The organism is Geobacillus sp. DSP4a (assembly GCF_013096875.1).
In the GTDB taxonomy this organism is placed as follows: Bacteria; Bacillota; Bacilli; order Bacillales; family Anoxybacillaceae; genus Geobacillus; species Geobacillus thermophilus.
The window spans coordinates 1-55,002 of the sequence record NZ_SDLD01000020.1 but is presented as its reverse complement, the minus strand read 5'-3'; the positions used below and the strand labels follow the sequence as shown (position 1 = coordinate 55,002).

Here is a 55,002-nt window from a genome sequence, read left to right as displayed (position 1 = left end):
GCAGCTGCCCGAGCAACTCCGTGTTCAGCTCCTTTGCCAGCTTTTCCCCGCCGCCTTTGCCAAAGACGTATTCCCGCTCACCCGTTTTCCGGCTTTCGTAATACGACATATTTTCAATGACACCGATAATTTCGTGGTCGGTGCGCAGCGCCATTGCCCCAGCGCGGGCGGCGACAAACGCGGCGGTCGGGTGCGGAGTGGTGACGATAATTTCTTTGCATGACGGCAAAAGCGTGTGCACGTCTAACGCGACATCGCCGGTGCCTGGAGGCAAGTCGAGCAGCAAGTAATCCAAGTCGCCCCACTCAACTTCTTTGAAGAAGTTGTTCAGCATTTTTCCAAGCATCGGGCCGCGCCAAATGACCGGAGCATTGTCCTCGACGAAAAAGGCCATCGAAATGACTTTCACCCCAAACCGCTCGACGGGGATGATTTTATCGCCCCGCACTGTCGGACGCTGAGTAATTCCCATCATGTCTGGAACGCTAAACCCATAAATATCGGCGTCGATCAACCCGACTTTTTTGCCAAGCCGGGCGAGCGCGACCGCTAAGTTGACGGAAACCGTTGATTTTCCGACGCCGCCCTTGCCGCTGGCGATGGCGATATACGTCGTTTTTTGCGGATTGTCGCTGTATTTCTCAACCACTTCGCGCGGCAGTTCGGCAAACCGCAAGCCGACGGATGCGGCGCCAGCCTCTTTCAGCTGCTGGACGATCGCCGTTTGCACGCGCAGTTGGTCAGGCGTGCCGGTTTTGGCAAGCGCGATCTTTACGCTGACATGGTTTTTCTCTTCCTTAATTTTAATTTCTTGAATGGCGTTTGTTTCCTTAAAGGTCTTGTTTAAAAACGGGTCTTTCATGTTTTCAAGAATGGCTCGCACTTCGTTTTCCGTCAGCATCGTATTCACCAACCCTTTTTCAAATCAATAGTTCCCTTATATATTTACTATACCATAAACCGCCAGATGGCTTCCATTTCGGCCCCCTGCCTGTCCCGGCTTTTCGACATTCGTTACATTGAGTGTTCTTTTCAGATGTATGAATGGCGATGGCGCGCTTTTGGACGGGGGAGAACGGTTCTCTCGCCTTGGCCGTTCTTCCCCGCTTGGAAGCAGGGCCTTTCCCGCTTCGGGACGATAAAAAACCTCGCTATTCGCGAGGGGTAGGTTCGTTCGAAAAGTAACGCAGCACTCCTTTGTAAATCGAGGCGGCGAGTTTCGTCTGGTAATGGTCAGAGGCGAGCAGCTCCCGCTCGTCCGGATTCGATAAAAATCCAACTTCAACGAGCGCTCCGGGCTTTTTGGCATGTTTTAGCAAATAAACGGTATCAATCATTTTCGCTACCCGGTGGGTGTTTTCCAAGTTGCGCCGCAACTCGGCTTGGATGAATTTGGCGAGCCGCTCGTTTTCGATGAGCGAGCCGTAATAAAACGTCTGTGCCCCCCGCCAGTGCGGGGATGGAATGGCATTGAGGTGAATGCTGATAAACAAATCCGCATCGGAATGGTTAATGAATGATGTTCGTTCGTGCAAATCTTCCGTTTTCCGCCGGCTGTAGCCGCGCGTGGACGGGCTGGCCAAATCGCGGTCTGTCTCCCGCGTCATCAGAACGAGCGCTCCTTGTTGCTGCAAGTAGTCCCGCAATTTTTTCGCGACGTTGAGCGCGATTTCTTTTTCCAGCACCTCGCCGCCGACCGCCCCGCCATCCGGCCCGCCATGGCCGGGGTCTAGGACGATAATTCGCCCGGACAATGGGAGATTCCACGGTTTTGTTGAGGTCAGATCAGAAAATAAAGACGGAAATAACAAAATTCCCGCAATGGCAGCCGCGGCAAAGGCGACAAGCCACTTCCATTTTTCTTTCATCGTTTCTCCTCCCGCACGTTTCCCTTCTCTATCTTATATGGGACAAGGGGCGGGAATAGAACTTATTCAGTGAAGTTTTAGGCGGCGCCGTTTTTTTCCCCGTTCAAACCCTTCGGTCCACCAGTCGACGATATATTGCTCGCAGGCGTAATAGAGCGACTGGCCGAGCAGATCGTCGTCGATGTTGCCCCAAAAGCAGAGAAAATCAAAAAGTGTGTCAATTAAATATTTCTCCTCTTGCGCGCAACGTCGGCGCACGCTGTCCACAGACTCCCCATAATAGCCGAACCGGCTGTAATGGGCGCCGAGCAAATACGCTTCAATGGCCAGATCAATGCAGCCTTCCTCAACAGTAGATGGGAAAATCCGGTACATTTGATAGAAAGGGGTAAAATGTTCCAACACTTTGGCCCGCAATTTCTCCAGCGACAACTCCCGCAGCATTTTCCGCTCATAGCGGAGCTGCTTTTCCTGCCTTTTTTCCGCGAATGAAGTGATGACTGTCATCGTGTTTCACGCTCCTTTACGATGTAGTGTTTAACGATCGAACGCAAACATGCGCGCGGGCCAAAGGCAGAAATAAGCAAAAAACCCAGCCAAACTGGCTGGGTTGAACAACACGGTTAACGTTTCGAGAACTGCGGAGCGCGGCGGGCGCCTTTGAGCCCGTATTTTTTCCGCTCTTTGACGCGGGCATCGCGCGTCAGCAAGCCAGCGCGCTTCAATACGGTGCGGAATTCCGGATCGACTTGAAGCAACGCGCGGGCGATGCCGTGGCGAATGGCGCCCGCTTGGCCGGCAAATCCGCCGCCGTGAACGTTCACCAACACGTCGTAGCTGCCGAGCGTTTCTGTCAGTACAAGCGGTTGCTTTACCATTTCGATAAGCGCTTCTGTCGGAATATATTCACGAATGTCTTGTTTGTTGACGATGATGCGTCCATCGCCCGGGACGAGGCGGACGCGAGCAACCGAGCTTTTGCGACGACCTGTACCGTAATATTGTACTTGTGCCAAAATAAATACCCTCCCTTGTCAATTATCCGCGAAGTTCGTATACTTCCGGTTTTTGCGCTTGATGCGGGTGTTCGCTTCCGCGGTAAACATGCAGTTTTTTGAACATTTGACGGCCAAGGCTGCCTTTTGGAAGCATGCCGCGCACCGCCCGTTCAATCATTTTTTCCGGATAATTCGTGCGCATTTCGAGCGCCGTTCTCACTTTCAAACCGCCTGGATATAAGCTGTGGCGATAGTACAATTTTTTCGTTAACTTTTTCCCTGTCAGTTCCACTTTGTCAGCATTGATGACGATCACATGATCCCCGCAGTCAACGTGCGGAGTGAACGTCGGTTTATGTTTGCCGCGCAACAGCGCTGCGACTTCGCTGGCCAGACGACCCAACGTTTTGCCGGCTGCGTCGACAACGTACCATTTACGCTCTACTTCATTCGGTTTCGCCATATAAGTCGTACGCAATGTAGTTCCCTCCTAAAAAGAAAAATGAACAAGTAAAGTTGTTTATTTCAACACGATTGCTGTCCGGGGCTAATCGTGGAAAATACATGCCATATGATATAATAGCTTGCCGGAACGCCAATGTCAAGAAGATGTTACACGGGGACTCGTTGTCTTAACTTGCTGCGCCCTATTTCCGCCGCCTAAAACAGCGAAATGGCGGTCGGAAATGGCGTTGGCGCCGGTCAACTGACGGTTGAAAACTCGTCGCCATAGTACACCCGCCATAAATACAATCCTTCCGCCGGCGCCGTCGGGCCAGCGAGCCGCCGGTCTTTGGCTGCAAGCAATGCTGCAATGTCTGCCGGGGACCGCCTCCCTTGGCCAATTTCAAGCACTGTGCCGACGATGATGCGCACCATGTTGTACAAAAAGCCGCTGCCGATGAACCGGAATTCCATCATCGAACCGTCGGTTTCCACCTCTGCCTGGTAAATGGTGCGTATGCGATCCTCCATTTCCGTTTTGGCGGAGCAGAAGCTCGTAAAGTCATGCGTCCCGATCAGTTGGCGAAGCGCTTCATCCATGGCGCCGATATGCAGCGGGTATGGATGCCACGCGCAGTAATGGCGGCGAAAGACGTCGCGGTCGGCGGCAGTCCACACTTTGTAGCGGTACTCTTTTGCCTTGGCCGAAAAGCGGGCATGAAAGGTGCTGTCTGCCTCCTCTGCCGAACGAACGGCGATATCGTCCGGAAGCTGGGCGTTTAACGCTCTTTTCCACTGTTCAGGAGAAAGCACAAGCGCCGTATCGAAGTGGATGACTTGCCCATAGGCGTGAACCCCGGCATCCGTCCTCCCGGAAGCCGTTACACGCACGGCTTTCCCTTTATGCATCCGTTTGAGCACTTCCTCAATCTCGCCTTGCACCGTCCGTTTTCCCGGCTGAATTTGATAACCGGAAAAATGGGTACCGTCATACGCTACCACGCATTTGATCCGTCTCGTCATGGCCTTCCTCCGCTATGAGCGTAATAAAAAGAGCAACAGCGCCAGCAGGGCCGTAGCGGCTAACAACACGGTGTCTGCCGGCTTCCAAGCAAGCTGGCGGAGTTTCGTCCGCCCTTCGCCGCCGCGGTAGCCGCGCGCTTCCATCGCCGTCGCCAGCTCATCCGCCCGCTTGAACGAACTGATAAACAGCGGCACAAGAAGCGAGACGATCGCCTTCATCCGCTCAGAGAACCGGCCGCCGGAAAAGTCGACGCCGCGGGCGGCTTGCGCTTTCATAATTTTTTCTGTTTCTTCCATTAAAGTTGGAATGAAGCGGAGCGAAATCGCCATCATTAAGGCGAGCTCATGAACCGGCACGCGCCATTTTTTCAATGGACTAAGCAAGCTTTCGACGCCATCGGTCACTTCAATCGGCGTTGTCGTCAGCGTCAGCATCGTCGTCATGAGCACAAGGAGCAAAAATCGCATGGAAATAAAAATTCCTTGCCGAATGCCGCCTTCGTAAACGGACAGCGCGCCAATCCGGTAGAGGACATCCCCTTCTTTCGTCATCAATACATGCAATAACAACGTAAACAACACGACCCATAAAATCGGCTTTAAGCCGCGCAAAATGAAAGAAAACGGGATGCGCGACAGGGCTGCAAAAGCAAACGTAAACAACGACAGCACCGCATACGTCACTGCATTATTCGCCAAAAAAACGATGAAAACATAGGCGAATACGATCAGCAGCTTCGCCCGCGGATCTAAGCGGTGAATGAGCGAATGGCCAGGCACGTATTGGCCGATAATGAAATGATTAGTCATGAATGCTCACCCTAGAAAACAGTTGCTGGATGGCCTCCACCGTCTGTTCGATCGTCAAACACGGAGAGGGAATGGCGACCCCAAACCGCGCTTCCAGCTCCCGCTTCAACTTGACCGTCTCCGGTACGCTAAGGCCAATGGCGGCAAGCCGATCGGCATCGCGGAACACCTCTTCCGGCGCTCCCTGCCCCCACACCGTCCCTTCATGCATGACGATGATTTGGTCGGCATAGCGGGCGGCATCTTCCATACTATGAGTCACGAGCACCGTTGTTAACCGTTTTTCGCAATGAAGACGGTAAAACATCTCCATAATCTCTTTCCGCCCGCGTGGGTCCAGCCCAGCGGTCGGTTCATCAAGCACCAGCACTTCCGGTTCAAGCGCCAGCACGCCGGCAATGGCGACGCGCCGCATTTGCCCGCCGCTTAAATCGAACGGCGATTTGGCCAACACATCCTCGCTGAGCCCGACTAGTTTGATAAGCTCTCGCGCTTTCCGTTTCGCCTCTTCTTCGGAAACGCCGAAATTAAGCGGGCCAAAACAAATATCCTTCTCGACCGTTTCCTCAAACAACTGGTGTTCCGGAAATTGGAACACAATCCCAACCTTTTTGCGCAGCGGTTTGAGCTGCTTCGGCCGCTTGTCGCCGGTGATGATCTCATCGCCGATTTTTATCGTGCCGCTTGTCGGTTGCAGCAAGCCGTTTAAGTGTTGAAGGAGCGTCGATTTGCCCGAACCGGTGTGGCCAACGATGGCGACGTATGCCCCGCTGGGAATCGACACATTCACATTATACAGCGCCCGGCGGGCGAGCGGCGAACGGGCATTGTATACATGTTCTACTTTTTCGAATACAATGTCCATAGCTCTTCGACCAACTCCTCCGTCGTCAAGTGTGCGGAACGAAGCGGAATGCCTTGTTCCCGCAAACGGCTGCCCATTTTCACGGCAAACGGCAAATCAAGGCCGATGCGCTCGAGCTTGCCCCCAAGCCGAAAGATTTGCTCCGGCGTCCCTTCCGCCATGACCTCACCTTTGTTCATCACGATGATGCGGTCGGCTTTCGCCGCTTCCTCCAAATCGTGCGTGATCGACAATACTGTAATGCGCTGTTGCCGGTTCAAGCGGCGAACCGTCTCGAGCACCTCTTCCCTTCCCCGCGGGTCGAGCATCGATGTCGCTTCATCCAAAATGATCATATCAGGGTGAAGCGCCAAAATGCCGGCGATAGCGACACGCTGCTTTTGCCCGCCGGAAAGCCGGTGCGGCTCGTGTTCGAGAAACGCCTCCATATGCACCAGGCGGATGGCTTCACGGATGCGCTCAATCATTTCATCGCGCGGAACACCATTATTTTCAAGGGCAAAGGCGATATCATCCTCGACAGTTGTCCCGACAAATTGGTTATCTGGATTTTGAAACACCATGCCGACGCGCCGGCGCACCTCCCAGACAGTCGTTTCATCGAGAGGGCGCCCAAACAGGCGAATGACGCCCCGCTCCGGCCGAAGCAAACCGATTAACAGCCGGGCAACGGTCGACTTGCCGGATCCGTTATGGCCGACAATCGCCAGCCACTCCCCGCGTCCGGCCTGGAAGCTCACGTTTTGCACTGCATACTCCGATTGGTTCGGATAACGGAAATACACTCCTTCGATCGAAAGGATCGGTTCGGCCATGATTGTTTCTCCTCGCCTTGGCACGTTTCCAGCCGTGCCTTGCTAAATGATGGTAAACAAAAAAAGGGCATAGATCCAGTTCAAACGAAACTGTCTCGCCCTTGTTGAAATGAAACCGTTACACGAGCTCAATAATGACCATCGGCGCCCCGTCTCCGCGGCGAGGACCAAGTTTCATAATGCGCGTATAGCCGCCTTGGCGGTCTTGGTAGCGCGGCGCAATGTCACTGAACAGCTTTTGCAGTGCATCTTGGCCGGTTTCACTGTTGGCGACTTCCTTGCGGATAAATGCCGCTGCTTGACGACGGGCATGCAAATCGCCGCGTTTGCCGAGCGTGATCATTTTTTCGATAACCGAGCGCAATTCTTTTGCTCGCGCTTCCGTCGTTTCGATGCGTTCATTGATGATTAAATCTGTCACTAAATCGCGAAGCAATGCTTTCCGTTGAGAAGTCGTGCGTCCTAGTTTTCTGTACGACATCAAATGTCCCTCCCTTTTAAAATGATGTGTTCCTCATTGCTGTCGTAGTCGATCGGCGCTTAACGCCAAATCTATGGCCAACGCGCATGTCCGCCCCACCGGGCGGGGCTGGCGCTTAATCGTCTTTACGGAGGCTAAGCCCCAGCTCCGCTAACTTCGCTTTCACTTCTTCGAGCGATTTGCGGCCGAGGTTGCGCACTTTCATCATATCCTCTTCCGTTTTTTGCGTCAGCTCCTGAACGGTGTTAATGCCGGCACGCTTCAAGCAGTTGTAGGAACGGACAGACAGATCGAGCTCCTCGATCGTCATTTCCAGCACTTTTTCTTTTTGATCGTCCTCTTTCTCTACCATGATTTCAGCATTTTGCGCTTCATCCGTCAAGCCGACAAAAATGTTCAAGTGCTCGGTTAAAATTTTCGCCCCAAGGGAAATGGCTTCTTTCGGCCCGATGCTCCCATCGGTCCAAACGTCGATCGTCAATTTGTCATAGTCGGTCACTTGGCCGACCCGTGTATTTTCGACCTGATAGGAAACACGGGAGACCGGCGTATAGATGGAGTCGATCGGAATCACGCCGATGGGCTGGTCCTCGCGCTTGTTCGCCTCGGCCGGGACATACCCACGTCCCCGTCTGGCGGTCATGCGCATGCGCAGGCGACCGCCTTCCGCCAGCGTAGCAATATGAAGGTCCGGGTTTAAAATTTCTACATCGCTGTCGTGAGTAATATCGGCAGCCGTGACAACTCCTTCACCCTGCACATCAATTTCCAACGTTTTCTCTTCGTCTGAATAAATCTTCAACGCCAATTTTTTGATATTCAAAATGATGGCTGTTACATCCTCGACGACGCCGTCAATCGTTGAAAACTCGTGCAGTACACCGTCGATTTGCACCGATGTCACAGCCGCACCAGGGAGTGAAGACAATAGGATACGACGTAAGGAGTTCCCTAAAGTTGTACCATATCCACGCTCAAGCGGTTCGACGACGAATTTGCCGTATTTGGCATCTTCGCTCAGTTCGACCGTTTCAATTTTCGGCTTTTCAATTTCAATCATCGATTATTATACCCTCCTTCAAAACGTCGAGACCCCGACCAAACGGTACACGCCTAACAACATTCCCCCATGAATCTCTCTTTACGCTTGCCTGCCATGGTCTTTATCATATCCCATTATTGACAATGGTTCAAATTCTATACAGGGGCGTTACACGCGGCGACGTTTTGGCGGACGGCATCCATTGTGCGGGATTGGAGTGACGTCTTTGATCGCCGTAATTTCCAACCCGGCTGCCTGCAACGCACGGATCGCTGCCTCACGGCCAGCCCCCGGACCTTTGACGTTCACTTCGACCGTTTTCATGCCGTGTTCCATCGACGCTTTCGCTGCCGCTTCGGCTGCCATTTGCGCCGCAAACGGCGTCGATTTACGCGAGCCTTTGAATCCGAGCGAACCGGCGCTCGCCCAGGCGATGGCGTTGCCATGAACGTCCGTAATCGTCACGATCGTGTTGTTGAAAGTCGAACGGATATGAGCGATGCCAGTGTCAATATTTTTTCTCACCCGGCGTTTGCGAGTGTTTGTTCTGCGTGCCATTCGTCAAATGACCTCCTTTGCGTGATTATTTTTTCTTATTCGCTACCGTACGGCGCGGACCTTTGCGCGTGCGGGCATTGTTTTTCGTGTTTTGGCCGCGAACCGGCAATCCGCGGCGATGGCGGAGTCCGCGATAGCAACCGATTTCCATCAGCCGTTTAATGTTTAACGATACTTCGCGGCGCAAATCCCCTTCCACTTTTAAGCGGCCGACGATTTCGCGAATGCGGCCAAGCTCTTCTTCCGTTAAGTCACGGACGCGCGTGTCTTCCGATACCCCTGCTTCTTTTAAGATTTTTTGCGCCGTTGGTTTGCCGATCCCGTAAATGTATGTTAACGAAATGACTACGCGCTTGTCGCGCGGAATGTCAACACCTGCAATACGTGCCATCGTAGTACACCTCCTTGGAAATTACCCTTGACGTTGTTTGTGTTTTGGATTTTCACAAATGACCATGACTTTGCCGCGTCTGCGAATAACTTTGCATTTTTCGCAAATCGGTTTGACAGATGGTCTCACTTTCATGTTGTTTACCTCCTTATTAAACGGAGTGCAATCTTTTATTTATACCGATACGTGATTCGTCCACGCGTCAAATCATAGGGCGACAATTCCACCGTCACTCGGTCGCCGGGCAAAATGCGGATGAAGTGCATGCGGATTTTGCCGGACACATGGGCCAATACCGTATGCCCATTTTCTAATTCTACACGAAACATCGCATTTGGCAATGTTTCAATGACGGTGCCTTCTACTTCAATGACATCGTCTTTTGCCATCGAGCGGCTCCCCCTCCTTCGAATGAGTAACATTGTGTTACGCAAAACCGGACGGACATAAGGCGGCGCAATTGTCCACGGTGAGCGGGAAGGTCGGTAAGCGGCCGCCTTGATCGCGGAATCGGCGAAACAGCTTTAGACAACTGCAAACGTTGAAAACGGTTCGCCGATCTGCCCGAGCGCCTCGAGGCGGCTCTGCCTCGATCCGTTCACGTTAAAATTTCATAGCCATTTTCCGTAATCACAATCGTATGTTCAAAATGGGCACACCGTTTTCCGTCCGCCGTCACGACGGTCCAGTCATCAGCCAACGTTTTGACATGGCGGCTGCCCGCATTGACCATCGGTTCGATGCATAGCGTCATCCCCGGACGCAAAATCGGCCCTTTATTCGGCGGCCCATAATGCGGGACTTGCGGGTCTTCATGTAAGTGTTGACCAATTCCATGCCCCACATACTCGCGAACGACGGAAAAATGGTGCGCTTCAACATACGTTTGAATCGCATGAGAAATGTTCGTCAAACGAGCGCCTGGCTTCGCCTCGGCGAGTCCGACATACAACGATTGTTCTGTTACGTCGAGCAGCCGCTTCGTCTCCGCATCGATCTCCCCAACGGGATACGTCCAGGCGGAGTCGGCGTGATACCCTTCATACTGGGCGCCCACATCGATCGTAATAATGTCGCCCTCGCATAACACACGGTCGCCGGGAATGCCGTGCACAAGCTCCTCATTGACTGAAGCGCAAATGCTTCCCGGGAACCCTTGGTATCCTTTAAACGATGGAACGGCGCCATGGGAACGAATCACTTCCTCCGCGATGGCATCCAGTTCCTTTGTCGTGACCCCGGGGCGAATATGGTTTTTCAACTCTTCCAACGTAGCGGAAACAATTTTTCCAGCCTCGCGCATGAGGGCGATTTCGTGCGCGGTTTTGCAAATGATCATCGAGCAAGTCCCCCGAGCAATTCACGAATATCGGCAAACACCTTTTCCATGTCCTGTTCGCCGTTAATGTGGCGCAAATAGCCTTTTTGTTCGTAAAAGTCAAGGAGCGGCTTCATTTGTTTCATATTCACTTCGAGCCGGTTTGCCACTGTCGCTTCGTTATCATCGGCGCGCTGGTACAATTCCCCCCCGCACTTATCGCAAACACCCGGTTTCGCCGGCGGATGAAAAACAAGATGGTACGTCGCTCCGCAGTTGCGGCAAATCCGTCTGCCGGTCAAGCGCTCCATTAAAACGTCTTGGCGGACATCGATATGGATGACATAGTCAAGTTTGCGGCCGATGTCGGCCAACATCGTTTCTAGCGCCTCCGCTTGAGCGACCGTGCGCGGGAATCCATCGAGCAAAAAACCGTTTTGGCAATCGTCTTTGCTCAGCCGTTCACGGACAATGCCGATCGTCACTTCATCCGGAACAAGGTCGCCGCGGTCCATATATTGCTTCGCTTGAAGCCCTAGCGGCGTTCCTTCCTTCATCGCCGCCCGAAACATATCGCCCGTTGAAATGTGCGGAATACCGTAAGCCGCTACGATTTTCTCGGCCTGCGTGCCTTTGCCGGCACCCGGCAGCCCCATCAGCACTAAATTCATCCTAACTCCCCCTATCGGCAAGGGATGCCCGCTCTTGCCTTCTTTATTTGATGAATCCACGGTAATGGCGTTTCACCAGCTGGCTCTCAAGCTGTTTCATTGTCTCCAGCGCCACGCCGACGACAATGAGCAAGCTCGTACCGCCAATTTGCGCAGAAGGTGGCAAGTTCGCAACGTTCACGAAGAACACCGGCAGCACGGCAATGACCGCTAAAAAGACAGAGCCGACGAGCGTCAGCCGGTACAAAATTCTCGTTACATACTCTTGTGTATTCTTTCCAGGACGGATGCCTGGAATGTAGCCGCCTTGCTTCTTCAAATTCTCCGCCATTTGCTCCGGGTTGACTTGGACGAACGCATAAAAGTACGTAAACGCGATAATAAGCACGACGTAAATCGTCATGCCAATCGGATGGGTATAATCAAACGTTCGGCGAATCCACAATGTTACATCATTCGTACCAAAAAACGATGCGATCGTCGGTGGTGCAATTAAAAATGAGATCGCAAAAATCACTGGAATAACCCCGGCCGGGTTCACTTTTAACGGCAAGTGGGTGGAATGGCCGCCAACCGGACTCCGGCCTTCAAGCCGTTTGGCATATTGGATCGGAATTTTCCGGAACGCCTGCTGGATGTAAATGACCCCAACGATGACGGCGATGACCGCCAACGCCACGAGCAGGAGCCGGACGATGCGCAAAAACAAATCTTCCCCGACATTTTCAAACTGCTGGGCGTAGATTTGGTTTAGGACTGTCGGAATGCCGGAGACGATCCCTGCAAAAATAATGATCGAAATCCCATTTCCGACGCCTTTGGCGGTGATTTGCTCACCGAGCCACATTAAAAATGCGGTGCCGGCCGTCAAGACGACCGCGATCAGCAAATACGTGCCGATGCCCGGATTTCGAATGAGCATCCCGCCGGCTAAATTGTTGAAGCCGTACGACATGCCAAGCGCTTGGATAAACCCGAGCACGATCGTGAAATAGCGGGTAAACTGAGCTAATTTACGCCGGCCAACCTCGCCTTGCTTCGACCATTCTGTAAATTTCGGAACGACGTCCATTTGCAGCAGCTGGACGATAATCGACGCGGTGATGTAGGGCATAACCCCCATGGCAAAAATTGAAAAGTTTTGCAGCGCCCCGCCGCCAAAAATGTTCAGGACGCCGAACGCATTTAATTCATCTTGCAGCTTGAGCACATCGGTGTTCACGCTCGGAACCGGGATGAACGTTCCGATGCGGAACACGATCAGCATAAGAAGAGTGAAAATGATTTTGTTTCGAATATCACTGACGCGCATAAAGTTGGAGATTGTCCGAAACATTAAATCACCTCAGTTTTACCGCCAGCCGCCTCAATGGCCTCTTTCGCCGATGCCGAGAACTTATGTGCTTTGACCGTCAGCTTTTTCTCGATTTGGCCTTTGCCTAAAATTTTCACACCCGATTTCAACTTGCTAATAACGCCCGTTTCAAGGAGCAATTCCGGCGTTACTTCCGTTCCGTCTTCAAAACGGTTCAGTTTTTCCAAGTTCACGACTGCATATTCTTTCCGGTTGATGTTCGTGAAGCCGCGCTTCGGCAAACGGCGGAACAGCGGAGTTTGACCGCCTTCAAACCCAAGACGAACTCCTCCACCCGAGCGGGCATTTTGACCTTTTTGACCGCGGCCGGACGTTTTGCCGTTGCCCGAACCGATCCCGCGGCCGACACGAACCGCTTTCTTCCGGGAACCCGGCGCTGGTTGCAATTCATGAAGTTTCATGGCGAAGCACCTCCTTACGATTATTCCTCAATTTCTTTCACTTTGACCAGATGAGCGACTTTGTTGATCATCCCGCGGATGGCAGGATTGTCGTTATGGACGACCGTTTGATGCATTTTCCGCAAGCCGAGCGTTCTGACGGTAATGCGCTGATCTTCCGGACGGCCAATCACGCTGCGCGTGAGGGTAATCGCCAGTTTTTTTGCCATGATCGTTCCCTCCTTATCCTAACAGTTCCTCGACTGTTTTGCCGCGCAATTTTGCTACGTCTTCGGCGCGTTTTAATTGTTTCAACCCATCGAACGTGGCGCGCACCATGTTGATTGGCGTGTTCGAGCCGATCGATTTTGACAAAATGTCGCTGATGCCCGCCAGCTCTAATACGGCACGGGCCGGACCGCCGGCGATAACCCCGGTACCTTCAGAGGCCGGTTTTAAAATGATTTCCCCAGCGCCGAAGTGGCCGATGACTTCATGTGGAATCGTTGTGCCGACGATCGGCACTTCAATTAAGTTTTTCTTCGCATCTTCAATGGCTTTGCGGATCGCTTCCGGAACTTCTTGCGCTTTCCCGGTGCCAAATCCGACGTGGCCGTTTTTATCGCCGACGACGACGAGAGCTGAAAAGCGCAGGCGACGTCCGCCTTTCACGACTTTTGCTACACGGTTGACCGCGACTACACGCTCTTCGAGTTCGAGTTTATTTGGATCGATACGACGCATCGTTGTCCCTCCTTTGTGATTAGAATTCCAGACCGGCTTCGCGGGCGGCATCCGCTAGTGCTTTCACCCGGCCATGGTACAAATATCCGCCGCGATCGAAGACGACTTGTTTGATGCCTTTTTCCAACGCCCGTTTGGCGACAAGTTCGCCGACTTTTTTCGCCGCCTCAATGTTGTTCGTCGAATCTAAGCCGAACTCTTTATCCAATGTCGACGCGCTGACAATCGTTGCTGATTTTGTATCATCAATAATTTGTGCATAAATATGTTTGTTCGAACGGAACACGCTCAACCGCGGACGTTCAGTCGTGCCGAAGATTTTTTTCCGGATGCGCGCGTGTCTTTTTTTGCGGACCGCGTTTCGGTCAACTTTTGTAATCATCGAGTGTCACTCCTTTCGCTTCGCTATGCCGCGTTATTTACCAGTTTTGCCTTCCTTCAGGCGCACCAATTCGCCTTCGTAGCGAATGCCTTTGCCTTTATACGGCTCCGGTGGGCGTACAGCACGAATGTTGGCTGCCAATTCGCCGACGCGTTGTTTGTCTGCCCCTTTGACGATAATTTTCGTTTGGGACGGCACTTCGATTTCGAGCCCTTCCTCTGGCTCAATTTCTACCGGATGGGAGTAACCGACGCTCAACACAAGCTTTTTCCCTTGTTTGGACGCCCGGTACCCGACACCAACGAGTTCGAGCGCTTTTTCATACCCTTTCGAAACGCCTTCGACCATGTTGGCGAGCAAGCTGCGCGTCGTGCCGTGGAGCGCGCGGTGATGTTTTTCATCGCTTGGGCGCGTAACGGTGATCACATTGCCCTCAACGGTGATCGTCATATCCGGATGGAACGTGCGGGTTAATTCCCCTTTCGGCCCTTTGACCGTAACGGTATTGCCGTTCACAGTAACGGTGACACCGGCAGGAATTTCAATTGGTTTTTTGCCGACACGTGACATGTCAAACACACCTCCATTCTTGAGCAAATAAATTACCAAACGTAGGCGATTACTTCGCCGCCCGTGCCTTTTTGCCGTGCTTCTTTGTCCGTTAAGACGCCTTGTGATGTCGAAAGAATCGCGATGCCTAAGCCGTTTAAGACGCGCGGCACTTCATGAGCCTTGACGTATACGCGCAAACCGGGTTTGCTGATGCGTTTCAGCCCTGTAATGACGCGTTCATTGTTCGGGCCGTACTTCAAGAAGATGCGGAGAATGCCTTGTTTGTTGTCTTCGATATATTCATAATCACGAATAAACCCTTCGCGCTTTAAAATTTCGGCGATTTCCCGCTTGATTTTCGAAGCCGGGACTTCGAGCTTTTCGTGACGAACCATATTCGCATTCCGAATGCGGGTCAGCATATCAGCAATTGGATCTGTCATCACCATTTTGTTTTACCTCCTTCCCAATCAATGGGTTGATTACCAGCTGGCTTTTTTGATGCCAGGAAGTTGACCTTTATATGCGAGTTCACGGAAACAAATACGGCAAAGTTTAAACTTGCGGTAAACCGAATGCGGGCGGCCGCAGCGCTCGCAGCGGGTATACGCTCTTACTTTAAACTTCGGCGTCCGTTTTTGTTTCGCGATCATCGATTTTTTAGCCACGATTTCGCCTCCCTTGCCTTATGGGATCATTATTTTTGGAATGGCATGCCCAGCAACGCCAGCAGTTCACGCGCTTCTTCGTCCGTGTTGGCCGTTGTGACGATCACGATATCCATGCCGCGCACTTTGTTCACTTTATCGTAGTCAATCTCCGGGAAAATGAGCTGCTCTTTAATGCCGAGCGTATAGTTGCCGCGGCCATCGAACGCTTTTTTCGATACCCCGCGGAAGTCGCGCACGCGCGGGAGCGAGACCGAGATCAACTTATCAAGAAATTCATACATCCGTTCACCGCGCAACGTTACTTTTGCACCGATCGGCATCCCTTGGCGGAGACGGAAGCCCGCAATCGATTTTTTCGCGCGCGTCACAACCGGACGCTGGCCGGCGATCAACGTCAGCTCTTCGACGGCGCTGTCTAATGCTTTCGGGTTTTGCACCGCGTCGCCGACACCCATGTTGATGACGATTTTTTCGATTTTCGGCACTTGCATGATCGATTTATAGTTGAACTTGCTCATCAGAGCAGGAACGACTTCTTTTACATACTTCTCTTTTAGGCGGTTCATAAAGGTACCTCCTTTCCTGCGTCACGATTATTTATCTAAAATCTCTCCGGATTTTTTCGCGTAGCGCACTTTTTTGCCGTCGACAATTTTGTAGCCGATGCGCGTCGGTTCGCCTGTTTTCGGATCTAACGGCATCACTTTCGACACATGGATCGGCGCCTCTTTTTCGATGATGCCGCCTTGCGGATTCGCTTGCGACGGTTTCGAATGCTTTTTCACAATGTTGACGCCCTCAACGATGACGCGGTTTTTCTTCGGAAACGCCGCCAGGATGACGCCTTGTTTGCCTTTGTCTTTGCCGGAGATTACTTGCACTTTGTCACCTTTTTTTACATGCATCGCATTCGCACCTCCTTGAAACGTGCTTCCGTCCCATTAGATAACTTCCGGGGCTAACGAAATGATTTTCATGAAATCTTTGTCGCGCAGTTCGCGGGCAACCGGCCCAAAAATACGCGTGCCGCGCGGGCTTTTGTCATCGCGGATGATGACGCAGGCGTTCTCGTCAAAGCGGATATATGAACCGTCTGGACGGCGCACCCCGCGTTTTGTGCGGACGACAACTGCTTTCACGACTTGACCTTTTTTAACAACGCCACCTGGCGTCGCATCTTTAACCGTAGCGACAACAACATCGCCGATGTTCGCATAGCGGCGGCCCGAGCCTCCGAGCACTTTAATGACAAGCACTTCGCGTGCGCCAGAGTTATCAGCTACTTTTAAGCGAGATTCTTGTTGAATCATCGACGAAACCTCCTTTCGGACTTATCTCCCCGAACTGGAATGAAATGATTACAGAACAACTGCTTTTTCAACGATCTCGACGAGGCGGAACCGTTTCGTTGCCGACAGCGGGCGGGTTTCCATGATTTTGACGATGTCGCCCACTTTCGCTTCGTTATGTTCGTCATGCGCTTTGTATTTTTTCGAGTATTTGACGCGCTTGCCGTATAACGGATGTTTTTTGTACGTTTCAACCAAAACGGTAATCGTTTTGTCCATTTTGTCCGATACGACCCGTCCGACGTACACTTTGCGTTGATTGCGTTCGCTCATTCCGCAAACCTCCTCTCAAACATTATTTATTGGCAGCGAGCTCACGTTCGCGAATGATCGTTTTCATGCGGGCGATGTCTTTGCGCACTTGGCGGATGCGCGCCGTGTTTTCCAGTTGGCCCGTCGCCAGTTGGAAGCGAAGGTTGAACAGCTCTTCCTTCAACGCTTTAATTTTTTGTTCGATTTCGGCAGTGGTTAACTCACGGATTTCTTTCGCTTTCATTACGCTTCACCACCAGTTTCTTCACGTTTTACGAATTTGCATTTGATCGGAAGTTTGTGAGAAGCCAAACGCAATGCTTCACGTGCCACTTCCTCGGAAACACCGCCCACTTCAAACATCACTTTGCCTGGTTTGACAACCGCAACCCAGCCTTCCGGCGCCCCTTTACCGGAACCCATCCGCACTTCAAGCGGTTTCGCTGTGTACGGTTTCGAAGGGAAAATGCGAATCCATACTTTCCCGCCCCGTCTCATGTAGCGGGTCATCGCCCGACGGGCTGCCTCAATTTGCCGGTTCGTAATCCAAGCCGATTCCAACGCTTGGAGACCGAATTCACCGAAATGAACTTCCGTACCGCCTTTGGCGCGGCCTTTCATCCGTCCGCGATGTTCACGGCGATATTTGACGCGTTTTGGCATTAACATGATTATTTTCCTCCTTCCTCAGCTTTTTTCTTTGTCGGAAGGACTTCCCCACGGTAAATCCATACTTTCACGCCGATTTTTCCGTACGTCGTATCCGCTTCTGCCGTCGCATAGTCAATGTCAGCGCGCAGCGTATGGAGTGGAACCGTCCCTTCGCTGTAGTGCTCCGAACGTGCAATCTCTGCACCGCCTAAGCGGCCGGATACCATCGTTTTGATCCCTTTCGCCCCGGCGCGCATCGCCCGTTGAATCGCTTGTTTTTGCGCCCGGCGGAACGATACGCGGTTTTCAAGCTGGCGGGCAATATTTTCCGCAACAAGTTTCGCATCCAAATCCGGTTTTTTGATTTCAACGATGTTGATGTGAACGCGTTTGCCGGTCAATTGCGTGAGCGCTTTGCGGAGCGCTTCCACTTCCGAACCGCCTTTCCCGATGACCATGCCCGGTTTCGCCGTATGGATCGTCACGTTGACGCGGTTGGCGGCGCGTTCAATCTCTACGCGGGAAACGGCTGCGTCCTGCAAACGTTTGTTGATGTATTCACGGATTTTTAAGTCCTCATGCACGAGGTCTGCATAGTCTTTTTCCGCATACCATCTCGATTCCCAGTCACGAATGATGCCGATGCGCAGACCGATCGGATTGACCTTTTGACCCACGGATTATCCCTCCTTCTTTTCTGACACGACGATTGTAATATGGCTTGTGCGTTTATTAATGGCGCTTGCCCGGCCCATCGCACGCGGACGGAAACGTTTCAACGTTGGACCTTCATCAACGTACGCTTGGGAAATGACCAGGTTGTTGACGTCCATGTCATAGTTGTGTTCAGCGTTGGCAACAGCCGATTTCAACACTTTTTCAATGATCGGGGAAGCCGCTTTTGGCGTGTGGCGCAAAATCGCGAATGCTTCGCCCACTTCCTTCCCACGGATCAAGTCAATGACTAAGCGCGCTTTACGAGGAGCGATGCGAACGGTTCTCGCAACAGCTTTAGCTTGCATATCCAGAACCTCCTCTCATTACCGTTTTGTTTTCTTGTCATCGCCAGCATGGCCGCGGAACGTGCGCGTCGGCGCAAATTCACCCAATTTGTGCCCGACCATGTCTTCTGTGATGTATACCGGTACATGTTTGCGGCCGTCATATACGGCGATCGTATGGCCGACAAACTGCGGGAAGATCGTCGAACGGCGAGACCATGTTTTGATCACTTGTTTTTGCCCAGTTTCATTGAGCTTTTCGATTTTTTTCATCAAATGTTCATCGCAAAACGGACCTTTTTTCAAGCTGCGACCCATAAGTGAACCTCCCTTCTGAATTGCGCTCGTTCATTATTTCTTGCGGCGGCGAATGATGAATTTATCCGATTTGTTTTTCTTTTTGCGCGTTTTGTATCCGAGCGTCGGTTTGCCCCACGGCGTCATCGGCGACTTGCGTCCGATCGGTGCTTTCCCTTCACCACCGCCGTGCGGATGATCAACCGGGTTCATAACCGAACCGCGAACAGTCGGACGGATGCCTAACCAGCGAGCGCGCCCTGCTTTCCCGATGTTGACAAGTTCGTGCTGCTCGTTGCCGACTTCACCGACAGTAGCGCGGCATTTGCCCAAAATCATGCGCACTTCGCCCGAAGCGAGGCGAACGATCACATATTTGCCTTCTTTCCCGAGCACTTGCGCCGACGTTCCGGCTGCGCGCACCAATTGCCCGCCGCGGCCCGGCTTCAATTCGATGTTGTGGACAAGCGTACCGACCGGGATGTTTTCAAGCGGCAATGCATTCCCGATTTTAATGTCCGCATCCGGACCCGACATGATTTCCATGCCGACTTTTAAGTTTTTCGGCGCGATGATGTACCGTTTTTCACCGTCTGCATAGTTGATGAGCGCGATGTTCGCCGAGCGGTTCGGATCGTACTCAATCGTAGCAACGCGTCCTGGAATTCCATCTTTGTCACGCTTAAAGTCGATGATCCGGTATTGACGCTTATGACCCCCGCCTTGATGGCGAACGGTAATTTTCCCTTGGTTGTTGCGGCCTGCTTTTTTCTTTAATGGAGCAAGCAGCGATTTTTCCGGCTGGTCTGTCGTGATCTCCGAGAAATCAAGCACCGTCATGCCGCGACGGCCGTTCGATGTCGGTTTGTATTTTTTAATCGCCATCGGAATGTCCCTCCTTCGCTTTTAGTCTTACACTTCAAACAGTTCGATTTCTTTGCTGTCTGGCGTCAGCGTGACGATCGCTTTGCGGCGGCGGTTCGTATAGCCGCTGTAGCGGCCGACGCGTTTAAATTTCCCTTTATAGTTCATGATGTTGACTTTCTCGACTTTGACGCCAAAAATTTTCTCGACCGCGTCTTTCACTTCCGTTTTGTTCGCTTTGACGTCGACCTCAAACGTATATTTCTTTTGCCCGATCAAATTCATTGTGTTTTCCGTGATGATGGGGCGCTTAATAATGTCGCGAGGGTCTTTCATTATGCAAGCACCTCCTCTACTTTCTCCACGGCCGCCTTCGTAATGACGAGCTTATCGTGGTTTAACACGTCAAGCACGTTGATGCCGTTGGCTGGAACGACTTTGACGCCCGGGATGTTGCGCGCCGACAAATATACATTCTCATTGAGTTCGTCGGTCACAATGAGTGCTTTCCGATCCACCGAGAGATTGTTTAAAATTTTGACCATTTCCTTCGTCTTCGGTGCTTCAAGCGACAATTGGTCCAGTACCACGATGTCGTTTTCGAGCACTTTTGAAGACAATGCCGATTTGATCGCTAAACGGCGGACTTTTTTCGGCAATTTGTAGCTGTAGCTGCGCGGAACCGGACCAAAGACCGTGCCGCCGCCGCGCCATTGCGGAGCGCGAATCGAACCTTGGCGGGCGCGTCCTGTCCCTTTTTGACGCCACGGTTTGCGGCCGCCGCCGCTCACTTCCGCGCGGTTTTTCGTTTTGTGCGTTCCTTGGCGCATCGAGGCGCGCTGCATAATGACAGCTTCGAACAATACGTGTTTATTCGGTTCAATCCCAAAAACGGCATCGTTCAGCTCGATTTCTCCGACTGTCTGCCCGTTTTGGTTATATAATGCTACTTTTGGCATTACGTAGTTCCTCCTTTCTCGGCCAAATGTTATTTCGCCTTCGCTTTCGCTTTAACGGCGCTTTTTACGATCACTAATCCTTTTCTAGGGCCCGGTACGTTCCCTTTGATGAGCAACAAGTTACGTTCCGGATCGACCTTGACAATTTTCAAGTTTTGAATCGTCACACGCTCGCCGCCCATGCGTCCCGGCAAGTTTTTCGTTTTGAATACGCGGTTTGGCGCGATGGCACCCATTGAACCCGGGCGACGATGATAGCGAGAACCGTGAGCCATTGGCCCGCGCGACTGGCCGTGGCGCTTAATGGCCCCTTGGAACCCTTTCCCTTTGGAAATGCCTGTGACATCGACGATGTCGCCTTCGCTGAAAATGTCCACTTTTACTTCTTGGCCAACTTCATACTCATTGATGTTGGCGCCGCGAATTTCACGAATGAAGCGCTTAGGTGCCGTGTTTGCTTTGGCAGCATGGCCAATTTGCGGTTTGTTGGCGCGTTTTTCGCTAATATCTTCAAACCCTAATTGGATCGCTTCATAACCGTCGTTTTCGATCGTTTTCTTTTGCAACACGACGTTTGGTGTTGCATGGATGACAGTAACCGGAATCAAATCGCCATTTTCCGCAAATATTTGCGTCATACCGATTTTTCTGCCTAAGATTCCCTTCGTCATTCGTCACACCTCCTAATCGATTAAAGTTTAATTTCAATATCAACGCCCGACGGCAAATCCAGCCGCATCAACGAATCAACCGTTTGCGGAGTCGGATTGATAATGTCAATCAAACGTTTGTGTGTCCGCATTTCGAATTGTTCACGAGAGTCTTTGTACTTGTGAACGGCACGCAAAATCGTATAGACCGTTCTTTCCGTCGGCAGCGGGATCGGCCCCGACACTTTCGCCCCAGAACGTTTTGCCGTTTCGACGATTTTCTCTGCCGATTGATCTAAAATTCGATGATCATAAGCCTTTAAACGAATACGGATTTTTTCTTTTGCCATTTTGGTTTCCCTCCTTCTTCGCCTATTTTGAAAATAGACTTCTCCATGGAAATTTCCTGCACACCGCCGTGGCAAAGCGGCCGGGTGTGTCAGCAACCTTCCACTTCATCGCAGTCAAAGACCAACATTTGATATTATACTCGTATGTAAGCGAGATTGCAAGTGATTTCTTCGCTTTTCCCACACTTCCTCATTATACATAGCGGCCGCCTCATTTTCAATAAGACACCCAAACGGTGAAGTTTGGCAAAACCGCGTCAAAGATTGAAAGAACGGTGATGAATAGGATTCTCTGGCAGCCAGGATAAAGAAAAAAAGGATGTCCAATCGTTGGACATCCTTTTTTCTTGATTACTCGATGATTTCCGATACGGAACCAGCGCCAACTGTACGGCCGCCTTCACGGATCGAGAATTTCGTTCCTTCCTCGATCGCGATCGGCGCGATCAGCTCAACCGTCATCTCAACGTTGTCGCCAGGCATAACCATTTCAACGCCTTCCGGAAGCGTGATGATGCCTGTTACGTCCGTTGTGCGGAAGTAGAATTGCGGACGATAGTTCGAGAAGAACGGAGTATGGCGTCCGCCTTCCTCTTTCGTCAGAACGTAAACTTGTGCTTTAAATTTCGTATGCGGCGTGATCGAGCCCGGTTTTGCCAATACTTGGCCGCGCTCAACTTCGTCGCGCGATACACCGCGGAGAAGCGCACCGATGTTGTCTCCAGCTTCTGCTTGGTCAAGAAGTTTACGGAACATTTCAACACCCGTAACCGTCGTGGCTTTCGGCTCGTCAGAAAGACCGATGATTTCAACCGGGTCACCGACTTTGAGCGTACCGCGCTCAACACGGCCCGTCGCAACCGTACCACGGCCTGTGATCGAGAAAACGTCCTCAATCGGCATCATGAACGGTTTGTCAACTTCACGTTGCGGAGTCGGGATGTACTCATCAACCGCGTTCATCAATTCAATGATTTTTTCTTCCCATTGCGGATCGCCTTCGAGCGCTTTTAATGCCGAACCTTTGATAACCGGCACTTCATCGCCCGGGAAGTCGTATTCAGAGAGAAGGTCGCGAACTTCCATTTCAACGAGTTCAAGCAATTCTTCGTCGTCCACCATGTCGCATTTGTTCAAGAAAACAACGATGTACGGAACGCCGACTTGGCGGGAGAGAAGAATGTGTTCGCGCGTTTGCGGCATCGGACCGTCAGCTGCCGATACAACAAGGATCGCGCCGTCCATTTGCGCTGCGCCCGTGATCATGTTTTTGACGTAGTCAGCGTGGCCCGGGCAGTCAACGTGCGCATAGTGACGAGCATCTGTTTCATACTCGACGTGCGCTGTCGAAATCGTGATCCCGCGTTCACGCTCTTCCGGAGCTGCGTCGATTTGGTCGTACGCTTTTGCTTCGGCTTTCCCTTGTTTCGCCAAAACCGTCGTGATCGCAGCTGTCAACGTCGTTTTCCCATGGTCAACGTGGCCGATCGTGCCAATGTTGACGTGCGGTTTCGTGCGCTCAAATTTCGCTTTAGCCATGAGAAAGATCCTCCTTAAAAGTAAAATATGAATTTGTATAGTTAGGTAAGTATAGGATGCTTGGGAACAAAATGTTCCCAAGTCTTACTTACATAAGTATTTATAGCGAAACTAGCAAGAGAAATCAATTATTCGCCTTTATTTTTTTTGATAATTTCATCGGCGATGTTTTTCGGAACTTCTTCGTAGTGATCAAATACCATCGAGAATGTTCCGCGCCCTTGCGTGTTCGAACGGAGCGATGTCGCATAACCGAACATTTCGGCCAGCGGTACCATCGCGCGCACGACTTGGGCGTTCCCGCGCGCTTCCATCCCTTCAACGCGACCGCGGCGAGATGTGATGTCACCCATAATGTCGCCGAGGTATTCCTCAGGGATGACAACTTCGACTTTCATGATCGGCTCAAGGAGAACCGGCTCGCACTTCGTCGCGGCGTTTTTCAGCGCCAATGAAGCGGCGATTTTGAACGCCATTTCACTCGAGTCGACGTCGTGGTACGATCCGTCGAACAGTTTCGCTTTAATGTCGACGACCGGATAGCCAGCTAAGACGCCATTTTGCATCGCTTCTTCCAAACCAGCTTGGACGGCCGGCACATACTCTTTCGGAACGACACCGCCGACAATGGCGTTTTCGAATTCGAAGCCTTTGCCGCGTTCGTTCGGCGAGAATTCGATCCAAACGTGACCGTATTGACCGCGGCCGCCGGACTGGCGAACGAATTTGCCTTCGACTTGGGCCGATTTGCGGAACGTTTCGCGATAAGCAACTTGCGGCGCGCCGACGTTCGCCTCAACTTTGAACTCACGGCGCATCCGGTCAACGATGATGTCAAGATGCAGCTCGCCCATCCCGGAAATGATCGTTTGCCCCGTTTCCGGGTCGGTGTGAGCGCGGAACGTCGGGTCTTCTTCTTGCAATTTTTGCAGCGCTTGACCCATTTTGTCTTGGTCCGCTTTCGATTTCGGTTCGATCGCCACCGAAATAACCGGCTCTGGGAATTGCATCGACTCGAGGATGACGAGATTTTTCTCATCACATAGAGTATCGCCGGTTGTCGTATCTTTTAAACCTACTGCTGCCGCAATGTCGCCGGCATAGACTGTTGAGATTTCTTGACGGTGGTTCGCGTGCATTTGCAACAAGCGGCCGATCCGTTCGCGTTTGCGTTTCGTCGAGTTCATGACGTACGAACCGGAATCAAGCGTTCCCGAGTATACGCGGAAGAACGTCAATTTCCCGACATACGGGTCGGTCATGATTTTGAACGCCAGCGCCGCAAACGGAGCGTCGTCACGCGCTTCGCGAGTCACTTCTTCTTCCGTATCCGGAATGACGCCGCGAATCGCCGGAATGTCAACCGGAGACGGCAAGTAGTCGACAACGCCATCAAGGAGCAGCTGAACACCTTTGTTTTTGAATGCCGAGCCGCAGAAGACCGGGAAGAATTCAACACTGATCGTCGCTTTGCGGATGGCGGCTTTCAGCTCTTCTTTCGTGATCTCTTCGCCTTCCAAATATTTCATCATTAATTCTTCGTCCAGCTCAGCGACCGCCTCAACCAGCTTGTTATGGTACTCTTCTGCCATATCGCGGTATTCTTCCGGAATGTCAATGCGCTCAATGTTTTTGCCGAGCTCGTCGTGGTAATGGTATGCGCACATTTCAACCAGGTCGATAATGCCAGAGAACTGGTCTTCGGCGCCGATCGGCAGCTGCACCGGGTGAGCGTTTGCTTGCAAGCGGTCATGGAGCGTTTTCACCGCATACAAGAAGTCCGCACCGATCTTGTCCATTTTGTTGACGAACACGATCCGTGGAACACCGTATGTGGTTGCTTGACGCCAAACCGTTTCCGTTTGCGGCTCTACGCCGGATTGGGCATCAAGAACTGTAATGGCTCCATCCAACACGCGCAACGAACGTTCAACCTCAACCGTGAAGTCGACGTGCCCCGGCGTGTCGATGATGTTGATGCGATGGCCTTTCCATTGCGCCGTTGTCGCCGCCGACGTAATCGTAATCCCGCGCTCTTGCTCTTGCTCCATCCAGTCCATCGTGGCTGCGCCTTCGTGCACTTCCCCGATTTTATGAACGCGTCCTGTGTAGAACAAGATCCGTTCCGTCGTCGTCGTTTTCCCGGCGTCAATGTGCGCCATGATCCCTATGTTGCGAGTGTTTTCTAAGGAGAACTCTCTTGCCATAGTGGTTATTTTCTCCTTCCTTACAAAATAAAATATAAGCAGATGGCACCGCCATCTATGGCGCAATCTCTTTTTTTAGAGAAGTTATACTGCACGCAGCCGAAAGGGCCACAATATATAGGAAGATAGGTGAACAGGCAACATCAGCCGTGCCTTCTCACCTATTCCCTTAAGACAGCGCTCCTTACCAGCGGTAATGGGCAAACGCTTTGTTCGCTTCGGCCATTTTATGCGTATCTTCGCGTTTTTTCACCGCTGCGCCTGTGTTGTTGGCAGCGTCCATGATCTCGTTCGCCAAGCGTTCTTCCATCGTTTTCTCTCCGCGAAGGCGGGCGTATTGCACAAGCCAGCGCAATCCGAGGGAAACGCGGCGGTCCGGACGGACTTCGACCGGAACTTGGTAGTTCGCCCCACCGACGCGGCGAGCGCGCACTTCCAACACCGGCATCACGTTTTTCAGCGCTTGCTCAAACACTTCCATTGGATCTTTACCCGTGCGTTCACGAATAATATCAAAGGCAGTGTAAAGAATTTTTTGTGCTTTTGATTTTTTTCCGTCGATCATAATTTTATTGATCAAACGGGTAACAAGTTTTGAATTGTAAATTGGGTCTGGCAATACGTCACGTTTAGCAACAGGGCCTCTACGTGGCATAGTTTTTCCTCCCTTCAGGAAAACATTCTCTTCACTTCATTATTTTTTCGCTGCTTTTGGTTTTTTCGCGCCGTATTTCGAACGACCTTGCATCCGGTTGGCAACGCCAGCCGTATCAAGCGCACCGCGGATGATATGGTAGCGCACCCCTGGCAAGTCTTTAACACGTCCGCCGCGGATCAGCACAACGCTGTGTTCTTGCAAGTTATGGCCGATCCCCGGGATGTAAGCCGTTACCTCGATCCCGTTCGTCAGACGGACACGGGCATATTTCCGAAGCGCCGAGTTCGGTTTTTTCGGCGTCATCGTGCCGACACGCGTGCAGACGCCGCGTTTTTGCGGAGACGCCACATTTGTTTGTTCTTTTTTGAAGCTGTTGTACCCTTTGTTCAACGCAGGGGATTTCGATTTAAATACTTTTTTCTCGCGTCCTTTGCGGACTAATTGGTTGATTGTAGGCATGAAAAAGTTCCTCCTTTCACATGTATCGTTTAAGCCCACATATCCAGGTGGTTCATCATGTATGCAAACAAAGGTTTAAAGGCAAACGGATCAACGGAGAATCGCCACCGCAGCCGCGCCGACTTGGATTTTGCATGCTTTGCCGAGCTTTTTCATCGAGTCGACTTTCGTGACCGGCACGTTCGCTTCATTGGCAGCAGCGGTCACTTTTTCGATAATCGGCAAATCGGCATCTTCCGCTACGATCACTTCCGTTGCTTTCCCTTCCTTTAAAGCCCTTATCGTTTGTTTGGTTCCAATGACGATTTTCCCAGCCTGCAATACTTTTTCATAAGACATGTAACATATCCTCCAAAGTACCAGGTTGTTGGAACACCTTTATTAGACTACCATTTTCTTTGTTCATTGTCAACTGGATTTTTTTCATCAAGGACCGGCCGGTCAAAGGTTGCCTTGAACCGGCCGATCTCTGCTTTTTACTTCGATGGAACCGTATCGCCAGCCGTTTCCTTTTTGACGGCCGGCTTCACTTTCCGGTAGCGGGCCATACCGGTTCCGGCTGGGACAAGTTTGCCGATAATGACGTTTTCTTTCAAGCCGAGCAGCTCATCCCGCTTCCCTTTGATGGCGGCGTCGGTCAGGACGCGCGTCGTTTCTTGGAACGAAGCCGCGGACAAGAACGAATCCGTTTCAAGCGACGCTTTCGTAATACCCAGCAGCACCGGGCGGGCTGTCGCCGGTCGCTTTCCTTCGTGGATGGCTTGGGCGTTGACATCGGTAAACTGGTGGACGTCCAAAAGCGTGCCCGGCAGCACATCCGTATCGCCGGCATCGACAACGCGCACTTTGCGCAGCATTTGCCGCACCATCACTTCAATATGCTTATCGCTGATTTCAACCCCTTGCATCCGGTACACTTTTTGCACTTCACGAAGCAAGTACTCTTGAACGGATGTAATATCGCGCACGCGCAACAACTGTTTCGGGTCGACCGAGCCTTCTGTCAGCTCTTGGCCGCGTTCGACGCGCTGACCTTCTTCGACTTTCAGCCGCGCGTTGTACGGCGCTACATACGTACGCGTTTCGACCTCGCTTTGTACGACGATTTCATATTGGTTGTCGCGCGTTTCATTAATCGAAATAACCGTGCCGTCGATTTCAGAAATGACCGCTTGCCCTTTCGGGTTGCGCGCTTCAAACAGCTCCTGCACCCGCGGCAAACCTTGGGTAATGTCGTCCCCGGCGACGCCGCCCGTATGGAACGTCCGCATCGTCAGCTGCGTGCCCGGCTCACCGATCGATTGAGCGGCGATAATGCCGACCGCCTCGCCAACTTCCACATCCATGCCCGTCGCCATATTGCGGCCGTAGCATTTTTTGCATACGCCATGGCGCGTGTTGCAGGCAAAGACGGAGCGGATCCACACTTCCGTAATGCCCGCCTTAATAATTTCGTTTGCAATGTCTTCAGTGATCATTTCATCTTTGCGGACGATCACTTCACCGGTTTCCGGATGGCGCACCGTTTTGTGCGCATAGCGGCCGACAAGCCGTTCTTCCAGCTTGACGACGACCTCGGTGCCATCCGTCAATGCGCGTGCCAAAATGCCGCGGTCGGTGCCGCAATCCTCTTCGCGGACGATGACATCCTGCGCCACATCGACGAGACGTCTCGTCAAATATCCCGAGTCGGCCGTTTTGAGCGCCGTATCCGCCAACCCTTTTCGAGCGCCGTGCGTCGAGATAAAGTACTCCAATACCGTCAGCCCTTCGCGGAACGACGATTTGATCGGCAGTTCGATGATCCGGCCGGCCGGGTTGGCCATTAAGCCGCGCATCCCGGCGAGCTGCGTAAAGTTCGACGCGTTCCCCCGCGCTCCGGAATCGCTCATCATAAAGATCGGGTTGCGCTTATCGAGCGATTTCATCAAGCGGTCTTGGATTTTATCTTTCGCCGCGCTCCAGATGGAGATGACACGCTCATACCGCTCTTCGTCGGTGATCAACCCGCGGCGGAACTGCTTTAAGACGGTATCGACCTTCGCTTGCGCCTCATCCAAAATTTCTTGTTTTTCCGGCAAGACGACAATGTCAGCGACGCCGATCGTAATCCCGGCTTTCGTCGAATATTGGAAACCGAGGTCTTTCATGCGGTCCAGCATTTTTGACGTCTCGGTGATTTTGAACCGCTTGAACACTTCAGCAATAATTTGCCCGAGCACTTTTTTCTTAAACGGCGGCACAGGCTCGCGCTTGCGAATCTCCTCGCGCACGTTGACCCCTTTGTCAAGGAAATACTTGTCCGGCGTCCGCCCTTCGATGTTTTCCGTCGTCGGCTCGTTAATGTACGGGAACGAGTTGGGCAAAATTTCGTTGAAAATCAGTTTGCCGACCGTCGTTAAGAGCAGTTTGTTGTTTTGCTCCTCGGTAAACGTTTCATTTTTCAGCGAGCCGGCATGGACGGCGATGCGCGAGTGGAGATGGACATAACCGTTATGGTAAGCGAGCAGCGCTTCGTCCGTATCTTTGAACACCATGCCTTCGCCGATCGCCCCTTCGCGTTCCATCGTCAAGTAATAGTTTCCTAACACCATGTCTTGGGAAGGTGTCACGACCGGCTTTCCGTCTTTCGGGTTCAAAATGTTTTGCGCCGCCAGCATCAACAGGCGCGCTTCCGCTTGTGCCTCGGCCGACAGCGGCACGTGCACCGCCATTTGGTCGCCGTCGAAGTCGGCGTTGTATGCCGTACAAACGAGCGGATGAAGGCGGATGGCCCGGCCTTCGACGAGCGTCGGCTCAAAGGCTTGAATGCCGAGACGGTGAAGCGTCGGGGCGCGGTTGAGCAGCACCGGATGCTCTTTAATGACGTCTTCAAGCACATCCCATACCTCAGGGTGGACGCGCTCAATTTTCCGTTTCGCGCTTTTAATGTTGTGCGCCAGTCCCCGCTCCACAAGCTCCTTCATGACGAACGGCTTAAACAGCTCGAGCGCCATTTCTTTCGGCAGGCCGCATTGATACATTTTCAAGTTCGGACCGACGACAATGACGGAACGGCCGGAGTAGTCAACGCGTTTGCCGAGCAGGTTTTGCCGGAAGCGCCCTTGCTTCCCTTTCAGCATGTGGGAAAGCGATTTTAACGGGCGGTTCCCCGGCCCGGTCACCGGACGGCCGCGGCGGCCGTTGTCAATCAAGGCGTCGACCGCTTCCTGGAGCATCCGTTTCTCGTTTTGGACGATAATATTCGGCGCGCCAAGGTCAAGCAGGCGCTTCAGCCGGTTATTGCGGTTAATGACGCGGCGGTACAAATCGTTTAAGTCCGATGTCGCAAACCGGCCCCCATCGAGCTGGACCATCGGGCGCAATTCCGGCGGAATGACCGGCAATACATCTAGCACCATCCACGCTGGGTCGTTTCCGGAGCTGCGGAACGCCTCAAGCACTTCAAGCCGTTTAATGATACGGGCGCGCCGCTGTCCTTGCACCGTCTTCAGTTCTTCTTTCAACGCCGCCACTTCTTTATCCAAATCAATGTCCTGAAGCAGCTTTTTGATCGCTTCCGCCCCCATCGACGCTTGGAACGACTGGCCGTATTTCTCGCGATAGGCGCGGTATTCCTTTTCCGACAGCAGTTGTTTTTTCTCCAGCGGCGTATCGCCGGGATCGGTGACGACGTAAGAGGCAAAATAAATCACTTCTTCGAGCGCCCGCGGCGACATATCAAGCACAAGCCCCATCCGGCTCGGGATGCCTTTGAAATACCAGATGTGGGAAACCGGAGCAGCGAGCTCAATATGCCCCATCCGTTCACGGCGGACTTTTGACCGCGTCACTTCAACGCCGCAGCGGTCGCAGACAACCCCTTTGTAGCGGACGCGCTTATACTTGCCGCAATGGCATTCCCAGTCTTTTGTCGGGCCGAAAATGCGTTCGCAAAACAAGCCGTCTTTTTCCGGCTTTAGCGTCCGGTAGTTGATCGTTTCCGGCTTTTTGACTTCACCGTACGACCAAGAACGAATTTTCTCCGGGGAAGCGAGCCCGATTTTCATGTACTCGAATTTATTGACATCTAGCAAGGGGTATACCTCCCTCTTTGATCCGTCGGTTTTGCTCCATGGCTTGTTCGTCATCCGTTCGCCTCAATGGCCGCGGGCGGGGAAACGCTCCCCGCCTTTTCGCCATTGCCGGTTACTCTTTCGTTACCGCATCTTTTTCTTCGCTGGCTTCTTCCGGTTCAGCCGGTTTCACATCGACCATGATCGCATCCGGCGCATGATCATCATCGTCGTCAAAGTTTTCCATGTTGATTTCCTGTTCGTCGCTCGTCAAAATCGTGACGTCCATCCCTAGACTTTGCAGCTCTTTGATCAACACTTTAAACGACTCCGGCACACCCGGTTCCGGAATGTTTTCCCCTTTGACGATCGCTTCGTACGTTTTGACGCGGCCAACCACATCGTCAGACTTGACGGTCAAAATTTCCTGCAGCGTATACGCCGCACCGTACGCTTCAAGCGCCCATACTTCCATCTCGCCAAAGCGCTGGCCGCCGAACTGCGCCTTACCGCCGAGCGGCTGCTGGGTGACAAGCGAGTACGGGCCGGTCGAGCGAGCGTGGAGTTTGTCGTCGACCATGTGGGCAAGCTTGATCATGTACATGATCCCGACCGACACGCGGTTGTCAAACGGTTCGCCCGTCCGCCCGTCATACAGCACCGTTTTGGCATCGCGCGCCATGCCAGCTTCTTCAAGAATGTTCCAAACATCTTCCTCCGTCGCTCCGTCAAAGACTGGGGAAGCGATATGCAAGCCAAGTTTTTTCGCCGCCATGCCAAGATGCAGCTCAAACACTTGCCCGATGTTCATCCGCGACGGAACGCCGAGCGGGTTCAACATGATGTCAATCGGCGTGCCATCCGGCAAGAACGGCATATCTTCTTCCGGAAGAATGCGGGAGATAACCCCTTTGTTTCCGTGGCGGCCTGCCATTTTATCGCCTTCGGAAATTTTCCGCTTTTGCACGATATAGACGCGCACCAACTGGTTCACGCCCGGCGGGAGTTCGTCGCCGTCTTCGCGGTTGAACACTTTGACGTCAAGGACAATGCCGCCGCCGCCGTGCGGGACGCGCAGCGACGTATCGCGCACCTCGCGCGCTTTTTCGCCGAAGATCGCATGCAACAGCCGCTCCTCAGCCGTCAGCTCGGTCATTCCTTTCGGTGTCACTTTGCCGACGAGCAAATCGCCGTCTTTCACTTCTGCGCCGATGCGGACGATGCCGCGCTCATCCAAGTTTTTCAACGCATCTTCACCGACGTTCGGGATGTCGCGTGTAATTTCTTCCGGACCGAGCTTCGTGTCACGCGATTCGGCTTCATACTCTTCAATATGGATTGACGTATACACGTCTTCTTTGACGAGCCGTTCGCTCATGATGATCGCATCTTCGTAGTTGTAGCCGTCCCATGTCATAAAGGCAACAAGCACGTTGCGGCCAAGCGCCAATTCGCCTTTATCCATCGACGGGCCATCGGCCAAAATTTCGCCCTGCTCAACGATATCGCCTTTTTTCACGATCGGCCGCTGGTTGTAGCACGTGCCTTGGTTCGACCGGACGAATTTCAGCAACCGATATTTATCTAGATCACCCTTGACTTCTTTGCCGTCGACTTCAATGAGCCGGCGCACCCAAATTTCTTTTGCTTCTACGCGTTCGACGATGCCGCGATGCTTGCAAATCACCGCCGCGCCCGAGTCTTTCGCCGAAACATACTCCATGCCTGTGCCGACGATCGGTGCTTCCGGCTCCAATAGCGGCACCGCTTGCCGCTGCATGTTCGCCCCCATCAAGGCGCGGTTCGAGTCGTCATTTTCCAAAAACGGGATGCACGCCGTCGCCGCCGAGACGACTTGCTTCGGCGACACGTCCATATAGTCGACGCGGTCGCGCTTTACGACGATGTTCTCGCCGCGGAAACGGGCGATGACGTTTTCCTCAAGGAACGTCCCGTCTTCCGCAAGCGGCACGTTCGCCTGCGCTACAACGTAATTGTCCTCTTCATCGGCTGTCAAATAATCGATTTGGTCCGTTACCCGCCCTGTTTCCGGATCGACGCGCCGGTATGGCGTTTCAATAAAACCAAACTTGTTCACTTTCGCGTAAGTGGACAGCGAGTTGATGAGCCCGATGTTCGGCCCTTCCGGCGTCTCGATCGGACACATCCGCCCATAGTGCGAATAGTGAACGTCGCGCACTTCAAACCCGGCGCGCTCGCGCGTCAATCCGCCGGGGCCAAGCGCAGAAAGGCGGCGCTTATGCGTCAGTTCAGCGAGCGGGTTCGTCTGATCCATAAACTGCGACAGCTGCGAGCTGCCGAAAAACTCTTTAATCGCTGCGATCACCGGGCGGATGTTGATCAGCTGCTGCGGCGTGATCGTGTTCGTATCTTGAATCGACATGCGCTCGCGCACGACGCGTTCCATGCGCGACAAGCCGATGCGGAATTGGTTTTGCAGCAGTTCGCCGACCGAACGGAGACGGCGGTTGCCCAAATGGTCGATGTCATCCGTATCGCCGACGCCGTGGAGCAAGTTGAAGAAATAGCTGATCGATGCAATGATGTCCGCCGGCGTAATATGTTTGACATCTTCCGCAATAAAGCCGTTGCCGATGATGTTGATTACCTTTTCGTTGTCCGGATCATTCGGTGCATAAATTTTCACGGTCTGCACCTCAATCGGACCATCCGCCACTCCCTCAGCCGGACGGTACGTCCGCAGCCCGACTCCTTTTTCCAAATACGGCAGCAGGCGGTTCAGCGTCCGGCGGTCGATCATCGCTCCAGCTTCAGCGATGACTTCTCCCGTTTCCGGATCGACGATCGTTTCCGCCAGCCGCTGGTTGAACAAACGGTTTTTAATATGAAGCTTTTTGTTGATTTTATAGCGCCCGACGCTGGCCAAATCGTAGCGTTTCGGGTCAAAAAAGCGGGACGCAAGCAAGCTTTTCGCGTTCTCAAGCGTCGGCGGCTCGCCCGGACGGAGGCGCTCATATATTTCAATCAATGCCTTTTCCGTGCTGTCGGTATTATCTTTTTCGAGCGTATTGCGCAAATATTCGTTATCGCCGAGCAGGTCGATGATTTCTTGATCGGAGCTGAATCCGAGCGCACGAAGAAGCACCGTCACCGGCAGCTTGCGGGTGCGGTCGATGCGGACGTAAACGACATCTTTCGCGTCCGTTTCATATTCAAGCCATGCGCCGCGGTTCGGAATCACGGTTGCCGAATAGCCGCGCTTCCCGTTTTTATCGACTTTATCGCTGTAATACACACTTGGCGAGCGAACGAGCTGGGAGACAATCACGCGTTCCGCCCCGTTGATGATGAACGTTCCTGTTTCCGTCATGAGCGGAAAATCGCCCATAAACACATCCTGCTCTTTCACTTCACCCGTTTCTTTATTGATCAGGCGTACTTTCACACGAAGCGGCGCCGCATATGTAACATCGCGTTCTTTCGCCTCTTCGACCGTATATTTCGGTTCTCCTAAACTATAGTCGATAAATTCAAGCGAGAGATTGCCAGAAAAGTCTTCAATCGGGGAAATTTCCTTGAACATTTCCCGCAGCCCTTCATCGAGAAACCATTGGTAGGAGGACGTTTGAATTTCGATCAAGTTCGGCAATTCCAGCACTTCGCTAATGCGTGCGTAACTTCTCCGTTGGCGGTGTCGCCCGTATTGAACTAGTCGGCCTGTCAAGAGTGATTCACCCCTCAAATGTAGACATTAGTGAAAACCGGAAGCGGAACATCGCATTGATCCAGCCGCCTTGGCGGCATATGCCGCCAAGGCCGTCGGCCGCTCCGCCATTCCGGGGCAAAGCGCTAGGCATGCATGCGGCTGGCCCCCGCCATCCGGACGGAAACGGTTCAGCTATGACGCCGCCGTTTCGGTAAGGGGATTTCACACGCTCCCGGTGCGAGGAAACCAGGCGTTGGATGGAGAAAAAAAGAAAATGGTTTCTATCCAGTAGAAAACCATATGTTTAGCTGTATATTGATTTTATCATTTTTTCCATCATGTCCAAAAATATACGTCATCCCCTCATGTGGGAAATGTGCATATTTAGCATTTTATAATGTTACCACAACCAAAAAAGAGTGTCAACATTTTTTTGCCTTTATGATATAATATCCTTTTTTCTTGGAAGCCACCTCAACAAACGGAAACAGTTCTTTCAGCTTTTCAAGCGCTGATGGCGCCCCTTGTTTTTTTTGAATGACGACCCATAGCTCCCCGCCGTCAAGCAAGTGGTCCCGGCTTTGTTCAAAAATCGCGTGGACAACCCGCTTGCCGGCCCGGATCGGCGGATTGGTGACAACGGCCGCAAACCGCTGTTCCCCGACTTCTGAAAACAAGTCGCTCTGGTAAATGCGCACATTATCGATATGGTTTGCACGCTTGTTTTCCCGCGCCAGCTCCAGCGCCCGCTCATTCACATCGATCATTTGGACGAGCCGGTTCGGAAACGATTTGGCCAGAGCGAGGCCGATCGGTCCGTATCCGCAGCCGACATCCAATAGGTCGCCGGCCACTTCCGGCTCCTCAAACGTTTCGATCAGCAGCTGCGTGCCAAAATCGACACCGCGTTTGGAAAACACCCCGCTGTCGGTTGTAAAGCGAAATTCATGCCCCCGGAGCGTAAACGTCCACGTTTGCGGGTTTCGCTCTGACGTGGGAGCAGCTGAATAATAATGTTCGCTCACCATCATCCCTCCTCTGTCGGCAAGCCGCTTCGGCTCCCGATATATAGTGTAACAAAAAAGAGGCTTTCCCTTGCTTGGGTCAGCCTCTTTTTTTGCAATGACGCCATTACTTCACTTCAACTTTTGCGCCAACTTCTTCAAGTTTGGCTTTAATTTCTTCTGCTTCTTCCTTCGAAACGGCTTCTTTGATCGGTTTCGGCGTGTTGTCAACCAAGTCTTTCGCTTCTTTCAAGCCGAGACCAGTGAGTTCGCGGACAACTTTAATAACTTTGATTTTTTGCGCGCCAGCATCAGCGAGAATGACATCAAATTCTGTTTTCTCAGCTGCTGCTTCAGCGCCGGCTGCCGCACCGCCAGCGACAACAACCGGAGCTGCCGCCGTTACGCCGAATTCTTCCTCGATTGCTTTTACCAGTTCGTTTAATTCCAATACCGTCATATTTTTCACAGCTTCAATGATTTGTTCTTTCGTCATCATTATTTCCTCCTTGTTTGGTTGATGGTGTGTTATGCACATCGGTATGCACGATTACGCGCCTTGTTCTTCTTGCTTGTCAGCCACCGCTTTGACCGCAAGCGCAAAGTTGCGGATCGGGGCTTGGAGAACGCTAAGCAGCATCGAAAGCAGCCCTTCGCGGGACGGGAGCTTCGCCAACGCATCGATTTCTTCTTTGCTGGCGATGTTCCCTTCGATGACGCCGCCTTTGATCTCCAACGCCTCATGCGTTTTCGCAAACTCGCTTAAAATTTTTGCCGGCGCCACAACATCTTCATTGCTGAACGCGATGGCGTTCGGGCCGGTAAACACCTCATCCAATCCTTCCAGGCCGACTTCCGCGAGCGCCCGGCGGGTCATCGTGTTTTTATACACTTTGAACTCAATGCCTGCTTCGCGCAGCTGTTTGCGCAGCTCGGTCATTTCCGCCACGTTCAGGCCGCGGTAATCGACGATGACGGTTGCCTTGCTGGCGCGGAATTTGTCCGCAATCTCGGCAACCACTTGTTTTTTCAGTTCAATCGCGCTCGACACGTCCTGCACCTCCTGCAAAGAAAATGGTGGAATACCAGTTATACCGTTTGGCGGCTCAATAAAAAACCTCCATGCCGCGTAGACATGGAGGTAGCGTTCAACGCACGGCCGCCGGCTGCTGCCGGCCTATGGCGCGCTGCTTATCGTCCACATACCTCGGTAGGAAATTAAGCCGGGAACGGCACCTACTGTCTACGGTATAAATGATATTCGTTTGTTCAGCCAAATGGCATTTTATCAGACTCGACGCAGAAAGTCAACCGTTATTGTGCAACAGCCACCGTCGTCGGGTCCACTTTAATGCCAGGACCCATCGTTGACGTAATCGTCACGTTTTTGACGTATGTCCCTTTCGCTGCCGCCGGTTTGGCTTTCAAAATCGCCTCGTAGACGGCGGCGAAGTTTTCGGCCAGTTTCTCGTTGTCGAACGATACTTTGCCGATCGGCACATGAATGTTGCCGGCTTTATCAACGCGGTATTCCACTTTACCAGCTTTGATCTCCTGCACAGCTTTCGCAACGTCAAACGTGACCGTGCCGGTTTTCGGGTTTGGCATTAACCCTTTCGGACCCAAAATACGACCGAGTTTCCCGACCTCGCCCATCATATCCGGCGTGGCAACAACGACGTCAAAGTCAAACCAGCCTTGCTGGATTTTATTGATGTATTCTGTATCGCCGACATAGTCAGCGCCAGCTGCTTCTGCTTCTTTCGCTTTTTCCCCTTTTGCGAACACTAACACGCGCGCTACTTTCCCCGTGCCGTGCGGCAGGACGACAGCGCCGCGAATTTGTTGGTCCGCTTTTTTCGGGTCAACGCCCAACCGGAACGCAACTTCCACCGTCGCATCAAATTTCGCGACGTTCGTTTTTTTCACGAGCTCGATCGCTTCTGCAACCGGATAAGCCTTGAAGCGATCAACGAGCTTCAACGCTTCTAAGTATTTTTTTCCTCTTTTCGGCATGTAAAATCCTCCTCAATTGTGGTTTTAGCGGAAAAAACCTCCCACGATCAAACAACCTTCGCTTCTTTCGAAGGCGAACCATTCAGCAGACAGCGACCTTCTGAAAAGGACTGTCCTTCATTCATAAAAGACTTTTTTGCCCATGGAGAGAGAGGTTGCGGAATACGCAACCCCCCCGGACAACACACCAGCCTTAGTCTTCGATCACGATGCCCATGCTGCGAGCCGTGCCTTCAACCATACGCATGGCTGCTTCAATGCTCGCTGCATTCAAATCCGGCATTTTCAATTCAGCAATCTCGCGCACTTTGTCACGTTTGATCGTCGCTACTTTGTTGCGGTTCGGTTCGCCGGAGCCCGATTCGATGCCCGCCGCTTTTTTCAACAGTACAGCGGCCGGCGGCGTTTTCGTGATGAATGTAAACGAACGGTCTTCAAAAACCGTAATTTCAACCGGAATGATCAAGCCTGCCTGGTCAGCGGTACGGGCATTAAACTCTTTGCAAAACGCCATAATATTAACACCGGCTTGACCTAACGCAGGACCTACTGGCGGCGCCGGATTTGCTTTCCCTGCAGGAATTTGCAGTTTGACGATCTTGATTACTTTTTTCGCCACGAGACACACCTCCTTAAGTCCGTGATGTGGTATTAGGGATTGCCCCTCCCACTCCATCCGGCTCCGATCTGACGAGCCGCTTTCATATCTCCCGTTTCGGCCGGGAGGATTAGCGCATCAAGCACGTTCGCTCCCTTATACAGCACGTATAAGTTCATCGCTGCATGCCTTGTCTAAGATTCAAGACATACTGACTTTAAAATAGTATCACTTTTCAACAACGATTGCAAGTTCTTTTCCATTAGATTTTTTCTATTTGCGAAAACTCCAATTCCACCCGTGTTTCGCGGCCAAACATATCGACAAGCAGCTTCACCTTATGTTTGTCGAGGTCAATCGCCTCAATTTTTCCAGTGAAGTTGGCAAACGGCCCTTCTTTAATCCGGACCGTTTCATTCACCTCGTAGTCGACATCAATCTCAGTAAGCGGCATGCCCATCCGCTTCAAAATCATTTTGACTTCTTCCTCCATGAGCGGCGTCGGTTTCGAACCAGCCCCGCTCGAACCGACAAATCCGGTCACGCCCGGCGTGTTGCGCACGACGTACCACGAATCGTCGGTCATGATCATTTCGACAAGCACATAACCGGGGAACACTTTCTTTTTCGTCGTTTTCCGTTTGCCGTTTTTGATGTCCGTTTCCGTTTCTTCCGGGACGACAACACGGAAAATCTTGTCTTGCATTCCCATTGATTCAACGCGTTTCTCCAAATTGGCTTTCACCTTATTTTCGTATCCCGAATATGTATGGACGACATACCAGTTTTTCTCCATCAGCGAGCCTCCCTAGGGCGGTTTTCATTTTGTTTTCTGCGCAAAACAAAAACCCGTTTCCGGGTTCCATGTTCGCACGATTATCTTTCATTATAGCATATCATCCGCCCGCTTATTCAAATACAAGGCGAATCAACTGCGAAATGCCGAGGTCGACAACGGCGAAAAAGATGGTGAAAAACGCCACCGTAGCCAATACGATTCCTGTATAGTTCACTAGTTCTTTCCGGCTCGGCCAGCTTACTTTTTTCAACTCCCGCACGACTTCTTTGAAAAAGTTGGTTACTCGCTGCATCCCTCGTACCTCCACGATTGCTCAAAACTGTCCCCACCGCCTGCTTCGTCTCGCGATGGACGGTATGATTGTTGCTCATCGGGCAAAACTTGTTGGCCGCCAAGCGCCTGCACCAAGGCAACCGGCCTGTTTTGCAGCCGTGCAGTTTCGGCTTCCGCACCGCGCAAGCCAACGCCGCTTGTTAACATAAACGTTTCACCGTTCCCGCGAGATGTCCATAAAAATTTATCATATCAGCATTTCCGCTGTCAATGCCATCTTTTGGCCTCCGTTCGGCCATCGGCCGATGCGCCGCCTACAAACTGATTTCCCGATATTCCAAATATTTCTCCAACTTCCGTTTGACGCGCTGCAAGGCGTTGTCGATCGATTTGACATGGCGGTTTAACTCTTCGGAAATTTCTTGGTACGAGCGCCCGTCCAAATACAACGCGAGCACTTTCCGTTCCAAATCGCTGAGCAATTCCGCCATTTTCAGCTCAATATCGTCAACTTCCTCGCGGTTGACAATCAGCTCTTCCGGGTCGGTCACCTGTGTGCCGGACAACACGTCCATCAGCGTCCGGTCCGACTCGTCGTCGTAAATCGGCTTGTCCAAGGAAACGTAAGAGTTGAGCGGAATGTGCTTTTGGCGGGTCGCGGTTTTAATCGCGGTAATCATTTGCCTCGTGATGCATAGTTCTGCAAATGCTTTAAATGAAGAGAGCTTGTCCCCCTTAAAATCGCGGACTGCCTTGTACAGCCCGATCATCCCTTCCTGCACGATGTCCTCGCGGTCAGCCCCGACTAAAAAGTATGAGCGGGCTTTGGCGCGCACAAAGTTTTGGTATTTGTGGATCAAAAAATCAAGCGCTTCTCCATCCCCTTCGTGAACAAGTGCAACAAGCTGTTCATCCTCTAAATGTTTATAATCCTTTGGCTTGTCTACTTTTAAGCATTCCGCCACGCTGATCCCCCCGACCGCATCAATCGCTAACATTTATTATACAGTACAAATTTTTACAGCGTCAACCGCTCATTTTTGCCCTCTTCGCCATTTTTCAAAAATTTCGGCAACTCGGTCATTGAGCGGCACTTTCAAGGTCGGGGTATGCTGCTTCATGGACTGCAACTTCTTTGAAATATCCCGCTCCACCTCTTCGATTTCGTGCAGAAGTTCGCGCGCCGATTTGCGCAAGGCGCCTTGACCGAACACCGTCCATTGTTCCGTATAATCCGATGTCGCGACATACACTTTGGTGCGCGCGTTGATGAGCGTTTTCGCCAACCGCTCAATCCGTTCGTCCGCCGTCTCATTTTCCTTTGTAAAAATGACATCGATATCGTAGTTTTTATACTTTTTCTCGTTTCCCTGCACGAGATGGGCGTCAAACACGACCACGACGTGATCCCCGGTGAACCCTTTGTAATCGGCCAGTTTGTCAATCAACAAATCCCTTGCCGCTGCCAGATCGCCTTCCTCTTTCAGCCGGCGCAACGCCGGCCATGCCCCGATGATGTTGTAACCGTCGACAATTAAAACGTTCATCGGCTATTCCCCTAGCGGATACCGCTTTCGGTACACCTCGTACATGAGCAAACTGGCGGCGACAGAAGCGTTGAGCGAAGTGACGTGCCCCCGCATCGGCAGCCGAAACAAGAAATCACACTTTTCCCGCACTAACCGGCTGATGCCTTTTCCCTCGCTGCCGATGACCAGCGCCAACGGCATCGTGCCGTCAAGGAAGCGGTAGTCATCTTTGGCGTCTGCATCGGTGCCAGCCACCCAAACGCCCCGCTCTTTCAGCTCGTCGATCGTCCGCGCCAAGTTCGTCACGCGCGCGACCGGAACGTGCTCGATCGCTCCGGTTGACGCCTTCGCTACGGTCGGCGTCAACCCCACCGACCGCCGTTTCGGGATGATGAGCCCGTGCGCTCCGACCGCATCTGCGGTGCGCATAATGGCGCCCAAGTTATGCGGGTCTTCGAGCTCGTCCAAAATGAGGAAAAACGGCGCTTCTTCCCGTCGGGCGGCGCGGGCAAACAAATCGTCGACCTCGTAATAGCGGTATGCGGCCGCCTGGGCGATCACCCCTTGGTGCACCCCGTCAACCATTTGGTCAAGCTTGCGCTTCGGAACATATTGGACGAGCACGCCCCGCCGCTTCGCCCATTCGAGGACAGGCTCGACGGCGTGGCGCTGCGCTCCTTCCGCGATCCAGATTTTATTGATGTCGCGCCCGGATTTGAGCGCCTCGATGACCGGGTTTCTGCCGATAATGTAATCCATCATTCCAACGCCCTTTCTTCCCTTTCAATAATCGCAAATGAACGGCCGATTAACTCGTCGACCCGCCGGCCGTTGTCCTGTAAAAAATGATAGCCGATCAACGCTTCGAACGCGGTGCTGTGCCGGTATGTCTGCACATCCGTATTTTTCGGAATCGTGCCTGATTTCGCGTTGCGGCCGCGGCGGACGATGGCTTGCTCCTCTTCCGTCAACGCGCCTTCATCAAGCAAGGTTAAAATGACTCTTGCTTGCGCCCGGGCCGACACGTAGCGGATCGCCCGCCGATGCAGCTCGTGCGGCCGTACGCTGCCCATCGCCAGCAAGTGGCGGCGCACGTACACTTCATAAACCGCATCGCCAATATAGGCGAGCGCCAAGCCATTTAATTGTTTGACATCATGAACGGTCTCAAACTGCGCCATTGCTTATGATCCCCGTTTCCATCTTGTCCCTTGCGGCGTATCTTCCAAAATAATGTTTTTGGCCTTCAACTCGTCGCGAATGCGGTCAGCCAGCGCGAAATCGCGGTTTTTCCGCGCTTCGTTGCGCTGTTGGATCAGCGCCTCGATTTCCTCATCAAGCAGCTCTTCTTGCTTTGGCTTTGGATCGAGGCCAAGCACGTCCATCAACTGTTCAAATTCACGCAAAAAGGCGCCAATAACGGTTTCCGATGTCGTCTTTTCCTGCAAATACAAGTTCGCTTGTTTCGCCAGCTCAAATAGAACCGCAATGCCGTTCGCCGTGTTGAAATCGTCGTCCATTTCGCGGATGAACGATTCGCGGACCGCAGCGATGCGCGACAGCCATTTGTCATTGTCGTCGGTTAAATTCGTGCTCGCTCCGAGCCGGTGCTGCAAGTTGCCATATGCCGTCCTTAAGCGTTCGAGCCCGCGCCGGGCGCTCTCGAGCAGCTCTTCGCTGTAGTTGATCGGATGGCGATAGTGCACCGACAACATAAAGAAGCGCAGCACTTGCGGGTCAATCTGCCGGATGATATCGTGGACAAGCACGAAGTTGCCGAGCGACTTCGACATTTTTTCGTTGTTAATATTTAAATACCCGTTGTGCAGCCAATATTTCGCAAACGGTTTGCCGGTCAAAGCCTCTGACTGGGCGATTTCGTTTTCATGGTGCGGGAACGTCAAATCTTGGCCGCCGGCGTGGATATCGATCGTATCGCCTAAATATTTGCGCGCCATCGCCGAGCATTCGATATGCCAGCCCGGCCGCCCTTTTCCCCACGGGCTGTCCCAACAAATCTCTCCTTCTTTCGCCGCTTTCCAAAGGGCGAAATCGAGCGGGTCGTCTTTTTTCTCGCCGACTTCGATGCGCGCTCCAGCCTGCAATTCATCGATCGATTGGTGCGACAGCTTGCCGTAACCGGGAAACTTGCGCGTCCGGTAGTAGACGTCGCCGTCCACCTCGTACGCATACCCCTTGTCGATGAGCGCTTGGATGAATTCGATAATCGTCCCGATATTTTCTGTCACGCGCGGGTGGATGTCCGCCTTTTTGCAGCCAAGCGCCTGAATGTCTTCAAAATACGCCTCGATAAACCGCTCGGCAATCGCCGGAACGCTTTCGCCAAGCTCGCGGGCCGCCTTAATCAGTTTGTCGTCGACATCGGTAAAATTGGATACGTACGTCACGTCGTAGCCGCGGAACTCCAAATAGCGGCGGATCGTGTCAAAGACGATGGCGGCTCGGGCGTTCCCGATATGGATATAGTTGTAAACGGTCGGACCGCATACATACATTTTGACCTTGTTGGGCTCAAGCGGCTCAAACGGTTCCTTTTTTCGCGTCAACGTATTATAAAGCCGGATGCTGCTCATACTCGCTCTTCCTTTCTTGCTGTTTCAATGCCTCCAACTCGCTTTTCAGCCGGACGATCTCCTCTTCAAGCTCCCGGAACCGGTCAGCGATCGGATCTGGCAGGTCGGTGTGGTTCAAATCTTTTTTCACTTTCACTCCATCACGCACAACCACGCGGCCCGGAATGCCAACGACGGTTGAGTTGGGCGGCACGTCTTTTAACACGACCGACCCGGCGCCGATTTTCGAGTTTTCGCCGATCGTAATCGACCCGAGCACTTTCGCGCCGGCAGCGATCAAACAGTTGTCTTTGATCGTCGGGTGCCGCTTCCCTTTTTCTTTCCCTGTCCCTCCTAATGTGACCCCTTGATAGACCGTGACATTGTCGCCGATTTCGCACGTTTCGCCGATCACCACGCCCATGCCGTGGTCGATGAAAAAGCGGCGGCCGATTTTGGCGCCCGGATGAATTTCAATGCCGGTGAAAAAGCGGCTGATTTGCGAAATCAACCGGGCAAGAAAGTAAAATTTCCGTTTGTAAAGCGCATGAGCGATCCGATGCGCCCAAATGGCATGCAGGCCGGAGTACGTTAAAATGACTTCCAGGTAGCTTCTTGCCGCCGGGTCTTGCTCAAAAATGACCTCAATATCCTCTTTTAACGTTTTAAACATCATGTCCTCCCTCCATCCCTCTAAGTTGTTTTGAATAAAAAAGCGTCCCTGTGCCGAAGACACAGAGACGCTTTTGGCGCGGTTCCACTCTGTTTAGCGAAACGGGAAAACGCCGTTTCACTCGCTCGAGTCCGATAACGGAGAGGCTCCGCTCCTCTCTACTGCAGAACGTCCCTGTTCCGGTTCGAAAGGAGGCTCCGAGGCGCATTTCGGATAACGCCGGGCATAAGCCGCTTCCAGCCAAGGCGGCTCTCTCTGGGATGACGGCGTTTCCTACTTCTCCTCGTCAACGCTTTTTCACTATGCGCTTGTTCAACCGATAAACTTTGTATTATTATACCACACGCACTACGCAAACGTGCATAACTATTCCGCTAAAATTTTTCTTGCAGCGCCCGCTCGAGCCGCTCGATTACTTTTTGTTTGCCGAGCAGCTGAATGGCAAACGGCAGCTCCGGCCCGTGCGTTTGCCCGGTCACCGCGGCGCGAATTGGCATAAACAGCTTTTTCCCTTTTTGTCCGGTCGCCTTTTGCACCGCCTTAATCGCCGCTTTAATTTCGTCGGCTGTAAACGGGTCGAGGTCCCGCACATGGGCCAAAAAGGCCGAAAGCACGTCGGGCACTTGTTCTTCGGCGAGCACTTGGCGCGCCTCATCTTCGTATTCGACTTCTTCCTTAAAGAACAGCTCGGACAACGGAACAATCTCCGCCCCGTAGCTCATTTGCTCTTGATACAGTGCGATTAAATCGCGCGCCCACTGCCGCTGTTCGTCGCTCATGTCCGCCGGCAAGCGCCCGGCTTTCACCAAATGCGGCAAAGCCAATTCAACGAGCCGGTCCAAATCGAGTTTTTTGATGTATTGATTGTTCATCCATGTCAGCTTTTTCGTGTCAAACATCGACGGCGACTTTGACAGCCGCGAAACGTCGAAGATGCGGATGAGCTCGTCTTTCGAAAAAATTTCTTCCTCCCCTTCCGGCGACCAGCCTAAGAGGGCGAAAAAGTTGAACATCGCTTCCGGCAAATAGCCGAGCTCTTTGTATTGCGACACGAACTGAATGATTGACTCATCGCGCTTGGACAACTTTTTCCGCTGTTCGTTGACAATCAACGTCAAATGGGCAAACTGCGGCGGCTCCCAGCCAAAATATTCATACACCATCAGCTGCTTCGGCGTGTTGGACAAATGCTCCTCACCGCGGAACACATGGCTGATCTCCATAAGGTGGTCGTCGATGACGACGGCAAAGTTGTACGTCGGAATGCCGTTCGCCTTCACAATGACCCAATCGCCGATATCTTTCGATTCAAACGTCACTTTGCCGCGCACCAGATCGTCGACTTCGTATGTTTTCCCTTCCGGCACCTTGAGGCGGATCGTATACGGCTTGCCTTGCGCCTCAAGTTCCGCGACCTGCTCCGGCGTCAAACGGCGGCACTTGCCGCTGTATTGCGGAGCGGCGATGCCGGCCGCACGCTGCTCCTCCCGCTCCCGCTCAAGCTCTTCCGGCGTGCAAAAACATTTGTACGCATGTCCTTGCTCGAGCAGTTCGTCCACATACTTCCGGTATATATCAAGCCGCTCCGTCTGGCGGTACGGCCCATAGCCGCCATCTTTATCAACGGACTCGTCATAATCGATGCCGAGCCATTGTAAGTTTTCGAGCTGCGACTGTTCGCCGCCTTCCACGTTCCGTTCGATATCCGTATCCTCGATGCGGACGATCATTTTTCCGCCGTGATGGCGAGCAAACAAATAGTTAAACAGCGCGGTCCGCGCCCCTCCGATATGCAAATGGCCGGTCGGGCTCGGCGCATAGCGCACGCGCACATCTTTTGCCATCGTCCAACCCTCCACTTTCATCCAAACTTGTACCCTTATTGTACCGTTTATCGCGGCAAAGTTCAAAACGGACGGCTCGCCCCATTCGGCGCCTAACGGCTGCGCCTTACTCCCCGCTCTTTTTAAGCAACACGACCGCTTGGGCGGCAATGCCTTCCCCGCGCCCGGTGAACCCGAGTTTTTCCGTTGTCGTCGCCTTGACGTTCACTTGTGTGCGCTCGGCTTCAAGCAGGCGGGCGATCACGGCTTTCATCTCCTCAATGTACGGAGCCATTTTCGGCTTTTGAGCGATAATCGTACAGTCGGCGTTCACCAATGCATACCCTTCCTTCCGGACGAGCGTCCATACGTGCGCCAACAATTCGGTTGAGTCCGCGTCTTTATAGCGCGGGTCATCATCAGGAAAATGCCGTCCGATATCGCCGGCGCCAATCGCTCCAAGGCACGCGTCCGCCACCGCGTGGAGCAGAACATCGGCATCCGAATGGCCGAGCAGCCCTTTCTCATGCGGAATATGTACGCCGCCAATGATAAGCGGACGCCCTTCAACGAGCTGGTGAACGTCAAACCCTTGTCCGATGCGAAACATGTCTTCACCTCCGTTTACTCCGCGATGCGGCTCGCTAAAATCGCCTCGGCAAACAAAATGTCTTCCGGAGTCGTCAGTTTAATGTTGCGGTAGTCCCCTTCTACAATTTTCACCGGCTTGCCGAGCCGCTCGACGAGGCTGGCGTCGTCCGTGCCAAGATAGCCTTCCCGTTTCGCAGCCTCATGCGCCTCGGCGATCAAAGACAGACGAAAAGCTTGTGGCGTCTGCACCGCCCACAAGCTGGAACGATCAATCGTCTGTTCGACAAACAAACCGTCCACTTTTTTGATCGTGTCTTTCACCCGCACAGCCGGGACCGCTGCCCCGTATCGGGCGGCTGCATCCGCCAGCTCATGCAAATGGCGGACGTGAATAAACGGGCGGGCGCCGTCGTGGATCAGGACAATGCCCCGTCCCTCTAACGCCTGCAGCCCGTTATAGACGCTATGTTGCCGCTCCTCGCCGCCCTCAGCGAACGCTGCCACTTTTTTGATACGAAAACGAACGACAAGTTGCTCAAAGCGGCTTCGCTCCGCCGGATTCACGACAAGCACGACGCGGGCGCACCGTTCATCGCGGTCGAACACCTTCAGCGTCCGGACGATGAGCGGTTCGCCGCCTAGTTCAATAAACTGCTTATTCATACCGGCGTTCATCCGCTTTCCTTGTCCGGCCGCCAAGACAATCGCTTCGTAGTTCATTGGACGTTTCCCCTGTTCTGTTTACAGCGCTTTTTGCAACAGCTTCAGCTTGGCAAAAATCATTCTCCCCGCAGATGTTTGTAACACGCTGGTGACTAGGACGTCAACCCGTTTGCCGATATATTCTTTGCCGTCTTCGACAACAATCATCGTTCCGTCATCCAAGTAAGCAACGCCCTGGTTATGTTCCTTTCCGTCCTTAATGACATGCACATTCAGCTCCTCGCCCGGCAGGACGATCGGCTTGACGGCATTAGCCAAATCGTTGATATTAAGGACGCGCACGTTTTGCAGCTCACACACTTTGTTCAAGTTGAAATCATTTGTGACGACGACGCCTTGAAGCTGTTTGGCTAGTTTGACGAGCTTGCTGTCGACTTCTTGCACATCGCTGAAGTCGTCCTCATGAATTTCCACCTTCATCGCCATCTCTTTTTGAATGCGGTTTAAAATATCCAAGCCGCGGCGGCCGCGGTTTCGCTTCAGCACATCGGAGGAGTCGGCGATATGCTGGAGCTCCTCTAACACAAAACGGGGAATGACAAGCGGGCCTTCCAAAAACCCGGTTTGGCAAATGTCCGCAATCCGCCCATCGATGATGACGCTTGTGTCCAAAATTTTCACCGCTCCACCTTTCGGCGCCTCGTTCTCGGTTTCTCCGCCTTTTTTCTTTGTCATTCGATTGGAAAGAGAAAATAAGTTCATCAGCTCATTCCGTTTCTTTAAGCCGACACGAAACCCTAAATAGCCAAGCAAGATCGTCAAAAAAATCGGCAGCACCGTGTTCAACACTTGAATTCGAAACGATTGCAGCGGCATGACGACCAAAAACGCAATAATAAGACCAAAAATCAGCCCGAGGCTGCCAAACAGCACGTCAGCAGCAGGCGCCCTTACCAATGTTTCCTCGACCCAGCGCACCATGTCCACAACATAATCCACAAGCCAAAACGTCAACAAAAAGAAAAGAACAGCGCCCAACACCGCCAACGTATAGGAATTATGGATGAGCGGCATGCCGCTTACATTCAACAGCGCAAGCAAATCAGGCAAAAACATGGCGCCCAGCGTTCCGCCTACGGCGAGAAAAAATAGTTGTACGACACGTTTGACCATCGGCTCATCTTCACCTCCCTATCTAACATTATAAACAGTTTCCAATGTTTGAAACCAACCGAAACCCAATTTTTAACCATTTTTGAACATTCGACATCCGCTTGTAACAATTCGCGCTGGACGCCCGTGCACAGCGGAAGGACGTTGCCCCCCTATATATATTTACGTTGTTCGAAACAAAAAGGTTCGGTCATTTCATGCAAAACATGATCGGGGCGGAGCAAGAGGATGCTTTAGCGAGCGCCCCCAGCCGTTTCCTATTTGCCCGTTCCCCCGAAGAAAGCGTTCAAATCATCGTGTGCTCGAGCGCCTCGGCCACATGGGAAACGCCGATCACCTGAACGCTTGCCGGCGGCTGCCAACCTGCCAAATTGTTTTTCGGTACAATGACACGGGAAAAACCTAGTTTGACAGCCTCTTGCACACGCTGTTCAATGCGGGAGACACGCCGCACTTCCCCGGTCAACCCGACTTCACCGATAATGACGTCGGCCGGATTGGTCGGCCGATCGCGAAAGCTTGAGGCGATGCTGACGGCGATGGCTAGGTCAATGGCCGGCTCATCAAGCTTCACTCCGCCCGCCACCTTCAAATAGGCATCTTGGTTTTGCAACAGCAGCCCGACCCGCTTTTCCAATACGGCCATAAGCAACGACACGCGGTTATGATCGAGGCCGGTCGCCATCCGCCTCGGGTTGCCGAAGCTTGTCGGCGAAACGAGCGCTTGAATTTCCACCAGAACCGGGCGCGTCCCTTCCATGGCCGCCACCACCGTCGAACCCGCCACCCCGTGCGATCGCTCTTCCAAAAACACTTCGGACGGATTTTCCACTTCCCGCAGCCCGATGTCGCGCATTTCAAAAATACCGATTTCATTCGTCGAACCGAAGCGGTTTTTCACCGCCCGCAAAATGCGGTACGTATGATGCCGCTCCCCCTCAAAATAAAGGACGGTATCGACCATATGCTCGAGAATGCGCGGCCCGGCGATCGCCCCTTCTTTCGTCACATGGCCGACGATAAAAATGGCGACGCCTTTTGTTTTGGCGATTTTCATCAACTCAGCGGTGCACTCGCGCACTTGGGCGACACTGCCCGGCGCTGACGTAATATCCGTCCGGTACACCGTCTGGATTGAATCAATCACGACACAGGCGGGCTGAATCGTTTCAATCGCTGATACAATATATTCCAAATTCGCCTCCGCTAACACATACAGATGATCGGACTCGGCGCGAAGGCGCCCAGCGCGCAGTTTTACCTGTTTGACGGATTCCTCGCCCGATACATACAACACTGTATGCCTAGCCGCCGCCAGTTGCGCTGAGGCCTGCAGCAACAGCGTCGACTTGCCGATGCCGGGGTCGCCGCCGATTAAGACGAGCGACCCTTTGACGATCCCCCCACCGAGCACGCGATTGAACTCTGCACTGTTCGTTTCGATGCGCGGCTCTTGCACCGCGGCAACGGCGGTAATCGGAACCGGTTTAGCGGACCCGGACGGCTCCGAATGGAGAAACGCCCCTCGCACAGCGGTTCTGACCGGCTCGATTTCCTCGACGAATGAGTTCCACGTTTGGCATCCCGGGCAGCGGCCGAGCCACTTCGCCGATTCGTATCCGCACTCTTGGCAAACAAATTTCGTCTTCTTTTTCGCCATTGAACTAACCCTTTCTCTCTTGTGTTCCATATGGAAAAAAGGTATGGGCAGCATCGTGCCGCATACCTTTTTTCATCACATCACGGCCTGTTTTGCCAATACGACAAATTCCCCATCTTTCACATCAACGACCACTTTTTGTCCTTTGGCGATCGTGCCTTTTAACAGTTCTTCGGACAAACGGTCTTCAATATGTTTTTGCAAAGCGCGGCGCAACGGGCGAGCCCCGTATTCCGGATCGAAACCTTCAGCAGCGATTTTCTCAATCGCCGCCTCCGTCAATTCAAGGTCAATATCTTGCTCTTTCAGCCGTTTCACCAGCGTATCAGCCATCAGACGGACAATTTGTTTTAGATGGTCTTTTTCAAGCGAATGGAAGACGATAATTTCATCGATCCGGTTCAAAAACTCCGGACGGAACGCTTTTTTCAGCTCATCCATGACCTTGCTTTTCATGTCTTTGTATTGCTGGTTTCCATCCTGGATGTTAAAGCCGACATACTTGTTCCGCTTCAAAGCATCCGCGCCGACGTTCGATGTCATAATGATGATCGTGTTGCGGAAGTCAACCGTCCGCCCTTTCGAGTCAGTCAACCGCCCGTCTTCGAGCACCTGCAGCAAGATGTTAAACACGTCCGGATGCGCTTTTTCCATCTCATCCAACAGAACGACCGAGTATGGCTTGCGGCGCACTTTTTCGGTCAGCTGGCCGCCTTCTTCGTAGCCGACATACCCCGGCGGCGAACCGATGAGCCGCGATGTCGAGTGTTTTTCCATATACTCGGACATATCGATGCGAATGAGGGCATCTTCATCTCCAAACATTGCCTCGGCCAATGCACGGGCCAATTCCGTTTTCCCGACGCCGGTCGGGCCGAGGAAAATGAACGAACCGATCGGGCGTTTCGGGTCTTTGAGGCCAGCCCGGGCGCGGCGCACCGCTTTGGCCACCGCTTTGACCGCCTCGTCTTGGCCGACGACGCGCGAATGCAAAATTTCTTCCAGTTTCAACAGCCGCTCGGTTTCCGTCTCGGCCAGCTTCGATACCGGAATCCCGGTCCAACTCGAGACGACCGCGGCAATGTCTTCGACCGTCACTTCCAAATTTTCTTGGCCTTGTTTTTCTTTCCACGCACGTTTCGTTTCTTCAAGCTCTTCACGCAGCCGCTGCTCCATATCACGCAGCGACGCCGCTTTTTCAAATTCTTGGCTTTGCACGGCCGCATCTTTCTCTTTTCGCACTTCTTCAAGCTTTTGCTCCAGTTCTTTCAGTTTCGGCGGCGCCGTGAACGAACGGAGACGCACTTTCGAGCAAGCTTCATCAATCAAGTCGATCGCTTTATCCGGCAGGAACCGGTCGGTAATATACCGGTCGGAAAGTTTGACTGCCTGAATGATCGCCTCATCGGAAATCGAGACGCGATGATGCGCTTCATACCGGTCGCGCAGCCCTTTTAAAATTTGAATCGACTCTTCAACTGTCGGCTCATCGACGTGAATCGGCTGGAAGCGGCGCTCGAGCGCAGCATCTTTCTCAATGTATTTGCGGTATTCATCAAGCGTTGTCGCACCGATACATTGCAATTCTCCACGCGCCAAGGCCGGCTTTAAAATGTTCGATGCGTCGATGGCCCCTTCGGCTCCGCCAGCGCCGATTAACGTATGGAGTTCATCGATGAACAAAATGATATTGCCCGCCTGGCGAATTTCGTCCATCACTTTTTTCAGCCGGTCTTCAAATTCGCCGCGGTATTTCGTCCCGGCGACGACCGTCCCCATATCGAGCGTCATGACCCGTTTGTCGCGCAGCGTTTCCGGCACTTCGTTGTTGACGATTTGCTGGGCCAATCCTTCCGCGATCGCTGTTTTTCCAACCCCCGGTTCACCGATGAGCACCGGGTTGTTTTTTGTCCGTCGGCTCAACACTTCAATGACACGCTGAATTTCTTTGCTGCGGCCGATGACCGGATCAAGCCGCCCTTCGCGGGCAATCGCCGTCAAATCGCGGGCAAGGCTGTCAAGCGTCGGCGTGCTTACATGCGAAGCCCCCCCACCGCCGTGACCCGATACCGATTCATTGCTGCCGAGCAGTTGCAACACTTGTTGGCGCGCCTTGTTCAAGCTCACCCCGAGGTTGTTCAGCACGCGAGCGGCCACGCCTTCCCCCTCGCGGATCAAACCAAGCAAAATATGCTCCGTGCCGACATACGAATGGCCAAGTTTCCTCGCTTCGTCCATTGACAGCTCGATCACTTTTTTCGCCCGCGGCGTGTAATGGAGCGTATGGGACACTTCATTGCCGCGGCCGATGAGCGATTCGACTTCTTTTTGGATTTTATCCGGGCCAAGTCCAAGCGCCATGAGCGCTTTAGCAGCGATTCCTTCCCCCTCACGGATCAGCCCAAGCAAAATATGTTCGGTTCCGATATTGTTATGGCCGAGGCGGATGGCTTCCTCTTGCGCCAACGCCAGCACTTTTTGCGCCCGTTCCGTAAATCTGCCAAACATCATCGTTCATCACCCTCCATCTTTCTTCGTGTTTCCATCCTTAAGCGTTCCCGAATCAACGCCGCCCGGCGGACATCCCGTTCCTCAGGGCGAAGCACCCCTCCGGCATATTGTTGCAAAAATCCTGGCTGCGTCAAAATCATCAGCTCATTTAAAATGTTGCGCGGGACGTTTTTGATATATCCTAAATCGATCCCTAAACGCACATCCGACAGGCATTGCGCCGCCTCCTTTGAATCGATGACGCGGCAGTTGGCCAATATGCCGTATGAACGGAATACCTTGTCTTCTAATTGTATGCCCAACGTTTTCACTAATGCCTGGCGAGCCGCCCTTTCTTGGGCGATGAGCTGCTCAACGATCGTATGCAAATCAGCGACAATATCTTCTTCTGATTTTCCGAGCGTAATTTGGTTCGAAATTTGGAAAATGTTCCCTAAAGCCTCACTTCCTTCCCCGTACGTGCCGCGGACGACGAGTCCCAACTGGTTGATGGCAGGGATGATGCGGTTGATCTGCTGCGTCAGCACCAGCGCCGGAAGATGCATCATCACCGACGCCCGCAACCCTGTTCCGACGTTCGTCGGACAGCTCGTTAAGTAACCAAGCCGTTCATCGAACGCATAGTTGACATGCCCTTCAATCCAATCATCCAACTCGCTCGCCGCCTCAAGCGCCTCGGCAAGCTGAAGCCCTGGAAACAGACACTGAATGCGGATATGGTCTTCCTCGTTGATCATAATGCTGATTTCCTCATTTTCCGAAAGCAGGCAGGCGCCAAACGGCGAATCTTCAGCCAAATGCGGGCTGATTAAGTGCTTTTCCACCAATACCCGTTTTTCAATCGGTTGAAGCTCCGACATTTTCAACAGTTCAAACCGTCCCGCTTCCCCATACGGACGATGGACGAACGCGCGCTCAAACAAGGCAACGATTTGTTTCGCCTCTTCGCTGCTAAACAGCGTTGGGAAACGAAAATCAACAATATTGCGCGCCAGCCGGATGCGGCTGCTCAACACGATGTCCGAATTCGGCCCCTCCTGGCTCATCCAAGCGCTGACCGCTGTGTTGAAAAACTTTCCAAATGACATACCGCTACATCTCCCCCTCTCCACGTCGGCGAAGTTCGTCCTCTAACGAACGAATCTGGTCGCGCACCTCGGCCGCCCGCTCAAATTCCTCGCGGGCAACTAATTCCTGAAGCTTTTGTTTCAACGTGGCCAGCTGCTTCCGCAAATGGAGGACGCCGCCTTTTCGCTTCGGAATTTTCCCTGAATGAGCAGTATTTCCGCTATGAAGCCGTTTTAAAATCGGCGGAAGGTAACGGGCAAACGTCCGATAGCAGTCGGCGCAACCGAACCGCCCAATTTGCGTAAACTGGTGGTATGTCATTTGGCACGTCTCGCATTGAAGCAAATCCGGATTCGGGAACGAATTGGCCGTCACTTCTTTCATCGGAGCTTGAAAGTTGAGAAGCCCCGCTAACAAATTGTTGAGCGGAAAGTCGTCATGGCCATAGAGCATAAACGTATGACCATGTTCTTTGGCGCATTGCTCGCAAAGGTGAAATTCCGTTTTTTCCCCGTTGACTATTTTCGTAAAATGCATCGTCGCCGGGCGTTGCTTGCATTCTTGGCAAATCAATGCCTCCCCCTCCCCTACTTATACTTTAGCGACGTCAGCATCGCCTTTAACATGCGCGCCCGCAGTTCATCCCGTTCGGGCAAATCGATATATAAAACGGAGCGATCCATCACGCTCAACATCATTTTCGCTTCCCGCTCCGAAATCACCTTTTCTTCCATAAGTCGTTTTATCACATCTTCGGCGCTCGACTGGCTGATGCGGTGGTCGATCAGCTCGAGCAACTGGTCAATCAGCTGCGCCTCGCTTTTCGTCTTTACTTTCATAATGCGGATATAGCCGCCGCCACCGCGCTTGCTTTCAACAATATATCCGCGCTCGAGCGTGAATCTCGTGTTGATGACATAGTTGATTTGCGAGGGAACACATTTGAATTTATTAGCAATTTCACTTCGTTTAATTTCAACGATGTCTTGGTCGCTCATATTGAGTACTTGCTTCAAATATTGCTCGATAATGTCGGAAATGTTTGGCACTCTACCTCCCACCTTCCTCACAACCAAGCTGCTTGGCGGTCAAGCTGCTCCCTGCCCAATAATAAACGGGCATTCCTTGGGAGGAAGCATCACCGCCATCTTGTTGACTTTGACTATATTTGACCTTGATTTTACTATACAATGTATGACGAAAAATTGCAAGGGCTACCGAAACAAGGGAGACTATCTATAGAATATCCGTTTTTTCGCCCAGTAAAACGCTTCTCGGTCAGATAAACGAAAAAGCACGCTTTTTCTCCTAATGAAGAAAAAGGCGTGCTTTCTGCTTAGCCTAGCAGCGACCTACTCTTGCAGGGGCGCTGGCCCCAACTACCATCGGCGCTGGAGGGCTTAACTTCCGTGTTCGGGATGGGAACGGGTGTTTCCCCTCCGCTATCACCACTAGGCCATATGAGGTTGTCAGGAATTCGTTCCCTGAAAACTAGATAACCGTTTTGGGAAGAAGCCGGGGCGAACCGCTCGCCTCCACTTTTCTTGTTAGGTTAAGCCCTCGATCGATTAGTATCCGTCAGCTCCACGTGTCGCCACGCTTCCACCTCGGACCTATCGACCTCGTCATCTTCGAGGGATCTTACCCGCCTGACGCGGTGGGAAATCTCATCTTGAGGGGG

68 protein-coding genes, 2 rRNA genes and 2 other annotated features (1 of these 72 only partly in view) are annotated in these 55,002 nt (G+C 52.6%); all 70 genes read right to left on the bottom strand.

Annotation, left to right across the window (positions count from 1 at the left end):
• Window positions 1–901, bottom strand: the 5' portion of a protein-coding gene (locus tag ETC02_RS08940; protein WP_095858718.1) for an Mrp/NBP35 family ATP-binding protein. 116 nt of this gene lie to the left of the window's left edge; the window shows 901 of its 1,017 coding nt (coding positions 1–901); it begins with the start codon at window positions 899–901; its stop codon lies off the left edge, out of view.
• 250 nt (window positions 902–1,151) lie between these two features.
• The gene (gene cwlD / locus ETC02_RS08935) at window positions 1,152–1,868 is read right to left on the bottom strand and encodes an N-acetylmuramoyl-L-alanine amidase CwlD (protein WP_047817645.1); all 717 of its coding nucleotides are present in this window, start codon (window positions 1,866–1,868) and stop codon (window positions 1,152–1,154) included.
• A 66-nt stretch (window positions 1,869–1,934) separates the two neighbouring features.
• Complete coding sequence (locus tag ETC02_RS08930; protein WP_094239436.1) at window positions 1,935–2,375, bottom strand: YbaK family protein; 441 nt, start codon at window positions 2,373–2,375, stop codon at window positions 1,935–1,937.
• Between the two features lie 116 nt (window positions 2,376–2,491).
• Window positions 2,492–2,884 (bottom strand): 30S ribosomal protein S9, encoded by a 393-nt coding sequence (rpsI, locus tag ETC02_RS08925; RefSeq protein WP_033008697.1) that lies wholly within the window; start codon window positions 2,882–2,884, stop codon window positions 2,492–2,494.
• 22 nt (window positions 2,885–2,906) lie between these two features.
• Window positions 2,907–3,344 carry a 50S ribosomal protein L13 gene (rplM, locus tag ETC02_RS08920; RefSeq protein ID WP_033017233.1) on the bottom strand — a complete coding sequence of 146 codons (438 nt, stop codon included), beginning with the start codon at window positions 3,342–3,344 and terminating at the stop codon, window positions 2,907–2,909.
• Between the two features lie 224 nt (window positions 3,345–3,568).
• Window positions 3,569–4,333, bottom strand: coding sequence for a tRNA pseudouridine(38-40) synthase TruA (gene truA / locus ETC02_RS08915; RefSeq protein ID WP_171698215.1), 765 nt, complete (start codon window positions 4,331–4,333; stop codon window positions 3,569–3,571).
• A gap of 12 nt (window positions 4,334–4,345) precedes the next feature.
• Window positions 4,346–5,143 (bottom strand): energy-coupling factor transporter transmembrane component T family protein, encoded by a 798-nt coding sequence (locus ETC02_RS08910; protein WP_050368063.1) that lies wholly within the window; start codon window positions 5,141–5,143, stop codon window positions 4,346–4,348.
• Complete coding sequence (locus ETC02_RS08905; protein ID WP_033008692.1) at window positions 5,136–6,008, bottom strand: energy-coupling factor ABC transporter ATP-binding protein; 873 nt, start codon at window positions 6,006–6,008, stop codon at window positions 5,136–5,138. The genes ETC02_RS08910 and ETC02_RS08905 overlap by 8 nt, the downstream gene beginning before the upstream one ends.
• Window positions 5,984–6,823, bottom strand: a complete 840-nt coding sequence (locus ETC02_RS08900; protein ID WP_033008690.1) for an energy-coupling factor ABC transporter ATP-binding protein — start codon at window positions 6,821–6,823, stop codon at window positions 5,984–5,986. Before ETC02_RS08900 ends, ETC02_RS08905 begins: the two co-directional genes overlap by 25 nt.
• 118 nt (window positions 6,824–6,941) lie before the next feature.
• Window positions 6,942–7,304, bottom strand: coding sequence for a 50S ribosomal protein L17 (gene rplQ, locus ETC02_RS08895; protein WP_063210961.1), 363 nt, complete (start codon window positions 7,302–7,304; stop codon window positions 6,942–6,944).
• A 115-nt stretch (window positions 7,305–7,419) separates the two neighbouring features.
• Entirely contained in the window at window positions 7,420–8,364 is a 945-nt protein-coding gene (locus tag ETC02_RS08890; RefSeq protein ID WP_033008688.1) for a DNA-directed RNA polymerase subunit alpha, read from the bottom strand.
• 150 nt (window positions 8,365–8,514) lie between these two features.
• A complete protein-coding gene (gene rpsK / locus ETC02_RS08885; RefSeq protein WP_011229644.1) occupies window positions 8,515–8,904 on the bottom strand; it encodes a 30S ribosomal protein S11 in 390 nt (129 codons plus the stop codon).
• 25 nt (window positions 8,905–8,929) lie between these two features.
• Entirely contained in the window at window positions 8,930–9,295 is a 366-nt protein-coding gene (gene rpsM / locus ETC02_RS08880) for a 30S ribosomal protein S13 (RefSeq protein ID WP_008881920.1), read from the bottom strand.
• A 21-nt stretch (window positions 9,296–9,316) separates the two neighbouring features.
• Window positions 9,317–9,430: a 50S ribosomal protein L36 gene (rpmJ, locus tag ETC02_RS08875; protein ID WP_003247619.1), complete on the bottom strand. Its 114-nt coding sequence runs from the start codon at window positions 9,428–9,430 to the stop codon at window positions 9,317–9,319.
• A gap of 35 nt (window positions 9,431–9,465) precedes the next feature.
• Window positions 9,466–9,684, bottom strand: a complete 219-nt coding sequence (gene infA, locus ETC02_RS08870) for a translation initiation factor IF-1 (protein WP_011229642.1) — start codon at window positions 9,682–9,684, stop codon at window positions 9,466–9,468.
• Between the two features lie 209 nt (window positions 9,685–9,893).
• Complete coding sequence (gene map, locus ETC02_RS08865) at window positions 9,894–10,634, bottom strand: type I methionyl aminopeptidase (RefSeq protein WP_044746820.1); 741 nt, start codon at window positions 10,632–10,634, stop codon at window positions 9,894–9,896.
• Entirely contained in the window at window positions 10,631–11,284 is a 654-nt protein-coding gene (locus ETC02_RS08860) for an adenylate kinase (RefSeq protein WP_033008686.1), read from the bottom strand. The genes map and ETC02_RS08860 overlap by 4 nt, the downstream gene beginning before the upstream one ends.
• A gap of 43 nt (window positions 11,285–11,327) precedes the next feature.
• Window positions 11,328–12,620 (bottom strand): preprotein translocase subunit SecY, encoded by a 1,293-nt coding sequence (gene secY, locus ETC02_RS08855; RefSeq protein ID WP_033008685.1) that lies wholly within the window; start codon window positions 12,618–12,620, stop codon window positions 11,328–11,330.
• Window positions 12,620–13,060: a 50S ribosomal protein L15 gene (rplO, locus tag ETC02_RS08850; RefSeq protein WP_011229638.1), complete on the bottom strand. Its 441-nt coding sequence runs from the start codon at window positions 13,058–13,060 to the stop codon at window positions 12,620–12,622. The genes secY and rplO overlap by 1 nt, the downstream gene beginning before the upstream one ends.
• Window positions 13,061–13,080: 20 nt before the next feature.
• Window positions 13,081–13,269: a 50S ribosomal protein L30 gene (gene rpmD, locus ETC02_RS08845; protein WP_033008683.1), complete on the bottom strand. Its 189-nt coding sequence runs from the start codon at window positions 13,267–13,269 to the stop codon at window positions 13,081–13,083.
• A gap of 13 nt (window positions 13,270–13,282) precedes the next feature.
• Window positions 13,283–13,783 (bottom strand): 30S ribosomal protein S5, encoded by a 501-nt coding sequence (gene rpsE, locus ETC02_RS08840; protein WP_033008682.1) that lies wholly within the window; start codon window positions 13,781–13,783, stop codon window positions 13,283–13,285.
• Between the two features lie 19 nt (window positions 13,784–13,802).
• Window positions 13,803–14,165 (bottom strand): 50S ribosomal protein L18, encoded by a 363-nt coding sequence (gene rplR, locus ETC02_RS08835; protein ID WP_033008681.1) that lies wholly within the window; start codon window positions 14,163–14,165, stop codon window positions 13,803–13,805.
• Between the two features lie 33 nt (window positions 14,166–14,198).
• Window positions 14,199–14,735 carry a 50S ribosomal protein L6 gene (gene rplF, locus ETC02_RS08830; protein ID WP_011229634.1) on the bottom strand — a complete coding sequence of 179 codons (537 nt, stop codon included), beginning with the start codon at window positions 14,733–14,735 and terminating at the stop codon, window positions 14,199–14,201.
• Window positions 14,736–14,767: 32 nt separating this feature from the next.
• A complete protein-coding gene (gene rpsH / locus ETC02_RS08825) occupies window positions 14,768–15,166 on the bottom strand; it encodes a 30S ribosomal protein S8 (RefSeq protein WP_033008676.1) in 399 nt (132 codons plus the stop codon).
• Between the two features lie 33 nt (window positions 15,167–15,199).
• Entirely contained in the window at window positions 15,200–15,385 is a 186-nt protein-coding gene (locus ETC02_RS08820; protein WP_003247599.1) for a type Z 30S ribosomal protein S14, read from the bottom strand.
• A 29-nt stretch (window positions 15,386–15,414) separates the two neighbouring features.
• Entirely contained in the window at window positions 15,415–15,954 is a 540-nt protein-coding gene (gene rplE, locus ETC02_RS08815) for a 50S ribosomal protein L5 (RefSeq protein ID WP_033008675.1), read from the bottom strand.
• Between the two features lie 27 nt (window positions 15,955–15,981).
• Window positions 15,982–16,293, bottom strand: a complete 312-nt coding sequence (rplX, locus tag ETC02_RS08810; protein ID WP_050368062.1) for a 50S ribosomal protein L24 — start codon at window positions 16,291–16,293, stop codon at window positions 15,982–15,984.
• Between the two features lie 36 nt (window positions 16,294–16,329).
• Window positions 16,330–16,698 carry a 50S ribosomal protein L14 gene (gene rplN, locus ETC02_RS08805; protein ID WP_011229630.1) on the bottom strand — a complete coding sequence of 123 codons (369 nt, stop codon included), beginning with the start codon at window positions 16,696–16,698 and terminating at the stop codon, window positions 16,330–16,332.
• Between the two features lie 48 nt (window positions 16,699–16,746).
• Window positions 16,747–17,010 carry a 30S ribosomal protein S17 gene (gene rpsQ, locus ETC02_RS08800; RefSeq protein ID WP_033008672.1) on the bottom strand — a complete coding sequence of 88 codons (264 nt, stop codon included), beginning with the start codon at window positions 17,008–17,010 and terminating at the stop codon, window positions 16,747–16,749.
• 22 nt (window positions 17,011–17,032) lie between these two features.
• Complete coding sequence (rpmC, locus tag ETC02_RS08795) at window positions 17,033–17,233, bottom strand: 50S ribosomal protein L29 (protein ID WP_011229628.1); 201 nt, start codon at window positions 17,231–17,233, stop codon at window positions 17,033–17,035.
• Window positions 17,233–17,658: a 50S ribosomal protein L16 gene (rplP, locus tag ETC02_RS08790; protein WP_011229627.1), complete on the bottom strand. Its 426-nt coding sequence runs from the start codon at window positions 17,656–17,658 to the stop codon at window positions 17,233–17,235. The genes rpmC and rplP overlap by 1 nt, the downstream gene beginning before the upstream one ends.
• 2 nt (window positions 17,659–17,660) lie before the next feature.
• Entirely contained in the window at window positions 17,661–18,317 is a 657-nt protein-coding gene (gene rpsC, locus ETC02_RS08785) for a 30S ribosomal protein S3 (RefSeq protein ID WP_033008670.1), read from the bottom strand.
• 3 nt (window positions 18,318–18,320) lie between these two features.
• Window positions 18,321–18,662 carry a 50S ribosomal protein L22 gene (gene rplV / locus ETC02_RS08780; protein ID WP_033008668.1) on the bottom strand — a complete coding sequence of 114 codons (342 nt, stop codon included), beginning with the start codon at window positions 18,660–18,662 and terminating at the stop codon, window positions 18,321–18,323.
• An 18-nt stretch (window positions 18,663–18,680) separates the two neighbouring features.
• Window positions 18,681–18,959, bottom strand: a complete 279-nt coding sequence (gene rpsS, locus ETC02_RS08775) for a 30S ribosomal protein S19 (protein ID WP_003247570.1) — start codon at window positions 18,957–18,959, stop codon at window positions 18,681–18,683.
• A gap of 33 nt (window positions 18,960–18,992) precedes the next feature.
• Window positions 18,993–19,823, bottom strand: coding sequence for a 50S ribosomal protein L2 (gene rplB, locus ETC02_RS08770; RefSeq protein ID WP_011229623.1), 831 nt, complete (start codon window positions 19,821–19,823; stop codon window positions 18,993–18,995).
• A gap of 27 nt (window positions 19,824–19,850) precedes the next feature.
• Window positions 19,851–20,138 carry a 50S ribosomal protein L23 gene (gene rplW, locus ETC02_RS08765; protein WP_033008663.1) on the bottom strand — a complete coding sequence of 96 codons (288 nt, stop codon included), beginning with the start codon at window positions 20,136–20,138 and terminating at the stop codon, window positions 19,851–19,853.
• Window positions 20,138–20,761, bottom strand: a complete 624-nt coding sequence (rplD, locus tag ETC02_RS08760; protein ID WP_033008661.1) for a 50S ribosomal protein L4 — start codon at window positions 20,759–20,761, stop codon at window positions 20,138–20,140. The genes rplW and rplD overlap by 1 nt, the downstream gene beginning before the upstream one ends.
• 29 nt (window positions 20,762–20,790) lie before the next feature.
• Entirely contained in the window at window positions 20,791–21,432 is a 642-nt protein-coding gene (gene rplC, locus ETC02_RS08755; RefSeq protein WP_033008659.1) for a 50S ribosomal protein L3, read from the bottom strand.
• 20 nt (window positions 21,433–21,452) lie between these two features.
• Window positions 21,453–21,761 (bottom strand): 30S ribosomal protein S10, encoded by a 309-nt coding sequence (gene rpsJ, locus ETC02_RS08750; RefSeq protein WP_008881945.1) that lies wholly within the window; start codon window positions 21,759–21,761, stop codon window positions 21,453–21,455.
• Between the two features lie 351 nt (window positions 21,762–22,112).
• Window positions 22,113–23,300, bottom strand: coding sequence for an elongation factor Tu (gene tuf / locus ETC02_RS08745; RefSeq protein ID WP_033008656.1), 1,188 nt, complete (start codon window positions 23,298–23,300; stop codon window positions 22,113–22,115).
• 128 nt (window positions 23,301–23,428) lie between these two features.
• The gene (fusA, locus tag ETC02_RS08740; protein WP_050368061.1) at window positions 23,429–25,507 is read right to left on the bottom strand and encodes an elongation factor G; all 2,079 of its coding nucleotides are present in this window, start codon (window positions 25,505–25,507) and stop codon (window positions 23,429–23,431) included.
• Between the two features lie 184 nt (window positions 25,508–25,691).
• Complete coding sequence (rpsG, locus tag ETC02_RS08735) at window positions 25,692–26,162, bottom strand: 30S ribosomal protein S7 (protein ID WP_033008652.1); 471 nt, start codon at window positions 26,160–26,162, stop codon at window positions 25,692–25,694.
• A 39-nt stretch (window positions 26,163–26,201) separates the two neighbouring features.
• The gene (gene rpsL / locus ETC02_RS08730) at window positions 26,202–26,624 is read right to left on the bottom strand and encodes a 30S ribosomal protein S12 (protein WP_033008650.1); all 423 of its coding nucleotides are present in this window, start codon (window positions 26,622–26,624) and stop codon (window positions 26,202–26,204) included.
• Between the two features lie 90 nt (window positions 26,625–26,714).
• On the bottom strand, window positions 26,715–26,963 hold the full coding sequence (locus ETC02_RS08725) for a 50S ribosomal protein L7ae-like protein (protein ID WP_047817642.1): 249 nt from the start codon (window positions 26,961–26,963) through the stop codon (window positions 26,715–26,717).
• 137 nt (window positions 26,964–27,100) lie between these two features.
• On the bottom strand, window positions 27,101–30,700 hold the full coding sequence (rpoC, locus tag ETC02_RS08720) for a DNA-directed RNA polymerase subunit beta' (RefSeq protein ID WP_050368060.1): 3,600 nt from the start codon (window positions 30,698–30,700) through the stop codon (window positions 27,101–27,103).
• A gap of 112 nt (window positions 30,701–30,812) precedes the next feature.
• The gene (gene rpoB, locus ETC02_RS08715) at window positions 30,813–34,385 is read right to left on the bottom strand and encodes a DNA-directed RNA polymerase subunit beta (protein WP_160268506.1); all 3,573 of its coding nucleotides are present in this window, start codon (window positions 34,383–34,385) and stop codon (window positions 30,813–30,815) included.
• Between the two features lie 404 nt (window positions 34,386–34,789).
• Window positions 34,790–35,392 carry a class I SAM-dependent methyltransferase gene (locus tag ETC02_RS08710; protein ID WP_033008715.1) on the bottom strand — a complete coding sequence of 201 codons (603 nt, stop codon included), beginning with the start codon at window positions 35,390–35,392 and terminating at the stop codon, window positions 34,790–34,792.
• Window positions 35,393–35,498: 106 nt separating this feature from the next.
• A complete protein-coding gene (gene rplL / locus ETC02_RS08705; RefSeq protein ID WP_033008641.1) occupies window positions 35,499–35,867 on the bottom strand; it encodes a 50S ribosomal protein L7/L12 in 369 nt (122 codons plus the stop codon).
• A gap of 54 nt (window positions 35,868–35,921) precedes the next feature.
• On the bottom strand, window positions 35,922–36,422 hold the full coding sequence (rplJ, locus tag ETC02_RS08700; protein WP_033008639.1) for a 50S ribosomal protein L10: 501 nt from the start codon (window positions 36,420–36,422) through the stop codon (window positions 35,922–35,924).
• Window positions 36,423–36,473: 51 nt separating this feature from the next.
• Window positions 36,474–36,638: a sequence feature (ribosomal protein L10 leader region), on the bottom strand.
• Window positions 36,639–36,685: 47 nt separating this feature from the next.
• On the bottom strand, window positions 36,686–37,387 hold the full coding sequence (rplA, locus tag ETC02_RS08695; RefSeq protein ID WP_033008637.1) for a 50S ribosomal protein L1: 702 nt from the start codon (window positions 37,385–37,387) through the stop codon (window positions 36,686–36,688).
• Between the two features lie 193 nt (window positions 37,388–37,580).
• On the bottom strand, window positions 37,581–38,006 hold the full coding sequence (rplK, locus tag ETC02_RS08690) for a 50S ribosomal protein L11 (protein ID WP_008882034.1): 426 nt from the start codon (window positions 38,004–38,006) through the stop codon (window positions 37,581–37,583).
• A 241-nt stretch (window positions 38,007–38,247) separates the two neighbouring features.
• Window positions 38,248–38,781 carry a transcription termination/antitermination protein NusG gene (gene nusG, locus ETC02_RS08685; RefSeq protein ID WP_033008634.1) on the bottom strand — a complete coding sequence of 178 codons (534 nt, stop codon included), beginning with the start codon at window positions 38,779–38,781 and terminating at the stop codon, window positions 38,248–38,250.
• Between the two features lie 112 nt (window positions 38,782–38,893).
• A complete protein-coding gene (secE, locus tag ETC02_RS08680) occupies window positions 38,894–39,076 on the bottom strand; it encodes a preprotein translocase subunit SecE (RefSeq protein WP_033008632.1) in 183 nt (60 codons plus the stop codon).
• Between the two features lie 295 nt (window positions 39,077–39,371).
• A complete protein-coding gene (gene sigH, locus ETC02_RS08670) occupies window positions 39,372–40,055 on the bottom strand; it encodes an RNA polymerase sporulation sigma factor SigH (RefSeq protein ID WP_216367762.1) in 684 nt (227 codons plus the stop codon).
• Between the two features lie 36 nt (window positions 40,056–40,091).
• Window positions 40,092–40,604: an NYN domain-containing protein gene (locus ETC02_RS08665; protein WP_033008628.1), complete on the bottom strand. Its 513-nt coding sequence runs from the start codon at window positions 40,602–40,604 to the stop codon at window positions 40,092–40,094.
• A 3-nt stretch (window positions 40,605–40,607) separates the two neighbouring features.
• On the bottom strand, window positions 40,608–41,345 hold the full coding sequence (gene rlmB, locus ETC02_RS08660; protein WP_033008626.1) for a 23S rRNA (guanosine(2251)-2'-O)-methyltransferase RlmB: 738 nt from the start codon (window positions 41,343–41,345) through the stop codon (window positions 40,608–40,610).
• A complete protein-coding gene (locus ETC02_RS08655; protein ID WP_033008625.1) occupies window positions 41,345–41,767 on the bottom strand; it encodes a Mini-ribonuclease 3 in 423 nt (140 codons plus the stop codon). Before ETC02_RS08655 ends, rlmB begins: the two co-directional genes overlap by 1 nt.
• A 3-nt stretch (window positions 41,768–41,770) precedes the next feature.
• Complete coding sequence (cysS, locus tag ETC02_RS08650) at window positions 41,771–43,180, bottom strand: cysteine--tRNA ligase (protein ID WP_050368056.1); 1,410 nt, start codon at window positions 43,178–43,180, stop codon at window positions 41,771–41,773.
• The gene (cysE, locus tag ETC02_RS08645; RefSeq protein ID WP_080706580.1) at window positions 43,158–43,895 is read right to left on the bottom strand and encodes a serine O-acetyltransferase; all 738 of its coding nucleotides are present in this window, start codon (window positions 43,893–43,895) and stop codon (window positions 43,158–43,160) included. The genes cysS and cysE overlap by 23 nt, the downstream gene beginning before the upstream one ends.
• Window positions 43,893–44,131, bottom strand: a binding site (T-box leader). It overlaps the preceding gene by 3 nt.
• Before the next feature lie 75 nt (window positions 44,132–44,206).
• On the bottom strand, window positions 44,207–45,676 hold the full coding sequence (gene gltX, locus ETC02_RS08640; protein WP_033008710.1) for a glutamate--tRNA ligase: 1,470 nt from the start codon (window positions 45,674–45,676) through the stop codon (window positions 44,207–44,209).
• Between the two features lie 106 nt (window positions 45,677–45,782).
• Window positions 45,783–46,265, bottom strand: coding sequence for a 2-C-methyl-D-erythritol 2,4-cyclodiphosphate synthase (gene ispF, locus ETC02_RS08635; RefSeq protein WP_033008623.1), 483 nt, complete (start codon window positions 46,263–46,265; stop codon window positions 45,783–45,785).
• 14 nt (window positions 46,266–46,279) lie between these two features.
• Window positions 46,280–46,966, bottom strand: a complete 687-nt coding sequence (gene ispD, locus ETC02_RS08630) for a 2-C-methyl-D-erythritol 4-phosphate cytidylyltransferase (protein ID WP_063210951.1) — start codon at window positions 46,964–46,966, stop codon at window positions 46,280–46,282.
• 21 nt (window positions 46,967–46,987) lie between these two features.
• The gene (locus ETC02_RS08625; protein ID WP_063210949.1) at window positions 46,988–48,082 is read right to left on the bottom strand and encodes a PIN/TRAM domain-containing protein; all 1,095 of its coding nucleotides are present in this window, start codon (window positions 48,080–48,082) and stop codon (window positions 46,988–46,990) included.
• A gap of 286 nt (window positions 48,083–48,368) precedes the next feature.
• Window positions 48,369–49,742, bottom strand: a complete 1,374-nt coding sequence (gene radA / locus ETC02_RS08620; protein ID WP_050368055.1) for a DNA repair protein RadA — start codon at window positions 49,740–49,742, stop codon at window positions 48,369–48,371.
• Between the two features lie 75 nt (window positions 49,743–49,817).
• The gene (gene clpC / locus ETC02_RS08615) at window positions 49,818–52,253 is read right to left on the bottom strand and encodes an ATP-dependent protease ATP-binding subunit ClpC (protein WP_033008616.1); all 2,436 of its coding nucleotides are present in this window, start codon (window positions 52,251–52,253) and stop codon (window positions 49,818–49,820) included.
• Complete coding sequence (gene mcsB / locus ETC02_RS08610; protein ID WP_033008614.1) at window positions 52,250–53,341, bottom strand: protein-arginine kinase McsB; 1,092 nt, start codon at window positions 53,339–53,341, stop codon at window positions 52,250–52,252. The genes clpC and mcsB overlap by 4 nt, the downstream gene beginning before the upstream one ends.
• Window positions 53,342–53,345: 4 nt before the next feature.
• On the bottom strand, window positions 53,346–53,894 hold the full coding sequence (gene mcsA / locus ETC02_RS08605) for a protein-arginine kinase activator protein McsA (RefSeq protein WP_050368054.1): 549 nt from the start codon (window positions 53,892–53,894) through the stop codon (window positions 53,346–53,348).
• 14 nt (window positions 53,895–53,908) lie between these two features.
• A complete protein-coding gene (gene ctsR, locus ETC02_RS08600) occupies window positions 53,909–54,370 on the bottom strand; it encodes a transcriptional regulator CtsR (protein WP_050368053.1) in 462 nt (153 codons plus the stop codon).
• 290 nt (window positions 54,371–54,660) lie between these two features.
• Window positions 54,661–54,777, bottom strand: a 5S ribosomal RNA gene (gene rrf, locus ETC02_RS08595).
• A gap of 92 nt (window positions 54,778–54,869) precedes the next feature.
• Window positions 54,870–55,002, bottom strand: a 23S ribosomal RNA gene (locus tag ETC02_RS08590); the annotation flags it as partial.

Bases quoted from the DNA above. Each gene is read 5' to 3' on its own strand.
- fusA (WP_050368061.1), bottom strand. From the start codon at position 25,507: ATGGCAAGAGAGTTCTCCTTAGAAAACACTCGCAACATAGGGATCATG.
- rpmJ (WP_003247619.1), bottom strand. From the start codon at position 9,430: ATGAAAGTGAGACCATCTGTCAAACCGATTTGCGAAAAATGCAAAGTT.
- ETC02_RS08905 (WP_033008692.1), bottom strand. From the start codon at position 6,008: ATGGACATTGTATTCGAAAAAGTAGAACATGTATACAATGCCCGTTCG.
- rpsE (WP_033008682.1), bottom strand. From the start codon at position 13,783: ATGCGTCGTATCGATCCAAATAAACTCGAACTCGAAGAGCGTGTAGTC.
- rplX (WP_050368062.1), bottom strand. From the start codon at position 16,293: ATGCATGTAAAAAAAGGTGACAAAGTGCAAGTAATCTCCGGCAAAGAC.
- secE (WP_033008632.1), bottom strand. From the start codon at position 39,076: ATGCAGCGAGTAACCAACTTTTTCAAAGAAGTCGTGCGGGAGTTGAAA.
- ETC02_RS08930 (WP_094239436.1), bottom strand. From the start codon at position 2,375: ATGACAGTCATCACTTCATTCGCGGAAAAAAGGCAGGAAAAGCAGCTC.
- cysS (WP_050368056.1), bottom strand. From the start codon at position 43,180: ATGAGCAGCATCCGGCTTTATAATACGTTGACGCGAAAAAAGGAACCG.
- rplP (WP_011229627.1), bottom strand. From the start codon at position 17,658: ATGTTAATGCCAAAACGCGTCAAATATCGCCGTGAACATCGCGGACGG.
- rlmB (WP_033008626.1), bottom strand. From the start codon at position 41,345: ATGGATTACATTATCGGCAGAAACCCGGTCATCGAGGCGCTCAAATCC.
- rpsK (WP_011229644.1), bottom strand. From the start codon at position 8,904: ATGGCACGCAGAACAAACACTCGCAAACGCCGGGTGAGAAAAAATATT.
- rpsH (WP_033008676.1), bottom strand. From the start codon at position 15,166: ATGGTGATGACAGATCCAATTGCTGATATGCTGACCCGCATTCGGAAT.
- rpmC (WP_011229628.1), bottom strand. From the start codon at position 17,233: ATGAAAGCGAAAGAAATCCGTGAGTTAACCACTGCCGAAATCGAACAA.
- rplN (WP_011229630.1), bottom strand. From the start codon at position 16,698: ATGATTCAACAAGAATCTCGCTTAAAAGTAGCTGATAACTCTGGCGCA.
- rplF (WP_011229634.1), bottom strand. From the start codon at position 14,735: ATGTCACGTGTCGGCAAAAAACCAATTGAAATTCCTGCCGGTGTCACC.
- gltX (WP_033008710.1), bottom strand. From the start codon at position 45,676: ATGGCAAAAGATGTGCGCGTGCGCTATGCGCCGAGCCCGACCGGCCAT.
- rpsG (WP_033008652.1), bottom strand. From the start codon at position 26,162: ATGCCACGTAGAGGCCCTGTTGCTAAACGTGACGTATTGCCAGACCCA.
- radA (WP_050368055.1), bottom strand. From the start codon at position 49,742: ATGGCGAAAAAGAAGACGAAATTTGTTTGCCAAGAGTGCGGATACGAA.
- rplD (WP_033008661.1), bottom strand. From the start codon at position 20,761: ATGCCAAAAGTAGCATTATATAACCAAAACGGGCAGACAGTCGGAGAA.
- rpsS (WP_003247570.1), bottom strand. From the start codon at position 18,959: ATGGGTCGCAGCTTGAAAAAAGGTCCGTTTTGCGATGAACATTTGATG.
- rpmD (WP_033008683.1), bottom strand. From the start codon at position 13,269: ATGGCAAAAAAACTGGCGATTACCCTCACGCGCAGCGTGATTGGCCGT.
- rplA (WP_033008637.1), bottom strand. From the start codon at position 37,387: ATGCCGAAAAGAGGAAAAAAATACTTAGAAGCGTTGAAGCTCGTTGAT.
- ETC02_RS08890 (WP_033008688.1), bottom strand. From the start codon at position 8,364: ATGATTGAAATTGAAAAGCCGAAAATTGAAACGGTCGAACTGAGCGAA.
- rpsM (WP_008881920.1), bottom strand. From the start codon at position 9,295: ATGGCACGTATTGCAGGTGTTGACATTCCGCGCGACAAGCGCGTAGTC.
- ispF (WP_033008623.1), bottom strand. From the start codon at position 46,265: ATGTTTCGCATCGGACAAGGGTTTGACGTTCACCAGCTCGTTGAAGGG.
- rplV (WP_033008668.1), bottom strand. From the start codon at position 18,662: ATGCAAGCTAAAGCTGTTGCGAGAACCGTTCGCATCGCTCCTCGTAAA.
- rpsJ (WP_008881945.1), bottom strand. From the start codon at position 21,761: ATGGCAAAAGAAAAAATCCGTATTCGTTTAAAGGCTTATGATCATCGA.
- rpsL (WP_033008650.1), bottom strand. From the start codon at position 26,624: ATGCCTACAATCAACCAATTAGTCCGCAAAGGACGCGAGAAAAAAGTA.
- rplO (WP_011229638.1), bottom strand. From the start codon at position 13,060: ATGAAACTTCATGAATTGCAACCAGCGCCGGGTTCCCGGAAGAAAGCG.
- map (WP_044746820.1), bottom strand. From the start codon at position 10,634: ATGATCATTTGCAAAACCGCGCACGAAATCGCCCTCATGCGCGAGGCT.
- rpsQ (WP_033008672.1), bottom strand. From the start codon at position 17,010: ATGAGCGAACGCAATCAACGCAAAGTGTACGTCGGACGGGTCGTATCG.
- rplW (WP_033008663.1), bottom strand. From the start codon at position 20,138: ATGAAAGACCCTCGCGACATTATTAAGCGCCCCATCATCACGGAAAAC.
- truA (WP_171698215.1), bottom strand. From the start codon at position 4,333: ATGACGAGACGGATCAAATGCGTGGTAGCGTATGACGGTACCCATTTT.
- ETC02_RS08900 (WP_033008690.1), bottom strand. From the start codon at position 6,823: ATGGCCGAACCGATCCTTTCGATCGAAGGAGTGTATTTCCGTTATCCG.
- secY (WP_033008685.1), bottom strand. From the start codon at position 12,620: ATGTTTCGGACAATCTCCAACTTTATGCGCGTCAGTGATATTCGAAAC.
- cwlD (WP_047817645.1), bottom strand. From the start codon at position 1,868: ATGAAAGAAAAATGGAAGTGGCTTGTCGCCTTTGCCGCGGCTGCCATT.
- nusG (WP_033008634.1), bottom strand. From the start codon at position 38,781: ATGGAGAAAAACTGGTATGTCGTCCATACATATTCGGGATACGAAAAT.
- rplE (WP_033008675.1), bottom strand. From the start codon at position 15,954: ATGAACCGCCTAAAAGAGAAGTATGTAAAAGAAGTCGTTCCTGCTCTG.
- sigH (WP_216367762.1), bottom strand. From the start codon at position 40,055: ATGTTAGCGATTGATGCGGTCGGGGGGATCAGCGTGGCGGAATGCTTA.
- rplB (WP_011229623.1), bottom strand. From the start codon at position 19,823: ATGGCGATTAAAAAATACAAACCGACATCGAACGGCCGTCGCGGCATG.
- rplC (WP_033008659.1), bottom strand. From the start codon at position 21,432: ATGACGAAGGGAATCTTAGGCAGAAAAATCGGTATGACGCAAATATTT.
- rplL (WP_033008641.1), bottom strand. From the start codon at position 35,867: ATGACGAAAGAACAAATCATTGAAGCTGTGAAAAATATGACGGTATTG.
- ETC02_RS08665 (WP_033008628.1), bottom strand. From the start codon at position 40,604: ATGAACGTTTTAATTGTCGACGGTTACAACATCATCGGGGCATGGCCG.
- ETC02_RS08860 (WP_033008686.1), bottom strand. From the start codon at position 11,284: ATGAATTTAGTGCTGATGGGGCTGCCGGGTGCCGGCAAAGGCACGCAG.
- ETC02_RS08725 (WP_047817642.1), bottom strand. From the start codon at position 26,963: ATGTCTTATGAAAAAGTATTGCAGGCTGGGAAAATCGTCATTGGAACC.
- clpC (WP_033008616.1), bottom strand. From the start codon at position 52,253: ATGATGTTTGGCAGATTTACGGAACGGGCGCAAAAAGTGCTGGCGTTG.
- ETC02_RS08625 (WP_063210949.1), bottom strand. From the start codon at position 48,082: ATGGTCAAACGTGTCGTACAACTATTTTTTCTCGCCGTAGGCGGAACG.
- ETC02_RS08655 (WP_033008625.1), bottom strand. From the start codon at position 41,767: ATGGCGCAGTTTGAGACCGTTCATGATGTCAAACAATTAAATGGCTTG.
- ispD (WP_063210951.1), bottom strand. From the start codon at position 46,966: ATGAACTACGAAGCGATTGTCTTGGCGGCCGGACAAGGAAAGCGGATG.
- tuf (WP_033008656.1), bottom strand. From the start codon at position 23,300: ATGGCTAAAGCGAAATTTGAGCGCACGAAACCGCACGTCAACATTGGC.
- rplQ (WP_063210961.1), bottom strand. From the start codon at position 7,304: ATGTCGTACAGAAAACTAGGACGCACGACTTCTCAACGGAAAGCATTG.
- rplR (WP_033008681.1), bottom strand. From the start codon at position 14,165: ATGATTACAAAAGTTGACCGAAACGCGGTCCGCAAAAAAAGACACGCG.
- mcsB (WP_033008614.1), bottom strand. From the start codon at position 53,341: ATGTCATTTGGAAAGTTTTTCAACACAGCGGTCAGCGCTTGGATGAGC.
- infA (WP_011229642.1), bottom strand. From the start codon at position 9,684: ATGGCAAAAGACGATGTCATTGAAGTAGAAGGCACCGTCATTGAAACA.
- ETC02_RS08910 (WP_050368063.1), bottom strand. From the start codon at position 5,143: ATGACTAATCATTTCATTATCGGCCAATACGTGCCTGGCCATTCGCTC.